Genomic DNA, 57,671 nt, shown 5'->3' on the forward strand with positions numbered 1-57,671 from the left:
TTCCGATAGTATTAGAAAACTTGGCTACGCCAAGCTTTTGGCGGAGCCTTAGTTGCACTTATACTATCTTCCGCTAATCTTTTAAGCGCTTTAGCGCACTTAAACTTTCCGATAGTACAAAAAAAGAGAAGGCATCTACCTTCTCTCTACAAATTTGCGCGAAACGTCGCTTTTTTTTCTCTCATCGTCTGATCCCGGACCAAATACAGCTCAAGCAACCCGTCCTGATACTGCGCCTTCATACCCTTAGAACCAACCGATACCGGCAGTTCAATTTTCCGGCAGAATGAGCCAGACGTCCTCTCTGTGTGCACGCGTGACGGAGCGTATACGTGCTCACGAATTCTTCCGCGCAGCTCAATGACCCTTTGATCCAGCAGCGTAACCTCCAGACTGTCCCGAGCGAAGCCCGGCAGCTCGCAGCAAACAATAACGAGGTGATCGGTCTGGAATACATCTGTCGTCGGGAAAAAAGAATGTTCTTCTTCCACGAGTACAGTCGAAGGCGCTGCCGAAGGTGCTTTCGTTCTTCTCTTTTTTGCTTTTTTCACTTTCGTCGTGATTTCTTGTGGCTGGGATTGAACGGTAGGCGCTGCATGCTTGCTTAGAACGACCAGGTTTTCCCAAAAATTCGTATCCAAGATTTGATTCATCTGACTCAATGCTTTCCAAGGATGCTCCTGATCAATACTTAAACGCGATAAACTTTCTGATGCTTTTTGCAGCTGCTTCATGGTCTCTTGCAAATTTTTCACTCGCCCGTACCTCCCCTCTCGTCAGTCCGTCAGAACTCCCTGCGAACGACTCGCTATCCTTCCCTAACAGGATATGCAGTAGGCGTTTGTCCCCGCGATTAACTTTCTGACAAGAGGAAAAACTGGTAATGATTCACTATTTACGCTATATTCAAGGATACGTTCTTCTATAAAAAGTGGGTGCTATGAAATGACTGAAATCGTACATACCTTTGTGCAAGTCTCTCCTGATTGTCCCGTAAAAACGGAGACCATTCCACCAACTAAGCAGGACGCGAAGCCATCTATACACGTACTCCAATATCAGCTGTTGACCCAATACCCTTATCGTTTCACGCTAGAAGAACTGATTTATGAGGTACACATCCGTCACAAGCAAATTCCCGCAGAAGAAATTGCGACCCACGCTGGGGCGTCCACCACGATCAAGAAAGCAAGCTGGCCCTGTACGGTATGGAGACAGATGAGTACCGTCGGTTTGTTGAAGTGGGAGAAGATGGATTGAAGCTCGTCTTTGGGATGAGGAATTCACGTGCTTGAAATCGACAACGCAATTTAAGAAAACTTGGCTACGCCAAGCTTTTGGCGGAGCCTTAGTTGCACTTATACTATCTTCCGCTAATCTTTTTAGCGCTTTAGCGCACTTAAACTTTCCGATAGTATAAGAAAACCTTTATCGAGGCCTTCTCAAGGAGGAGCGACCGCGTTTTAGCGGAAAGTTTTCATGCGCTCTTCCTCTAATTGTCGACTTGCTGCAAGAACTCTCTGGTTCTGGGATGTGCAATCCATAAAGATGATTCGGTCCGCTACTTCCCTAGCGAATTTCATCTCATGTGTAACCAAAACCATCGTCATGCCTTCATTTGCCAGCTCTCTAATGACCCGCAGCACCTCTCCGACCAATTGCGGATCAAGTGCAGAAGTGGCTTCGTCAAACAGCATGACCTTCGGCTCCATCGCTAGAGCACGGGCTATTGCACCCCGTTGCTGCTGCCCACCCGATAACTGACTTGGATAATGATCTTTTCGGAATCAATCATGACTGTCCCTGAAGTAGGTTGCTCCAGATAGTTGATACAACGAAGAAACGTCGATTTTCCTGATCCGGAGGGGCCGATGATAGCGACCTTCTCTCCTTGTCTGATGTCAATCCCTTTGAGAATTTCGTTCTCTCCAAACTTACCTCGTACGATTTCCAAAAAAGCAATCAAAACGACATGCAAAGAACGCACTTTCGAAAGCCTGCCTAAAGCAACCAGCATGCCAATCGTTAATGCCAAGGTAAAGGAAAGTAAGGCCAAGGCCAAGGCAACGACTAACCCTAATGCTTCCAGAAGAGAAGGCGTAAGTTGTTCAAAAGCTGTCTTAAAATCCAAATGATTCGCACTACTAACCCCCCGCTAACCAAGGGAAGCGCATCCCTGCACTTCCCCCCGTAAATTTCTTTCATTCGCGATTACTCTACAGGCATCGATCTTTTTTTCTTCCATTTCGAAAACGTTTCGTCACAAAAATCTCGTCGTGAGAGGACTGAAAAACCATTTCTAGCTCCTGATTTTTTCCAATAATTCTTTCAATATTTGGTCTATTTCTGGCATCGAAGCGCCCATCCTTTCCTCACAGAAATTAGTACAATTAATTTGAAAAATAAAAAAGAAATACCCACTGCTGTTTGGGTAACAGAGCGGGTATATTTTGTGTACCATTATACATCTCTTAACTTCAGCCTTCACCCTGCCCTTGATCGACCACTTCAACGACAGGCGCAGGCGGTGCCACGATGTCAGGTGGTGGTTGATCTGCAGGAAATGGCTGCTGCTCATTTGTCGGAGAAGGTGGCGCATCCGATGACGGTGGTTGCATCGGCGCTCCTTCTGTCTGTGGTGTCTCCGACTGAGGCTGCTGCGGTGGCTGCTCCGGTTGGGCTGGTGGCACCTGTACTTTGGTTGGCGCCGTGGTTGTCGGCTTTTTGGGAGCGACAGTCGGCTTGGTCTGAGGCTCGAATTTGGCTAGCTCCACGATGGCTGCATCACTTAGCCTATTCGCGGTCAGTTGCAGGTTATTGGTGGCCATCTCTGCTTTGAGCGTGTTGCGTACGTCTTGCATGTTTTTTTGCGGCCACATCGAGTACGGCGATTTCCAAACCGCGCCATTGTCGAGCGATACCATTTTTTCTGAAGAAATGGTGGCAAAGTCAAGGGCCAACCCCTTGATTTGTTCGGCTGAAAGGTCTGTGCGAATGTGTTTGCCAAAGGTGTCGAGAACGGTGGTCAGTTTGGAGATTCCATCGATCGATACGACTTTATCGACGACAGCCCGAATCACTTGCTGCTGTCTCCGGTTCCGGTCAAAATCGCTGGAATTATAAGCGTCTCCTCGTTTATCCAGACGATGGCGTACGAACCCGAGAGCCTGTTCGCCATTCAAGACTTGAAGTCCCTTTTTCAAATTTCGGTAGACGCCTTCTTGTGGAAGCTCGTAGACCAGATCGCGATCTACATCAACCTTAATGCCGCCAAGATTGTCGATGACCGCCGTAAATCCCTCAAAATCCAGCTGCACATAATGCTCGATCGGGATTCCCAGCATCCCTTCCAACGTTTTTTTCAAGAGCGTCATCCCGTTTTCTGTTACGGGCTTGCCCTTATTCTCCGCATCTCTACGTATATTTTCACCTAACGCAAAGACCTCGTTTACCTTATGGTAGCCAGGATAGCCCGGCATCTCTACGCGCGTATCTCTTGGCAGCGAAACCATTGTCAGTTTTTGTGTTTCCGGATTGGCTACCGCTACGACCAGCACGTCTGTATTCAGCATTCCGATGTTCTTACGTGTATCGACGCCGACAATGACGAAGGAGAGCGCTTTTTTCCCTTCATAAGGAACAACGACTGCTGGCTGATCCGGAAGCTTGTATGGATCGTCTGTGACAACTTCAAGTGTTTTGTCCATTTGTGATAGCGCCAAGCCTACCCCTACAATCAATAAACAAAAAAACACGCTGATAGCAAGGAGGAAGTACCATTTTTTCCCACGCCTTCCTCGCTTCTTTTGCTTTGTTTTGGGCGCCTGGTGCGCTGGCTTCTTTTCCATTCTCGCTTGCATGACTTCAACTCCTTATCCCGAAAAAGGGCACAATCTGTCACTACCTTCATCGCCGTTTATGGAAAATTATGTTCATTCTATCACACCTTCACAATAATTTGTAGAATTCTGCCGATTGTATCTATATGACGCACTTCCTGCCCATAACGTTCTTGCACTCGCGTAATGAAACAGGTAGTCTAAAATTGAAGATGTAATCTTGCTTGTTTGGCTACGTCACGAAAAATCGGAGGGGACAATAGAGTGGAACACGTACAGGTGCTGATCGCGGGAGGTGGCATCGGAGGATTATCTGCCGCCATCTGGTGCCAACGCTTGGGATTATCCTCTCTCCTTTTGGAAAAAACAGATGCATTGGGCGGACAAATCGCGCACATTCACAATGAAATCTGGGATTTTCCTCCACAGGTATATCCAGATGGAGCCGCATTGCTCAAGGATTTGCTGGCTCATCCGACAATCAAACAACTACGCCCGCGCTTGGGTGAGACCATTCTTTCCATTGATGTTGAGAATCATCTCGTCACGACCTCTCACTCCGTGTATCGAGCTGATTATTTGATTATCGCCACAGGTGTAACTCCAAATGTCATTCCCGCTCTGGAAGGCTGCTCTCGCGTATTGTCTCCGTGGTTTTCCACCACTTCACAGGCTTCTACTATACGAGGCCAGGACGTTGCGGTGATAGGCGGTGGTGACCGCGCACTGGAGGGTGCTGCAAATCTTTCTCCACATGCCCGTCACGTTTATCTGCTCGTTCGCGGCAAACAGCTTCGAGCCAGGTCGGAATGGTTGGATCGCATTTCTGCAATGCCCAATCTGCACTTATTGGTTGAGACTCAGATCGATACCTTCGCTGAGGAGGATGGCCGCATGACGCTCAACCTGCGTTCCAATCTGCCTGCGACCCCACGTTCCATCTCTGTGGACTGGATTTTGCCACGCGTTGGTGTCCGTGGGAACAGCCAAGGCTTCGATCCGCTGGATACTTATGATCAGCATTATCTGGTGACCGATTGCAACCAGGTCACAGGTGAGCAATGGATTTATGCGATCGGAGATGTGGCCAATGGTTCTGCCTATTCTTCTCTTTCGCTATCCGTTGGTCAGGCCATGAAAGCAGTCAAACACATTTCCCAGCAACAGACTTAAGCCAGCTTTTACGGCTGCTCAGACTTCTATTCATGAAGGAGACCGAGGTATGTACGCTTTTTTGGATGACTTCGGCTTGCCCGTCACCCTTACCTTTGATCCACAAGAGTATCACATGCATGACGCACGCCATGTGCTGATTTTTCCGTTTTGGCAAGGAAAGCTGCTGTTTACCCGCCACCGTGAGCGAGGCATTGAATTGCCAGGTGGAAAAGTAGAGCCAGGAGAAAGCAGTCTTGCCGCCGCTGTCCGGGAAACCTATGAAGAAACCGGAGCTGTTCTCAACGGTATCGAACGGATTGGTCAATATACCGTCAATGAAGAGCTGAGAAAGGATATTTACATAGCACTGGTCCAGCATTGCTCCCACCCCCCTACGGGTCCTGATGTTTGGGAGACGGTGACCTTTGATGAAATTCCTACTCAGGTACAGGGAAACCCCACATTCAGCCGTTTTCTGTATGATGAGGTGTATCCGCTTGCATTGGAGCAAGCATTGAAGCACCCCTTTGCTCTGAAAAAAACGTACTGATACGAAAAAAAACAGGCATTTACCGACGAATCCTTCGGCAGATGCCTGTTATTCTTTACCCTTTTCCTTTTCTTTTCCGCCCAACAAATGCTTGATCATGTCGCTTGGATCAAATCCGAAATGCTTGATAGCCTCTTCTTTTCGTTTATCGGTCTGCTTCTGCGGCTCAATTCCCAGCACCTCGGATATATGGCGCCATGCTTGTGCCTCTTTTTGTTTTTTCTGTTCTGCTTCTGCATCCTCACTCGTGGTCTGTGACTGCTGGGATTGCTGTTGCGTTTGCTGCGGTTTTAGAAAAAAGATGGCGACAACAGCAAACACCAGAGAGAGACCCGCGATTGACATAAACATGACGGTGCGCGACATCCCGAGAAGCCAGGTAAAGACAGGTGGTCCTATTGCTACCCCGATAAACCGGACTCCGCTGTATAGTGAAGTGATCATGCCTCGCTCTGTCTTTTGGACGGCCCCTACAATCATGCTGTTCAGGCAAGGGAGGATAAGTCCAGTGCCCAGGCTGCCAATAACCAGAATTCCGATCAGGACATAGGCGCCTTTGACAAAAGTCGCGAGTACATAGGAAGTGCTAAGCAGAAACATGCCGACAATCACAAAAAGTCGCATCAGCTTCAGCTTTTTCTTGATAATCAGCCCTGTCACATAAGCCGCAATGCTCATGACCAGCAAGGGAATGGCAAGGAATCCACCCTTGATGACTCCATCGATCTTGTACGTTTCCTCCAGCAGATCGGATAAGTAAAACAAGACCCCAAAGAGGGTAAACAGACAAATACTCCCGATAAAGAAGGCGGGAACCAGCCACTTTCCATGCTTCTTAAACACCTGACCAATCGAATGAACATACTGTTTGATCGGAAGCGGCTTGCGCTCTTGCTTCTTTTCCTTCGTAAAAAAAAGAAAGAACAACAAAATGACACCACAGATGATCGGAAAGGCAAGGAAGACCATGTACCAGGATATTAAAGCTAGCAAGGAGCCAATGATTGGACTCAATACCTTGCCAATTCCGTTCGAGGTCTCCAGAAGACCTAGTGCTTTACTCTCCGATGCCCCATCGAACAAATCACCGACCATCGCCATGGCGATCGGAGCGGTACCCGCTGCACCGATCCCCTGCATGATCCGTCCTGCCATGATCATAAGGTAGGGATTGTCCACCCAAAGCGATGCAAGACCAGCCACTAGCCCACCTATTCCGTAGAGGCCAAGTGCGATCAGGATCACACCTTTACGGCCAAAGCGGTCGGACAAATAGCCGGCAAAAGGAATGACGATCCCCGCTGCGATAGAGAAGGCAGTGATGAGCAGACTGGTTTGAAATTGAGTTAAATCCATCTTGGCTTTCATCGTCGGCAAGACGGGAATCAGCATGGAATTGCCCAATACCATCACCAGCGGGATTCCCGTCAAACCAATCAGGTTCTTCGCATTCTGCGCCATATGGCTGTTGTCCCTCCACTTTTACACATATACATGGCCATCCCAGTGCATGGCATTGATGATCTCCCAGTTCGGCTCCAATCCGATCCCCACTCCATCGGGTACGATAACCTCTCCCTGGATCGGCTGTAGCGAGAACAAATGAGTAAATGGATTTTCCATGACATCCCACTCTACTGGCTCAATCTGCTGATCTTGCATCTTGCTCCATGCAGGAAGACAAGCTTGAGCAAAGATCGCATACAGACGGGATAAGCTTCCGTCAAATGCATGCGGGGAAACCCGATATCCAAATTGTCGCGAGAGCTCAACCTGACAACGATAAGCATCCAGCCCTTCTGTGTGCATGGGATCAGGCTGAACGATATCTATGGCTCCTTGATGGAGCAGTGGCAGAAACTCACTGCAACGCACCAGATTTTCTCCACCTGCCAGAGGAATAGGCAAAGCGGCACGCAGCCTGACGTATTCCGCTACCCGATCCATTGGCATCGGTTCCTCGAGCCACATCCAGTTGGGGTACCGTGAAATCAGATGCTCCCAATCACGTGCTGCCGCTAGGTCATAGCTCTGATTGGCATCGAGTGCCACACATACATCGGGACAAAGGGAATTCATGAGCGCCTCGATATGCTTGTGATCCTCTCGAATCGTGCGACCGCCAATTTTCACTTTTATCCGTTTGAATCCTGACTCAACTTGGGAAGTAACCTGCTGTAGCGACCTGACTGCCCAATCATCTGTTTCCCGATAGGACTGAAACGAAGCGTACACTGGGATCTTCCCATGTACTTTTCCACCCCACAGCTCACACACAGACAGGCCAGCCTGCTTGGCTATGATCTCGGTCAACGCCATACTAACCCCGGCGGCTGAGCGTTGATGCCATTTATTGACAACCTCGGTAATCGTCCGCCTGTCAGTCGCTTTTTTTCCGATCAAAAAAGGGGCGATTCGCTCTCGAAAACCGACGTGCAATGTAGGTAGCCAGTCCAGAATTTCCCCCCACCCATCGATTCCGGACCGGGTAATCACTCTGATCAGATAAGTGGTGCGATAACGCTTGTATCCATTCGCATCTCCGTACGCTTCCGGTAATCGGTACAAGAGGGGATATGTCTCGACTCGTTCGATCTGCATGTCAGTTGCCTAGCCTCCAGTTACAGCAAATCATCGCGGCCTTCACGCTCCGCACGTTCTTCCTCGTAATCATCGTATTGAAGAAAATTCCCCTTCCCCTCACCTTTGCGCATGTACGCCTCATAGGTTCCGCTGCGCATGTAGTTGACACTCTCAGGTCCGGTGTACCCCTCGATCCCTGTATAGCCGATTTCCTCGACTGCCTCTACGAAGCCGTCGGGTTCATCACTTTCCACATACATTTCCTTGTAGTCCGTCTTGTCGTTATCAACAAATGAAAATGGTGTGCTTGAGGTTCCCCACGCCTCTACGATCTGCCAGGCATCCTCTCCATCAAAGCCGTTTTGGCCTTCCTTTTCATCTAAAGACGTTCTGCCAAAAGGCGGCTGGAGAAACTCTTCTTCAATCGGCCGTGAATCATTGATGTTTGGAGCTGGGGCGTGTTCCTTGCAGGTCTGAGCATGCGGTAGGGCCTCCAAGCGCTCCTCGGGAATGGGTTGTCCACAAACCGTGCAAATGCCATAGGTACCTTCTTCCATTCTGGTCAAAGCCTGATCGATTTCCTTCAACGTTTCGCGATCCAGGCTGTCGAGGGCCAAATCCTTTTCCCGTTCAAACAGCTCGCTGCCTATATCTGCAGGATGGTTATCGTACATGGCAAACTCTTGCAGTGAAGTGGCCATTTGTTCCCGCAAGCCGTAGTGTTCCTGCACCCGCTCTTCTATGTCCTTTTTTTCCTCCAGCAGTCTCTCACGCAGACTAGTCAACTTATTGCGGTCCACGTCGGACACCACCCTTCTTTTTGATTCCTCAACAGGTAGTATGTCTTGGCATCAACCGAAATAACCGATGGTGGTAGGACTCTCTCCATACAAAAAAACCTGTCCCTCCCCATTCGGGAAAGACAGGCTCGAACAAGCGTTTGTTTATTCTTCATGCACATGAGCGTAATGCTCTTCGACAACAGTAGCACAACGTCCGCAAATAGCTGGATGCGCGGAGTGTGAACCAACGTCCTGCTTCACCACACGGCAGCGCTCGCACTTGACACCATCTGCCGCCGCTACAACTACGCGGATGCCTTCCAGTTGGACAGCGTCAGCTGGAGCTGCCGCATCTTGGCTGTGCAGATCAACGTGTGCCACGATAAACAGGTCTGCCAGATCCTCCATCGCCGCCAGCGTTTGGGCAACTGCATCGTTTTGCGGATACAAAGCAAGCTTGGCGTCAACGGAATTACCGAATACCTTGTTGCGGCGCGCTTCTTCCATGGCCTTGAGAACTTCATCACGGATTTCCATGAAGGCATCCCACTTGCTCAATGCTTCAGCCGAGAAGCTCAGATGTTTTTCTTCTGCTTCTGGCATATCCGTCAATTGTACGCTTTCGACTTCCACGCCCGGGATAAAGTTCCATACTTCATCCGCGGTGTGCGGCAGAATCGGAGCGATCAGTCTGACCAGGCTCAACAGGCAGTCGTACATGACCGTTTGAGCAGCGCGGCGCTTGCTGCTGTCTGGTGCCTCGACGTACAATCTGTCCTTGCAAATATCCAGATAGAACGACGAAAGTTCGATGACACAGAAGTTGTGAACCGTGTGGAAGACAGTATGGAATTGATATTCGTCATATGCTTTCTTCACACGCTTTGTTACTTGCGCTGCTTTGGCAAGCACGTAACGATCCAATTCGCCGAGCTGCTCATACGCAACACGATCCCGCGCCGGCTCAAATCCATCCAGATTGCCTAGCAGGAAACGGAAGGTGTTGCGGATTTTGCGATACACTTCTGCGATTTGGTTCAGAATCGCATCGGAAATGCGGACGTCGGATTGGTAGTCAACGGATGCAACCCACAGACGCAGGATATCTGCACCCAGCTTGTCGATGACTTGCTGCGGAATGACTACATTACCCAGTGATTTGGACATTTTGCGTCCTTCACCATCCAATGCAAAGCCGTGGCTCAATACGGACTTGTAAGGCGCTGTGCCGTATACAGCTACGCCCGTGGACAAGGAAGAGTTGAACCATCCACGATATTGGTCGGAGCCCTCCAGATACATATCTGCCGGCCAGCTCATGCCACGCTCGCGCAGTACGGCTTGATGGCTGGAACCGGAGTCGAACCAAACGTCCATAATGTCCGTCTCTTTGCGGAATTCATGGGCACCACATTTCGGGCAGGACAGTCCTTCAGGCACCAACTCATTTGCTTCACGCGCGAACCAGACAGAAGAACCTTCTTTACGGAACATATCCGCGATATGGTTAATGGTCGTATCGTTAATGATCGGTTCATTGCAGCATTTGCAATAGAAGATCGGAATAGGTACACCCCAGACGCGCTGACGGGAAATGCACCAGTCGCCGCGATCTGCGATCATGTTCGCCAAGCGGGTTTCGCCCCATTGCGGAATCCACTTTACATTTTTGATCGCTTCCAGCATTTGGTCACGGAAGCCGTCGATTGAAGCAAACCATTGCTCGGTAGCACGGTAGATGACCGGCTTTTTGGTGCGCCAATCATGCGGATAGGAGTGAGTAAAGAAGCTCAGCTTCAGTAATGCACCCGCTTCTTTCAGCTTCTCAGTGACGACCTTATTCGCGTCCTCATAGAACAAGCCTTCGAATCCAGGAGCTTCACTGGTCATTTTCCCTTCATGGTCTACTGGGCAAAGGACCCCAAGCTCGTATTTTTGTCCTACAGCAAAGTCATCTTCCCCGTGACCTGGTGCTGTGTGAACACAACCTGTACCGGCATCCAAGGTGACGTGCTCACCCAGAATCAGAGGGGATTTGCGCTCATAGAACGGATGCTGGGTGACTACACCCTCCAGGTCTGCTCCTTTATGAGTAGAGACGACCTCTACATTTTCCCACTCGAGCTCCTTGGTCACCGCTTCCAGCAAACCACTAGCCACGAGGAGTTTCCGATCTGCTACTCTTACCACGCTGTATTCCAGCTCTGGATGAATCGAAATAGCCAAGTTGGCTGGCAAAGTCCAAGGAGTGGTCGTCCAAATAACAACGCCGGTTTCCGTATCGAGCTGACCTTTTCCATCCACGACCTGGAAGCTGACATAAATAGATGGAGAGCGTTTGTCTTTGTACTCGATCTCTGCATCTGCCAAGGCAGTTTCCGAGGAAGGAGACCAGTATACACAGCGCAAGCCCTTGTAGATATAGCCTTTCTTTGCCATTTCTCCGAAGACGCGGATCTGGTTGGCTTCATACTCAGGCAGGAGTGTCACGTAAGGATTTTCCCAATCTCCGCGAACACCCAGACGCTTGAACTGATCACGTTGTTTGTCAATATAGGACCAAGCGTACTCTTCACAGCGCTTGCGGAAATCGTTGACCTCGATCGCGCGACGATCCAGTCCCTGCGCATTGATAATCGCTTGTTCGATTGGCAGACCATGCGTGTCCCAGCCTGGCACATACGGCGCGTAAAAACCAGCCATGGACTTGTAGCGCATGATGAAGTCTTTCAGAATTTTATTCAAGGCGTGCCCAATATGGATATCGCCATTGGCGTACGGAGGACCATCGTGCAAGACAAAAGACGGACGTCCTTTGGTGCGTTCCAGTACTTTTTGATAAATACTTTGTTCATCCCAATTTGTTTGCATGTGCGGCTCGCGATTGGGCAAATTCCCACGCATCGGGAAATCCGTTTTTGGCAAAGATAGCGTTTTGCTGTAATCCATAGCCTTCTTCACTCCTATAAAATAAATAAAAGCCTTCACTCATCCCCGGTAAGGGACGAGAGAAGACTCCCGTGGTACCACCCTGATTAAACGAGTTCACCTATGCCTATGTACAACATGGACGAAAGCTCGCTTCACTTGAACATTCTGTAACGGGAATGACTCGCTCACTTACTTGCCCTGATTACGTTGATTGTGCAACAGGCTTTCGGCTATTGAACTCCCGGGTGATATTCCGCAAAGGCAGCTGGACGGGTTTACACCTGACCCCCGACTCTCTTGGCAGCGCTTCTTTACGTACTCGTCCCGATCATCGTCACGTAAAAATATCAAAAAGTTGTCTTTCATTATAGTCCCATCATGGACCAGTCGTCAATCTTTTATTCAACGACTACTGCGGAATCTGCCTGCTCGATATCATCCCAAGCTCCGTGCTCCAGCATTTCCAGCTGAGCTTCCAAGAGTGTTCGAAAACGCATCCGGTATACGGAGGCGCGTTTTTTCAACTCTTCGATCTCTATGGCAATCTTGCGAGATTTCGCCAAGGCTTCATTGACGATCCGATCTGCGTTTTTCTCCGCTTCCTTGAGGATCAGCTGAGCTTCCTTGCGTGCGTTTGATTTGACGTCTTCTGCTGTTTCCTGTGCGACAAGAATGGACTTGCTCAGGTTTTCTTCCAATCCTTTGTAGTGGTCCACTCGCTCATTCAAGATCGCGATACGTTCTTCCATTTCCTTTTTTTCCTTGATCAGAAGTTCAAAGTCCTTAATGACCTGATCCAAAAATTCATTCACTTCGTCGATATTATATCCACGAAAGCCTGTACTGAATTCTTTATTGTGTATGTCTAGCGGCGTTAAAGGCACATGAACCCCCCACTTTTCCCGATAATCGTTGAACATTATTTCGACAAGAGTTGCAGCATTTCCTTTACGATCTTACATTTTTTTAGCATTTTTCGTTTTTTCTCATCTTATGTAACCAAGCCTACAATCATGCGAAGTCTACCGCTCCGGGTGGTACCTGAAATTTCGAGAATCTTGAATCGTCCATAGCCAGCAAACGAGACCATGTCGCCTGTCTGAAGCGGAAAGGAGGGATCCTCCATCACTCTCCAGTTTACCTTTACCTTTCCGGCCCGAAGCGGAACTAGCGCTTTGGCCCGGGACAGGTTGTATACCTCTCCAATCACAGCATCCGTCCGAGGAGACGCTACCGTAATCGTCTTTTCCTTGAAACGAGGACCCGGTGGGGTAAATGCATCCCATGACAATCGCTCGAATGAGACAGAGGTTCGGTGAATCTGAGATACTTGGGAACAAACAAAGTCTGCTACTTCTTCCGCCACGATGGCATAGCAGCCTTCTTCATTCACTAGCATATCCCCAAACTTTTCTCTCTTGAGCCCAACATGCAGCAAGGCTCCCATCACGTCCCGGTGTTCGAGTGCATGAAAGCGTTGATCCGCTACAATGTGCAGCAAGGCCAGTCCGTAATCTTCCTTTTCCACAGGAAGATAATCGGGATGAAGCAAGATACGCACACGCTCAGCTCCCTCATAGCCACCAAATGGCGAGACACGCACATCCTGTACTTGGGAAGTAAGGCTTTGATAGATCATCATTTGCCTGGGATCGACAAAATCAGTAAGGCGCATGGCCTGCTTACGCTCTACTTGCGTCAGCATTTCCAGCGCCCGCTCAACAAAAGGACGTTCTTCTTTTGAAAAATGGTCAAATACACTCATGAACGTATCCTGCCTACAATTTAATCAGGATGGAAACCAATCCGTAATGCGCAAAACGCAAAGCAATCAACGCTACGATCGGCGAGATATCAATAAATCCGAGTGGTGGAATAAACCGGCGAAACGGCGCCAGGTACGGCTCTACCAAACGCTCGAGCAGTTGACCGATTCCTGTGTCTCTCATTTGTGGAACCCAAGACATCAGGATGTAGGCGATGATCATGTACTGATATACGGTAAAAGCGAAATCTAGAATGGTAAAGAAGTAACCCATTTGCTCACCCTTTTTTTCGTCGTTGATTGTTACTCTTCAATAACACTGGAAATCGTACCTTGAATATCTACATGGTCAGGCGTACAAACAAATATCGTATCCCCTACTTTTTGAATGTCACCGTTCAATGCATAGACCGTACCGCTCAAAAAGTCGATGATCCGTTTCGCCTGGTCTTTCTCCACGCGATGCAGGTTCACTACTACTGGACGGCGATGACGCAGGTTATCTGCAATATCCTGTGCATCGCTATAATGACGGGGTTCACAGAGGATCAAGCGAATCCCCTCCTTTTCCCGTGCCTGAAACGGTACTACATTATTCGCACGTCCCGCAGGCTGACGCTTGGCGGAAGAATCCTGTTCTTCTCGTTGCTCCTCTACGGTTTCTTCTATGTACTCTTCGTTATCCAAACCCAAGAACCCCATCAGTTTGTTCATGACTCCCATCTTCCTTCCTCCTTTCTATCTCTTGATCGCTATGTGTTTGATACTTGCTTTACTCCGGCTTGACCAATACGGAACCCAGTCGGATATATGTAGCTCCCTCTTCAATTGCCACTTCAAAATCGCTGGACATGCCCATGGAGAGCTCCGTGACTTCTGCGTGAGGAAAGCCTCGATCATTGATGCGTTCCTTCCATTCTGCAAGCCCGCGAAATACGTTACGGGCTTCCTCTTGATTATCGACAACAGGCGCCATCGTCATTAATCCAACAATCTTTATATGTTTCATATTACTGGTTTCCTGCAAAAAAGCCAATACGTCATCAGGACTAAGCCCAAATTTTGTCTCTTCTCCGGATATATTGATCTGCAAAAAGCAAGAAACGACCTGATTCAGCATTTCTCCCCTTTTATTTAGCTCCTGCGCCAAGGACACGCGATCCAGCGAATGAACATAGGCAAAACGTCCGACCACTTCTTTTGCTTTGTTCGTTTGCAGGTGTCCGATAAAATGCCAGATGCCTTTGTCCCCATACTTCTCGAACTTAGGCAATGCATCCTGCAGCCGGTTCTCGCCAATATCCTCGACTCCTACTGCTAGCAGATTGCCAATCGTATCTGCCTCTACGTATTTGGTGACTGCGATGATTTTTACCTCTTCACGCTTGCGGTTCGATCTATCGCAAGCAGCCTGGATTCTCTTCTCGATCTGTTCCAGTCGTTCCTTCAATACTTCCTGTTCTGTATGCATGCTGCAACTCCACTCCTTTTCCTATTTCCAGCCTATATAGGAAGCCATGCGGCCCGTCGTTCCTTTGCTTCCCGCTTCTTTGCGATGAGAAAAAAACAGGTCAGTCCGGCAGCTTGTACACCAATCTGCAGATGAAATATGTGCAGAATTCACGCCTGCATCCACCAATATGAGCTGATTTAGGATGCGTAAATCGAGCATCCAGCGATCTTCCTTTTCAGCTGGTGTCACAGCCTTCTCCCATTGCTCAACACTCTTGCGTACTTGGTCCATAATCCGTTCATCCACCTCGTAGCAACAACCGCCAATCGATGGTCCCAAAGCTACCAGCAGATCCTCTGGTTTTGACTTGCAGGATTGTGAAAGCGATTGAACCATTTCCTCGGCAATACGCTGAACGGTCCCTTTCCAACCAGCATGTGCCAAACCAACTGCTCCGGATACAGGATCCAAGAAGTATAAGGGAACACAATCAGCATAAAAGGACGTCAAAAGCACGTTTTTCTCGGTTGTATACAAGCCGTCCGTTGCTTTGATCACATTGTCCAAGCTTTCTTTTCCCGCTCCACCTGCCATGACCCGGCAAACCTGATGCCCATGTACCTGATCCGCACAGGTCCAAACATCGAACGGCATCTCCAGCTGAGCGGCCAGCTGACGCCGGTTGGCCACCACGTGCCCCGCATTGTCTCCTACATGCAATCCCATATTGAAAGATTCGAACGGCAATTCGCTCGCTCCGCCTGTCCGAATTGTAAATCCAGCTACCAAACCTGGATGGCTTCGCTCCCATTCCAGCAATTGTAAAAAAGGTTTATCCTCAACCCGAACAAATGGCTCTCTCATCTGCTTTTTCACCTTCCTCATATGGCTTATCATACCATAGCCCAAAAGAAAAGAAAGGCTATCTGACGCCTTTCTCCCTCACTCCCTGTATTCGTCCGTCCCCCCATGTCGCGACTCCACCTTCAACGTTTCCTCCATCCGTACGAGCACGACATCCTTGCCAATCTTAACAATATTTCGCCAGGGAATCACATAATCATTGCCCGAGGAAAAAAAGCCAAGGAATTTACCCGGTCCAGGGATTACGATCGACTCCACCCGACCATGGCGAAGATCAATCTCCAGATCAGAAATTTGTCCCAAGCGCTTGCCATCCAAAATATTGACCACTTCTTTGGTTTGGAAGTCGGATATCTTCACCATTCTGACCTCACCTACTTTTCTTACGTTATTTTAGTATATGAAACAACCTGGGATTATGTCCGTTGACAAGCCTCATGAAATGAGAAATCTGGGCTGAAGCTAGGGGAACAAAAAAACCCGAACGAAAAATCCGTCGGGTATGCCTCACATAGACGCTCACTACGATTGTACGTGCTTTTGCATATGCGCGATGGCTGCCTTTTCCAGTCTGGACACCTGTGCTTGTGATATTCCGATCTCCTCTGCCACTTCCATCTGGGTTTTTCCCTCGTAAAAGCGCATGGACAAAATCATCTTTTCACGATCGCCCAGACGCTGCATCCCTTCACGCAACGCAATTTCCTCCACCCAGGTGACATCCTTGTTCTTTTCATCGCTGATTTGGTCCATGACGTAAATCGGATCGCCGCCGTCCTGATAAATCGGCTCAAACAACGATACTGGGTCCTGGATCGCATCCAACGCGAATACGACGTCTTCCTTGGCCACGTTGAGCTCCTGCGAAATCTCTGTGATGGTGGGCTCGCGGGAGTGCTTGTTGGTCAAATTGTCACGTACCTGCAATGCCTTGTACGCAATGTCGCGCAATGATCTGGATACGCGAATGGGATTGTTGTCGCGTAGATAGCGCCGAATTTCTCCAATGATCATCGGAACTGCATAGGTGGAGAACTTCACATTTTGCCCCAAATCAAAGTTGTCGATTGCTTTCATCAAACCAATGCAGCCTACTTGAAACAAATCATCCACGTACTCCCCGCGATTGTTGAAGCGCTGGATCACACTGAGCACCAGCCGCAAGTTTCCGTTGACCAGTTTTTCACGGGCCGCCAGTTCGCCGCTCTGCAGACGCTCAAACAATTCTCTCATCTCTTTGTTGGTAAGTACCGGAAGCTTGGAGGTATCTACCCCGCATATCTCTACCTTATTGCGCGTCACGTCTTTCCCTCCTCGAAGCAAGAAAAAGTTCCTAACCCGGTTGTCTTGAAAGGCCGCGTGCTGACGCGTGGCCGACGCGATCGTGGCAGTTACCACTATCTGGCTCGGTGATAGGAACAGTATCCCCTTCGAATGGGAAAATATGCGTTAGACCATCTTGTTGAATTCTTTTCGTAACCGTTTTATAATTCGCTTTTCCAGTCGGGAAATGTAGGACTGGGAGATGCCCAATAGATCCGCTACATCCTTCTGTGTCTTCTCCTCTTCCCCTGCTAATCCGAAGCGCAGCTCCATGATGATCCGCTCTCTCTCCGATAGCTTATCCAGTGCTTTTTTCAACAGCTTGCGATCTACCTGGTCTTCAATGTTTTTGTAAATCGTATCATTTTCTGTACCCAAAACATCGGATAGCAGCAGCTCATTGCCATCCCAATCGATATTCAGAGGCTCATCAAACGAAACCTCCGAACGAATTTTGTTGTTGCGACGCAGGTACATCAAGATTTCGTTTTCGATACAGCGGGACGCATAGGTGGCCAGTTTGATGTTTTTATCTGGATCAAACGTATTCACGGCCTTGATCAATCCAATTGTCCCGATACTGACAAGGTCTTCGATGTTGATTCCGGTATTCTCAAACTTCCGGGCGATGTAGACGACCAGACGCAAATTTCGCTCGATCAGCATGGCACGTACGGCTGGATCGCCAGACGGCAGACGTACGAGCAACACTTCTTCCTCTTCTCGCGTCAGTGGTGGAGGTAGGGCCTCACTCCCGCCGATATAGTAGACTTCTTCAGCTTTTGCACCAATCCATATCAGGAAACGGTACCAGGTTAATTGCAATTGTAGGCGAAGTTTTACGTACATGATTAGCCCTCCTGTTCAAGAATTCGGGTAGGTTCTTGCGAATAGGTCTCCATCATAGCGGGGTGTACGATGGCCTGATATTTGCCGTCTGCAGCCAACGGGATCGGGTTGAGGCCAATCAGAACCTTCTGCGTCTCAAAGCGATTGCCATCCTGCACGATCGTGACCGAGTCCGGTTTGATCGCTAATAAAAAATCCATTCCACGCGAAACACTACGGTAAGGAATCAAACGAATACGCGGCTGCCATTCGGCGGGAAGCTCCTCCCAGCATCCGTCCAGCTTTTCCCACATTCCACCGTTTTCATCGGCTTGTCGGAGAAGCGACGGCGGCAGGAGATGAGCCAGCATGCGAGTCTCCAAAATCATGACAGGAATGCGCGTGATCGGTTCATGCAACTGGTTTCCAGTGTCCACCAGACCTCTGCAAATGACGCGTTCTCCTGCCAGTGTAACGACGACCTCAGCGAGAAAGGTTTCGATTCGTCGAGGTTCCTGGATGGCTTGATAGCTCTTTCTTCCCAGCACATAGACCAGTCCAAAGCCGATGACTAGGATAACAAAGGTAGGCTTGAACCCTACTCCAAAGCCATCGTTATGTGTCACCACCAATCCTCCTAAAATCTCATTTTGCGGTGCTAAAAAATACTGAAGACCAAATACGCCTCCCCCAAACACAAACGCAACAAAATAAAAAATGATCAGGTTCTGGGTAAATGCCCATAAACGCTTGTTCCCAAAAGCAATCCACAGGATCAGGATGGATAACAACAATTTAACTGGCCACTGGTACATGAGGGAAAAAGACGGAAAAAAGAAAAAAAGCAGATACGTCGAGCCACAGACTGAAGCCGCAATGATCCTCCACCAGACAACTCGCTCTTTGCGAAAAAACGCTGTGAACCATAGTAATAAGGTATCAATCGCGATATTCAGGAGTAAAATAATATCAAGATATACAATCACCCTGAGTGCTCACCCCCGACCGGTACTTCAAGGCACTCTCAGCCTGCAAGAGTCCAAATACATACAGAAGAAACCGCGCTTGAGATGGCTAGCTCCCAAAATCGCCGTATCGATACTTCTTCCGGTAAAAGCAGTATATATCAATGTGTATGTAAAATCTGTCAATTCTTGACGGACTTTTTTTGGATTTTTTGTAGAACGTTTTTTCTTTCAAATGAAAGCGACGTGTAGGATACGCGAAGGGCAAAAATTGTTTGCACACCCTGAAGTCTTGATAATTTTTTAAAAGCGCAAAAAAACCTTGCCTCTAGTGGAGACAAGGTTTTGTATTGTTTTGTATTGTTTTCTCTTACTTCTTGTTGCGACGACGATTACGCAGGAACGCCGGAATATCCAGGTTATCCAGGTTATTCATAGAGAAGAACGATTTCTCGTCCTCTTCCTCTTTGTTCGCCGGACGTGTCGTGCTTGGGGTTTGAGAGATTTGTGTTGGCCGGTTCGGTGTAGCTGCTGGTTGCTGAGGACGGCGTGCAGCCGTTTGGCGCTGAGCCTCTTCAAAACCGGTAGCAATCACAGTAACGACCAATTCATTTTTCAAATCTTCGTTAATCACGGCACCGAAGATCATATTTACGTCGGGATCTGCTGCCGAAGAGACGATATCTGCTGCCTCGTTTACTTCGTACAAGCTCAGATTGGTGCCACCGGTGATGTTCATCAGAACCCCGCGTGCTCCATCAATCGAAGTTTCGAGCAGCGGGCTGGAAATGGCACGGCGAGCAGCTTCCGATGCACGACTTTCACCACTGCCCACACCAATCCCCATCAGCGCGGAACCGCGTTCTGTCATGATGGTTTTCACGTCAGCAAAGTCGAGGTTGATCAGACCAGGTACGGCGATCAAGTCCGAAATACCCTGCACACCCTGACGCAGAATGTTGTCTGCCTCACGGAATGCTTCGAGCATCGGCGTGTTTTTATCCACGATTTCCAACAAACGATCATTCGGGATGACGATCAGGGTGTCCACTTTTTCTTTCAGCGCGGCAATACCCAGTTCTCCCTGGCTGGAACGCTTGCGGCCTTCGAATGAAAACGGTCGCGTCACTACCCCTACCGTAAGGGCTCCCAATTCCTTGGCAATTTCCGCAACGACAGGGGCTGCACCAGTACCTGTACCTCCACCCATACCAGCGGTCACAAACACCATGTCCGCTCCGCGCAGTGCGTTTTCAATCAGCTCACGGCTCTCTTCTGCTGCTTTTTTTCCGATTTCCGGATTTGCGCCTGCACCAAGTCCACGAGTCAGTTTTTCTCCGATTTGCAATTTAATGTCCGCACTGGACAGCTGGAGTGCTTGGGCATCCGTATTCAATGTAATGAATTCGACGCCACGAAGACCGCCTGCAATCATTCGGTTTACGGCGTTGCTTCCGCCACCGCCACAACCAATTACCTTAATTCGCGCAAAGGATTCCAAATCCATATCAAATTCCAGCATCTTGCTAGTCCTCCCCAATTCAACATAAGAAAACCCCTATTGAGGCTTTTCAAGGATGTGCGACCACGAAATAGAGGAAAGTTCATCATGCAGTATCGGGGTATTCCTTACCGATACTGGAAGAACCTCTATCGAGGCTTAACAAGGATGAGCGATGGGTTATTCTTGCTGTATCGAGAAGCTTAGCACGATGTTTGTACTTTCCGATACAGTGAGAAAGCTCCCTCTGACAAGAAATCCTTGTCGCTTGCTTACCATTTTGAGCGATTAAATAAACTCACTGAACCAGTTTTTCACCTTTTCCATTAAGCCGCCGCCTTCTTTGTTGGGCTTGGAAACGGCTTGTTTCTGGCTGCCCTTGAATGAGGGGGTGGTACGAATGCTGCGACGCTCCATCAGCTGCAAGGCGTATTGAATCAAACCTACTCCAGTGGTGTAGGCTGGATCGCGCACTCCGATGTAATCAGGAATGGCAATTCGAACAGGAGCATCCAGTTCTTCTTTTGCCAATTCCAACATTCCAGGCATTGCGACGGTACCCCCGGTAAGTACATATCCTCCGGCAATTTCGTCGCGATACCCCAATTTGTAGACAGCATCCTCTACTAGTTGGAATATTTCGGCTGCACGAGGCTCAATAATATTCGCCAAATCTACTTGCGTAAACTGCTTTTCAACCTCGCTGCCAATTCGGTTCACCTTGAATTTGACATCCTCCGATGCTTCGTCGATCAAGGCACACCCATTTTTGATCTTCACCCGGTCCGCTACGTCAGTATGTGTACGTAATCCCAGTGAAATATCGCTAGTAATGTGATCTCCGCCAATGCCAATTACGGTAGAGGCAGCCAACTTACCCTGCTCGAATACACCAATCGTGGTAGATCCAGCACCGATATCTACAAGGACGACACCCATGTTCTTGTCATCCTTGGAAAGAGCGACTGTACTAGCAGCCAGGGGTTGTAGAATAATACCCGCCACGCGCAAATTGGTACGTTGTGCACAACGCACGATGTTATGTACAACCGTTTTGGATCCGGTTACAATGGTACCTTCCATTTCCAATCTTACACCGATCATACCGCGTGGGTCTTTTATACTACCTTGTCCGTCGACAATATACTCCTTTGGTACTACTTCAATGATCTCCCGATCCGGTGGGATAGCGACAACTTTTGCAGCCTGGATGACGCGCTGGATGTCTTCTTCCCGTATCTCACGGTCCTCGCTGGATACAGCGACAACCCCTTGTGTTTCATGCAGCTCGATATGATTTCCCGTGATTCCTACATACACTTCTTCGATCGAAACGCCAACCATACGCTCAGCATGGTCGACAGCTTCCCGGATGGCATGCACGGTTTGGTCAATGTCGACGATCACACCCTTTTTAATCCCCTCTGAGTGCGACTGGCCGACGCCGATGATGTTGATGGAACCGTTGTTGACTTCGCCAATCATGACGCGGACTTTCGAAGTTCCAATATCTAAGCTGACGATGAGTTCATTGCTTACCAAACCTGTGACACCTCCCCTGCTACGTCTTCTGTCTTGTTAAAATGAGAACACCTGCATAAATTATTCCACACAGGATAACCATTCCCTTTTTTTCATCTTGAATTTTTGTAAAAATATGACCTTCTTCCCAGTTACCTACCCTATTCCTGTTGATTGATCCAGCGGGATAGAACAATTCTCCTAATAACAGCTAGGTTATTGAACAAACGCACCCCGAAGGCCACAATCGCAGCGAGGTATAGATCGATTCCCAAAAAGCCACCGATAAAAGCCAGACCTGCCGCAAACAAGGTATTGAAGAAAAAGCCGGACAAGAAAATGCGCACATTGAACGTGCGTTCCAGGAATGAACGAATTCCTCCAAAGATCGTATCTAATCCCGCCAATAAAGCAATGGAAAGATAGCTACTATACTCCTGAGGCACACGCCAGTCCAGCAAAAAGCCGACGACAAGACCGACAATCAGTCCGATGAGCGGGAGCCACATGATTACGAATCTCCTTTTTCTTTCACTGGTTTCATGAATCGTATGCTACGTTCTTCTCTGTTGGCAGGAATGATAAGCTTGTCCCGCTTCTCGGCAAGTACATGTTTATTGGAAAGCTGAAAGTATTCCTCTACCCCTTCCAGCTTCAAGGCTGACAACAGAACTTCCGGTTCTCCGAGTGCTTTCATTTCATAAGGAGGCTGTATGGTCCTCGTGTCGATCTGTATCACATCCCCGACATTGCGAATAGCAGTAGTGGAGATCAAGCGATGTCCGTTGATGGAAACAGCTTGGGCTCCGTTCGCGAAGAGGATATTGACCAGCCACCGCAAATCCTCGTCATCAATCGAATAACCGCCGACTACTGGTGCAGACATATGCTCGTCCACAATGCTTTCGTCGAACTCGACGTCTACGATGCTGATCGCGATACCTGGCCCCTCTACACCCACCATACCAGCCATTTTACGGTTACGCGCCAGCTCTTCTCTCATGACAGACAGACTTTCGTCTTCACTCAGTGAAGTCTCGTACTGGTAATACAATTGATTGTACTTGGAGATGTCAGCTAGCAGATTTTTATGCTTTTCCAGCTCTTTTTGAAGTGAGGCCCTCAGTTCCGCAATACTTCGCGACTCTTTGTGGACCGGGTCCAGACTGCTGCGTAGCTGCACAGTCAACATCACACCTATGATAGCACTAATAATGGCAAGAATAAACGTGATTTTACGGCTTTTTTGCAACATAGCTAAACGCATCCTTCAACTACGAGTGTTTGGATTTGGCATCCCCTACGAAAGCTGGCAATTGAACCGTTGCATGCTTGGCCACGTCGATTTGTACAAAATCCTGTAGGGATTGCAGGACTCCACCTGGCAAGCTCAAGGCTCCTTCTAGTGTCCCCGGATCTCCAATCGCTGAAACGACGAAAGGAGCAGCCGACTTGATACCATTCACAATAATTGTTGGGCCGACGCAGCGGATAGAAGAGTTGCTGACCAGCCGTTGTCCATTGATGCTGATTGCTTCCGCTCCAGCTGCACGCAGCTCATTGACGACGAGTCGAACATCATGCTCATGCACGATGTAATTGGTAATATCCGCGCTGGTAGAGGCGTGTTGGGAATCCTGCATCGTAACGACAATGCCTGGCCCCTCTACAGCAACTACCCCTGCCTGCATGCGCGCGGCTTCCAGTTGGCCCAGGATGTCGGCAGCTTCTTCCTTGCGCGCTGCCATCGCTTCCTCTACCTTGCCTACCTGACGCTGCAAGTCGATCAGCTGATTTTCCAGATGACGGTTCTGTTCCTTCTCCGACAAAATCCGGTCTGTCAGCTGCGTCTCCTGCTGAAACAACTGATTGTTCATCTTTTCCGTTCTCATGAGCTTGGTTGTTTCAATCGAGGTAGCGACTAGGAATCCAGTGCTAAACGTCACGATGGTAAGATAAATTTGAAACTTGCTGCGACGTGTCATTTTTGGCTGTCCCTTTCCTTTTACTCTTACTGCGGTTTTTGAGCTTGTCCTTCATTCCCCTGCAGCGGAATAGCCTCGTCTGCTGCTCCATACGGTACGAACCAAGGCTGTTCAAACATCGATAGCACTCCCTTGGAGTCGCTCGGCAATTCCTTTACGATTGCCGGATACCAGTTCAACATCTTGTCCAGTTTGTAGACCACACTGCGCACTTCATTTCCGTCCCTCATGAACAGTCTGACTCGCTGTTTATCGTAAACCGTAGGTGTCAGTGCAATATCTGAGATCTCTCCCAGTACAGCTGGTGAAAGGCGGGATAACGACTTGGCAAGATTGGGCAGAAGCTCAGGTGCCGACCAGGAGCTGATCAATGGCCTGTCCACCACGCGTTTTGAAAAGTCCACCTGCTTGAGCACGTAACCATTCTCCAGCAATGGAAATCTCGTACCGTCCTGACCGCTCCAGAAAGCGACTCTCTTATGCTCTGTAACATGAATCTGAATGACGCCTGGAAACGAACGGGTCAGTGTCACTTCCTTGATCCCTTCAAAAGGCTGCAACGCGTTTCTCACACTGCTTTCCCAAACGTTGATAAACTGCATGTCCCGGATCAAGCCTGACTGCGCAACGATTTGCTCTGCCGAATAAATATCATTTCCAAAAACCTGGATTTGCTGCACCTTACTGTAGGGTGATTGGATAAAAACAACAATGAGAACAGTAAGAAAAAACAGTACGAGCAGAAAAGCCAGTTTGCGGTTGCCCCTTCTTCTGGGACGTTGTTGCTTGACTTGCGGGATGCGTTCGTCGTATACCGCCATCGTTCTACCCTTCCTCGCTTAGAATAGGCAAGCATGCCTGTCCTACGTTTGCCGTCAATTCGATGCGATTGGAAATTTTTGTTAATCTAAAAAACAGGGAAAGCGGCATAGCTGTATGCCGCTGAACAAAGTCCCTGCCTATATCGACACGCGCGTAATATCGGCACCAAGCTGGTGCAGCTGTTGCTCGAGCCGTTCATACCCCCGGTCGATATGATGGATCTGGTGCACGGTCGTGACACCTTCAGCAGTAAGTCCAGCAAGGACCAATGCTGCTCCTGCCCGAAGATCTGTCGCTTCTACGCTGGTAGCCGTCAGCCTATTGGCACCTCGGATGATCGCAGAGCCCAGATCTACGTATATGGATGCGCCCATTCGCGCCAATTCATTCACATGTTTAAATCTTCCCTCAAAAATCGTCTCTTTGATGACGCTCGTTCCTCTGGCCTGTGACAAGAATACCATCAGCTGCGCCTGCAGGTCAGTTGGAAATCCAGGGTAAGGCGAAGTGATGATCCGATCGTAGGCGCGAGGTCGAGAGGTGCATTTGATTTCCATTATATCATGGCGGGTCTTGATTTCAACACCACAGCTACGCGCAACCTCAATCAAAGCCGTCAGATGTTCCGGAATGGTGTTGGTCAACTCGATATGCCCTTGGGCTACCCCGGCTGCCAGCAAATAGGTGCCGGTCACAATCCTGTCGGGAATAATCCGATAGCTGACCGAACGAAGCCGCGGAACACCATTGATCTCGATGGTATCCGTACCCGCTCCGCGGATGCGCGCCCCCATCGCATTGAGGAAGTTTTGCAAATCTACAATCTCCGGTTCCCTCGCAGCGTTGCATATGCGAGTCGTCCCTTTGGCCAAAACCGCTGCCATCATAATGTTTTCGGTTGCACCTACACTGGGAAAGGAAAGGAAAATATTGGTTCCGCGAAGCTGTTTCGCTCGAAACGTAATGTAGCCTTCCGATTCTTCGATCTTCGCTCCAAGTGCAGTCAATCCAGCCAGATGCAGATCAATGCGTCTTTCCCCAATATCACATCCACCAGGCCTGGAGATGGTTACCTCTCCCAAACGAGCCAGCAGAGGACCCGCCAGAAAAATGGAAGATCGCATCTGCCCCATCAAGTCATCTGGTATCATCGGAACAGAAACAGAAGTCGTATCCAAATCCACACAGCCGTCAACTAATTTAGCATCTGCTCCTAGCGCTGATAGGATTTCCAGCATAACTTCAATATCTCGCAGTTGGGGAACGTCATAAATATAGAATTGCCCTTCCGCCAACACGGCTGCTGCCAGTATCGGAAGCGCAGCGTTCTTAGCTCCTTGGATCCGAAGCGAACCGGACAGAGGTCTTCCGCCTTCGATCGCAAAAGTCTCCAAACTTTCACCTCCGTGTTACCCCTCGCCCACCACCAGCACTTCCGGATGCAAATCGACCCCGAATTTCGTCTGGATCGTGCTGCGGATGTGATTTATCAAGGTGAGGACGTCGGTAGCCGTTGCTCCACCACGGTTGACGATAAAGTTCGCGTGTATCTCTGAGACCTGAGCTCCCCCATATCGATAGCCTTTCAGTCCTGCTGCTTCAATGAGTCTACCGGCATGATCTCCCGGCGGATTGCGGAATACACTTCCAGCACAAGGCATCTGCAGTGGCTGCGTCTCACGCCTGCGCTCCTTGTTGGCGGCGAGCGTAGCGGCAATCTCCTTGCGATCACCGGGTTGCAAGCGAAAGCGTGCTTCTACCACAATTCCTTTTCGTTGCTGCAACAAAGACGTCCGATAGCTGAAGTTCATTTCCTCATTGGTCAACACTTTCACTTCACCGTCTTCGAAGAGGATCTCGGCTTCAATGAGAATACGTGAAAGATCTGATCCATGCGCCCCAGCATTCATGTAGACGGCTCCGCCCACAGTACCAGGAATACCTCCCGCAAACTCCATACCTGTTAATCCCATCTTCCCCGTTTCCATCGCCAGGCGGATCATCGAATATCCGGCACCCACACACACCTCTTCACCCCTGAATTCACAGTGACTCAAGCCCTCAGTCACCTTGAGTACGGCCCCTCGTATCCCTCTGTCCCTCACCAGAAGGTTGGAGCCGCGCCCGATTACACTCCAAGGAATTTCATGACGATGGACGATCTGCAAGACTTTTATCAAGGACTCTTTATCCTTGGGTTGGATTAACAAATCAGCTGGACCCCCGATCCGCCATGTCGTATGATTGGCGAGAGGTTCGACGGTCCACACTTTTTCGATTCCTGCCTGTTTCAATTCTTCTGCAATCTGCTTCATTCGTGAACCTCCTGATACACATGCTAGGTCGGACGCAGTTCATATCACGTGTTTGCTCCATACTATGCGATCGCCCAGATTGGCGTGACAATCGCCCATCCGATCATTTTTGACGGACGATTTCCTGGAGTTGGCGAACGATCTTTGTCGCTGCATCTGGCATTCCCAATGCAAGCGAACCCTTCTGCATCTCTTCCCATGATTTCTGGTCATCAAGCAGCTCTGTCAGGAGCACCAGTAAGCTTTCTCCGGTCAATTCCCGTTCTACAAGTACACGTGCAGCTCCTGCCCGCTCCAAACCGCGCGCGTTTTTTTCCTGATGATTATTGGTCACATAGGGGGACGGTATCAAAATAGCCGGTACCCCTAACGCCGTAATTTCCGCCAGTGTGGAAGCACCTGCACGCCCCACCAGGATATGCGTTGCTGCTAAAACATCCGGCATATTATGGACGAATGGGAGCACGGTCATGTTGCGTGGCACAGGTCCCCTTTTTTCCAGCACTTCCGAAATCGTCTTGAAGTGAACTTCTCCTGTCACGTAGACGATATGAGTCCGATTCAGCTCCCCTAGCTGTTCCACAATAGAGAGCACCGCTTCATTAATCGCTCTCGCGCCACGACTGCCACCGAAAATCAGTACAATCCGCTTGTCCTCATCCACGCCCAAAAAACTTCTTCCTGCTTGTTTATTTCCGTGCATGACTTCCGTTGCACGTGGGTTTCCGGTCAGTACGGTCTTGGCAGCCGGGAATAAGGCAAGCGATTCTTCGAAGCAGACAGCCACTTTGGTCACAGAACGCGCAAGGAACTTGTTGGTCAAGCCCGGTACGACGTTCTGTTCATGAATCATCGTAGGAATCCCCAGCTTGGCTGCTGCATACACGACCGGACCACAGACATAGCCACCGGTTCCAATAACGACATCCGGCTTGAACTCTTTGAGCATTCTTTTGGATTCAGAGACTGCACGCAAAAAATTCCACAAGGTTTTCAGGTTGTCGAGGCTCAGCTTTCGTTTCAAGCCACTGATCTCAACCGATTGAAAGGGAATGCCTTCCCGTGGAACTATCTGTGCCTCCAATCCTTTTTTACTCCCAATATACAAAAAGGCAGCTTGCGGAGACTGGCGGGAAATTTCTCTCGCCACCGCAAGTGCCGGATAAATATGTCCTCCTGTACCACCGCCTGTTAAGACGACACGCATCACATTCACACCCTTTTTTTCCTGCATCGATTCAGTCATTTCCAACTATGAATTGTAACGCGATACAGGATGAATGACTACCCTCCAAATCGAGGTCCTTCCTCTACAGAACGGACCTCGAACGGAGAATGGCTACCTGGAAAAACGGGAGATATTCAACAATACCCCTACCCCCGTGAGCATCAGTGTCAGGGAAGAACCCCCATAGCTTAAAAATGGCAGCGTAATCCCGGTCACCGGAAACATACCGGTCACAACGCCGATGTTAATCACAACCTGGATGGCAATCATGCCAATAATGCCTAGGGCAAGCAGGCTTCCAAACAGATCTGGAGCCGTAACTGCCGTACGCATCCCTCTCCACAAGAGGAGCAAAAACAGCAGCAGGACCAGCGTTCCACCGATGAAGCCCAGCTCTTCGGCGACGATTGAGAAGATAAAGTCATTATACGGCTCCGGCAGATACAAGTGCTTTTGCCTGCTCTGTCCGAGACCCAAGCCCAGGAGACCGCCTGGGCCGATCGCGTAGAGCGATTGAATGATCTGATAGCCCGCACCTAGCGGATCAGACCAGGGATCAACAAAGGAGGTAATGCGCTTGATTCGGTAGGGCGCAGAGATGACCAGGCCGATAAAACCGACGACACCAAGCATACCCAGCGCAGCGAAGTGGCTGATTCTCGCCCCTGCGGCAAAAATCATTACGACGGCTGTTCCCATTAATACCGTCCCTGTACCCAGATCGGGCTGGAGCATGATCAAGGCAAAGCATGCCAAGGGAATCCCCAGTGCCGGAGCCAAACCCTTGCGAAATATGACGATTTGTTTTTGATTGTCAGACAGCCACCTTGCCAGGAAGGCTACGACCCCCAGCTTGGCGAATTCCCCGGGCTGAATACCAAACGCCCCAAATCCAAGCCAGCTTTTCGATCCATTTACTTCAATCCCGATCAACAGGACGAGCACCAGAAGCCCGATGCTCACTAAATACCCAGGCTTGGCCCACTGCTTCCACACCCAATAGTCGATATTCATGGTGATGTACATGGAAGTAATGCCGAGCAGGGCAAAGATCAGCTGCCGCTTGGCAAAAAAGTACGGATCGGAAAACGGCGGCTTCTGCGCCACGATGGCACTGGCGCTGTAAACCATCACAATGCCAATTCCCAATAAAAAAAGTGTTGCAAAAATAATTACGAAGTCGGGAGCTGAGCGTACCTTGCTCATGATAGCAGGTCATCCTTTCTCATGCCGTCCCGATTCTCTGATTGGTCTTTTCATAGGATGCTGTGGGACGTTATGCTAGGCTTGTTTTAAGTCTATGCACGCCGTCCTTAAACATGCTCCCCCTCGCTTCGAAGGAAGGAAACATGTCCCAGCTTGCGCAAGCCGGGCTTAGCAACACTACATCACCCGAATTCGCTAATTGAGAAGCAGTCAGAACGGCTTTCTCCACAGTATCGACATGGATTCGTTCCTTAATCCCTGCTTCTTCAGCCCGCTTCAACAAGATTTCAGCCGTCTGCCCCAGAGCAACGACCGCCTTTACCCGACCCTGGATAAAAGGAATCAGCTCCTTGAAGTCCACACCTCTATCCAGTCCTCCACAGATCCAAACAATCGGCTCCTTGCACGCTTGCAAAGCACGGGAAGCTGCTTCCGGATTCGTTGCTTTGGAATCGTTAAAGTACTTGACCCCATCGATGCTCGCGACGTATTCCATGCGATGCTCGACGCCTGAGAAGGTCGTCAATACGCGGGCGACCGATTGCTTGTCCGCGCCTGCCAGTATCGTGATTAACGCTGCGGCCAGTGCATTGTCCACATGCGGAACCGTGATCTCCCCAACCGCGACGATCTCTTCTCGGTTTCCCTTACCGTCCGCGTAGACAATCATGCCGTTATGTATATAGGTTCCCTGTTCCACCTGCTGATGCTTGCTGAAATAGAATTTACGAGCCGCAAGCTCTGCAAACCGCGGCAACAGCTCCGGCTGATCGAGTGGGAGTATGGCGATATCGTCTGCCGTTTGATTGGCAAACATGTTCATTTTCGCTTCTAAGTAGGCATCGATGGAATGATGATAGTCAAGGTGAGCAGGGTACAGATTCATCAGTACACCAATTCGTGGACGAAAGCTTGCCGTTCCCGCCAATTGAAAGCTGCTCAACTCAGCTACCAGCCACTGGTCAGCTGTAGCGGTCTCAGCTAAACCGCACAGCACTGTGCCAATATTACCGCCAATCATCGCTTCAAGTCCGGCCTCTTTCATGATCAGCCCAACGAGCGTGGTGGTCGTAGTCTTTCCGTTGGAGCCGGTAATTCCAATAATGGGTGCCTTCGCGATTTGGTAGGCGAGCTCCACTTCTGTAATGATCGGAATCCCTAGCCCCATCGCCTTGGCCACTGGAGCCGCCTCATAAGGGATGCCGGGGTTTTTGACTACAAGGGATACCCCTGGATGAATCAAATCATCCGGATGATATCCGCAGATAACGGTGATTCCCAGCGCTTCCAGCTCGTCTGCGCCGCTTGCTTCTTCTCTTGGCTTTTGATCGTTTACGACGACATGAGCACCAAAGCGGTGCAACAGTTTTGCCACTGCTACACCGCTTTTGGCCATCCCTAGAACAACAACGTGTTGATCTCGATAGTCATTCATTTGATTGTCACCACCTCAAGATATACGCCCAGACCAGCGAAGAAAATACCCACCAGCCAGAACGTGACCACAACACGCCATTCCGACCAACCCGTCAATTCAAAATGGTGGTGGAGCGGACTCATTCGGAAAATGCGTTTTCCTCTTGTCTTGAATGAAACTACCTGCAGAATGACAGAGAGTGTTTCTACGACAAACACACCGCCGATGATGGCCAAAAGCAGCTCTGTCTTGGTCATGATGGCGATCCCTGCCAAGGCTCCGCCTAGTGCGAGCGAGCCAGTATCCCCCATGAACACTCTAGCCGGATGAGCATTGAAGACGAGAAAACCAAGGACTCCACCGACGACAGCCGCACTGAAGATAGCCGTGTCGTAGTTCTGTCCGAACCAGGCAATAATCGCATAAGCACCGAACGCGATGGCTCCTGTTCCAGCCAACAGTCCGTCTAGGCCGTCTGTGAGATTGACGGCATTGGTGGTCCCAACAAGTAAAAACAGCAGGAATGGAAAGTAAAAATAGCCAAGTTCCAGCTTCCACGGGGTACCAGGCAGGTGCAGCGAAGTGTCATGACCCATCACGATCAACAACGCATATGCAGCAATACCGAGCAATATCTGCCCCGCAAATTTTTGCTTGGCGGTCAATCCCAGGTTGTGTTTTTTTCTGATCTTGATAAAGTCATCCAGGAATCCGATCAATCCGTACCCAAGCGTCACCAGCAAAAGAAAGGTTACTTCCACGGAGGAATTCGCAAACTTCAACACAGTAAAAATAAGTGCCAAGAGAATGATGGTTCCACCCATTGTGGGCGTACCTGCTTTCTTTTTATGAGACTGCGGCCCTTCCTCCCGGATCGCCTGCCCAAATTTCAGGCGGCGAAGAAATGGGATGAATAAGGGACCAATGAGTACGGCGATGAGAAACGCGGCGACGATCGTGACGATGAGTACGTTGTCAGCGAACATGCCCGACCCTCCTTTCTTTCGATGCTATTCAATTGCATCCATCTCTATTCGTGGTTGTACTGAGCGATTGCTTCACGCGCTACTTCGCGGTCGTCGAACGACAGTACTTGATCTTTTATGATTTGATACGTCTCATGCCCTTTTCCTGCGATCAGGATCACATCATCAGGCAGAGCTTCCGCTATGGCGTGGAAGATTGCTTCACGCCGGTCTACCTGCGTCGTATAGCGGCTCTTGTCTACACCCCCCAGGCCAGCCAGCATGTCGTCCAGGATGGCTTGCGGGTCCTCAGATCTGGGGTTATCAGATGTTAAGACGCTTTTATCCGCGTACTTTGTTGCAATCTGAGCCATAATCGGGCGTTTGCTCCGGTCGCGGTCACCACCGCAGCCTACGATGCAAACGACTCTTCCTTTTGCAAATTCCTTGACGGTCTTAAGCGCGTTTTCCAGACTGTCAGGTGTGTGGGAGTAGTCCACCAGCACAGTAAATGGCTGCCCGGCTTCCACGGCTTCAAAGCGTCCATTCACACCTGGAATCGATTCCAGACTCGCTTTGATGTCCACCAACGGCACTCCTTCCACAAGCGTCGCTGCCATTGCTGCCAGGGCATTGTAGACATTGAATTTCCCCGCCATTTTCAATTGTAACCCGATGCTACCTGCAAACGTATGAGCTGTAAAAGAAGTTCCCTTGCCAGTGATTTCGATGTCTGTTGCAAACACATCAGCCGGCTGATCGATTCCGTACGTGATCACTCGAGCTGGTGTAACCGTCGCGAACAGCTGGGAAGCTTCGTCATCGGCGTTGAGCACAGCTGTTTTCATGCTATCCCATTCATAGCCATTACCGAGCTGGGAAAAAAGAAGCGATTTGGCGAAGCGATAGTTTTCCATCGTCTTGTGGTAGTCAAGATGATCCTGCGTCAAATTGGTAAATACAGCAGTATGTACATTGCAGCCACGTACTCGGCCTTGTTCCAGCGCATGGGAGGATACTTCGATGATCGCATAATCCGTCTCGATATCGCGCATGCGGCGAAAGCTGCTTTGCAAGTCAATAACATCGGGTGTCGTGTTTTTTACTTCTTCACTCACATCGCCGATCCGCATATGGATCGTCCCGATCAACCCTGTCTGTTTCTTTTGATCGCGCAAAATCTTGTCTATCAGGTGTGTTGTAGTCGTCTTGCCGTTCGTTCCGGTTACGCCGATCAGTTTCAATTCACGCGTAGGCGAACCAAAAAAGCGGTCAGCCAAAATGGCCATCGCTCGCCGTGTATCCCCTACCTGAACCAACGTAGCATCAACCTCAAGCTCCCGCTGTGTTAGGACGGCAACTGCTCCCAACTCGACGGCTTTGGCGGCAAAGGAATGGCCATCCACCGTATATCCTGTCAAACAAATAAACAAGAAACCGGGCTTTACCTGGCGCGAGTCTGCTGTCAAACCCGTTATTTCTATGCTGTCATCTCCGTTTACCTTCTTCTGCAACAGAGGCGAAAGCAGATCTCGTAACAACATAACAGGCACCCCATTTTTCATTAGTATAGACAGAAATCCCGTGTTTTTTGCAAAGAACGGAGGTGAGCGCCCGTAGACAAGACTACTCTCCTCCGCCTCCAAAAACTCATTTTATAGCTAATTGCTTCATTTGTCACCAAGGTAGATGCGAATTTTTGCTCCCTCTTCGATTTTTACGCCTGCTGCCGGAGCTTGTGAAACGACGTATTTGCCTTTACCTGATACGACGAGCGGGAGAGTCTCATAGGTGGTCACTACATCCTGCATGCTCTGCCCCACCATGTTGGGAACTTCGATCGGACTTCTTTCACCCAAAGCCTTGTTGATCTCTTTGGATATTCCGTCTTTTCGCTTTTCAACCTGCAGATGCTGCAACGAGGATTCAATGATGCTTTTGACACTGGGAGCTGCAATCAATCCGCCAAAAGCCAGTGCCTTTGGATTGTCCACCGCAAAGTAGACGACAATCTGCGGATCATCTGCTGGAGCAAAACCGATAAAGGATACGATGTACTCTCCATCCATGTATCTGCCGTTCTTCACTTTTTGCGCGGTACCCGTCTTGCCGCCAACCCGATAGCCTTCAATATAGGCCTTTCCTCCCGTACCGCGAGCCACTACACTCTCCAGCGCGTAGCGTACCTTCTCGGATACTTCCGGCTTGATGACCTGCCGGACTTCAGTCGGCAGCGTTCGTCCGATGACATCGTGCGTCACACTGTCTCGCCATTCCTTGGCGACGTACGGCCTCATCAGCTTGCCACCGTTGATCGCGGCAGAGACCGCAGCCATTTGCTGGATCGGCGTCACCGATACACCTTGCCCGAAGGAAGTAGTCCCCAGCTCCACAGGGCCGACACGGTTGAGATTGAAGAGCAATCCATTTTCTTCTCCGATCAGATCGATGCCCGTTTTTTGGCCAAATCCGAACTTCTTAATGTATTCAAATAGCCGTTCTTTTTGGAGGCGTTGTCCCATCGTGACAAAGCCCGGATTGCAGGAATTCTCTACAACTTCCAGCATGGTTTCCTGCCCGTGTCCCTGTCGCTTCCAGCAGCGCAGACGCTTGCCCGCTACGTTGATGAAGCCCGGGTCATAGAACCCCTCGTCCAGAGTGATCACGCCCTCATTTAGGGCGGCAGCAAGCGTGACGATTTTGAAGGTCGATCCTGGCTCGTAGGTCTTCCAGATCGGCAAATTACGATTGTATACCTCTATGGGATAGTCCCGGTATTGATCAGGCTGAAAAGTGGGGCGACTGCCCATACCCAAAATTTCTCCTGTCTTCGGATTCATCGCAATCGCCAGAACGTCACCCGGCTGATACGCCACCACCGCCTGATCCAGCTCTCTTTCGATAAAAGACTGAATCGTACTGTCTATGGTTAAATACATGTCCATTCCATCTACAGGAGCCACATACTCTTCAGTGCCCCCCGGCAACACCCGACCTCGTGCATCTGAAGGATAGGAGATATATCCTTTCTTCCCTTGCAAAAAGGTATCGTAGATTCGTTCCAATCCAGTCAGCCCTTGATTGTCGATCCCGGTGAAGCCCAAGATATGGGCAGCCATGGTTCCATTGGGATAGAAACGCTTGGTGTCACCCGCGAGGTAGATTCCCGGGAGGTTTAATTCTTGAATCTTTCTGGCTGTCTCTTCCGAGATCTTGCGTCCGCCCGGAATTTTATCATTGCTCATTGCCCTTTTGGTAATCGCCTTGAAGATCTCCTCTTCTTTTTGCCCCAAGATCACAGCGAGCTGCTGGGCGGTGCCTTGCGGATCTTTGATCTGTGCGGGTACAACTACGATTGTCGGGACCGTGATGTTCGAAACGAGCTCGTTGCCGTTGCGGTCCAGAATCCGCCCCCGGTTGGGTTGAAAGTCGATATTGCGCTGAAGCAAATCACCCGCCATCTCTGCCAGGCGAGGTCCTTCTATCAACTGCACATACCCCAAGCGGGTAATCAATGCCGTGTACAATACGATCCCAATCACCAGTGCAACAAAAATACGACGGCGTACGGTAGCGTTGGATACTCGCAAACGAGTCCCCCCTCGGATAGGTTGTCTCTTCTAACCCTATTCGTCGGGGGGACTCATTAGAACTGCTATGGGGTGGTGCTTGATTGCTCTGTATTTGCCGTTTCAGACGTCCCAGCATCAGGGGGTATACCAGCCTCGTCTACTTCTCCTGAAGACTGAACAGGAGCCTCAGGAGGCGTTTCAGGAGGTGGCTGGGCATCTGTGCCCGCTGCTGGAGTATCCGCAGGTCCTTCTGTCTGACCGTCAATCGGAGCAGTCGGCGCGAGCGGCTCTGACTCAGACTTGAGCGTCACCATGAGGGTCTCTCCTCCCTGGAGCTGAGTCCCTGGCGGAATGCTTTGCTGTGCGACAAACCCGACCCCCGTCGGTTTAACCTGCATGTGCAAAATAGAGGTGAATTCCATTACATCACGTAAGGATTTGCCCGTCAGATCAGGCATCTTCGTGCCTTGAACACGGTCCGTAACCAATACGATCTGCTGTCCGGATACAACTTTTGAGTAGGGAGCCGGGTACTGTTCTACAATTTTCGTTCCCGTTCCGATCACAGTGACTTGCAGTTCATCCTGTTTGGCTCTCATCTGAGCGGTCGCCGTGGCCATATCTACGAATTTGGGCAACGTCAGCTCTTTTACAGGTGTCAGGCTAGCCTGTTGCGCTACTGCTTGTTTTTTGTTCTTGTCTTTTCCTTCTACCGTCTTCAGATCAGGCTGTTGCTGCAAATATTGCAAGCTGCGCTCCATGATTGATTTGAAGATCGGCGCGACAATTTTCCCACCGTATTGGGTGTAGTCCCTCATATCGGGGTCATCGACGACGACATAGACTAACAATCGCGGGTTGTCCTTCGGTGCAAAGCCAATAAAGGAAGCGATGTAATGTCCATCCATCAGCTTTCCATTTTCGTATTTTTGAGCGGTCCCGGTCTTACCAGCCACATGGTAGCCCTCAATTTTATAGGACTTTCCGGTACCCGCTTCCCCAGTTACAACAGTTTCAAGAATATCGCGGGTTTGATTGGCAGTCGCAGCACTGACCACACGTCGTACTACTTCTCTCTCACTGCGATGTTCGACAGCTCCTGTATGCGGGTCTCGCATTTCCTTGATGATACGCGGCTTCAACAGTTCTCCACCGTTCGCAATCGCTCCAACTGCCGCAATCTGCTGAATCGCCGTCACGGTCACCCCTTGACCAAAGGTAGTAACTGCCCAGTCGCGCGGAGAGCGCGGGTTTTCCAGGTTGGCAATATTCCCCTTTTTCTCATACGGCAGCTCAATTCCCGTGATGAACCCAATGCCAAATTTCTCGAAGTAGCCTTTCAATTTCTCCAGTTTCAAACGTTCGTAACCCATAATGACGAATACCACGTTACTAGAGCGCTGTACACCTTCCAGAAAGTTGATCTTGCCCCAGCCTCGACCGTTGTTGTGGTCGCGGATCGGCGTCTGGCCTTTGATGGTATATGTCCCGGATTGATAAGGCTCATTCGGATTGAACATCCCCTCTTCGATCGCCGCAGCCAGGGTAATAATTTTAAACGTGGATCCCGGTTCAAACATCGAGGTAACCGCATGGTTGGTAAAGTTGGTAATCCCGTTATAATACGTGTTCGGATTAAACTGCGGACGATTCCCCATCGCCAAAATCTCGCCGGTTTGCGGGTCAGAAACAACGACCATCAGTCCTTTTGGCTTAAAGTCACGTTCCGCGATATCCAGTGCCTGTTCCACGTAATCCTGGATTTGCCTGTCGATCGTCAGGTAGACATTGCTGCCATCCTGTGCGGGCTTGTACTTGTGCTCACCGTCTGGCAGCTGATAGCCAGCGCCATCTGTCATCACCGCCATCTCGCCTTTTTCACCGCGGAGTTGCTCGTCCAGCTGCAGCTCCAGCCCCATTTTGGGGTTATCGTCGAAATCCAAATACCCCAAGACGTGGGCGGCAAAGCTGTTGTTCGGATAAAAACGGCGAGTTGTCTCTGTCAAATAAATGCCTGGCAGCTGATTCGTTTTGACTTCCTCACCGCTCGGCAATTTCGGATACTGGGCTTGCTCAATCTGCTTTTTCTGTTCTTCCGTAATTTTGTTACCCCAACGCCCCAACAAAACGACCTTGGACTTCGGATTGGTCAGTGGTTTTAGCAGCGAATCCACGGGAGCACCCAGAATACGGGAAAGGGTTGTCGCCGTATAATAGGGATCCTTAACGTAATCCTGATCTTTCTCGTGCATGGGCTTGAGCCTTGCGTTAACCGTATAGGCCTTGCCTTCATAAGCGAGAATTTCTCCGTTCCGATCCATGATGGCTCCGCGTTTTGGTTTCAACGTCTTTTCCCAATCCCATTGGCTTCGGGCATAATCCATGATCTTGGCAGCTTCTACGGACTGCAGCCACCACATTCTCATACTTAGTCCGGAAAATCCAAGAATCACGCACAACGCGAACATGAGAATTCGCCAATTCACGCGCCTCTTTGTATCCATTGTCGTCACTCCAAACGCAAGACATATTCCGCTATGTATTCAATGTCGGAACTCTTGTAGGCATCCTTGTTGTTATCGGTTTTCGTGGCATCTTTCATGAGATGAGAACGCGTATCTGCTACACTCTCACTTAAGAAAAAATGTTACTTTGCTATTCGCAAGTAACATTATGATTATCGTTGGGTTGTCTGTTGTGATGGCTCTGAAGTTGGCACCGGGCTACTCACTACCACGTTGCCTTTGCCGATCACGTGCACAGCTGCTGGGTCGAAGACCATTCCTTGGCGTTCTGCTTCTCCTTGAATGCGGTCCCGGTTGCTCATTTGCTCGATTTGCAAATGCAAGGCGGCGTTTTGTTCAGTCAACAGGCGATTTTCCTTTTTGACACTTTGTATATCGTAGTTATATTGGGAGATTTGCGAGTAACGCACCCCCACAAAACCCAACCCGGCTACAGTCAGTGAGATGAAGAGCAAATACAGTAGCTTCTCCCCTGTTGGAATCGTCGGTTTCATCCGGATCGTGCGTTTGGTTTTCGTTACGGTGCGGGTTTGCTGTTCCTGTTCCAATTCCATCGCCAGGTTTCCCCGGTAGTAGTAGCTCATTTTCTAACCCCCTTATTGAGCCATGAAGTATTTACAGTTTTTCGGCAACACGCAGCTTGGCTGAACGTGCTCTCGGATTCGCTTCCAATTCATCATCTGAAGGCAGTACCGGCTTTCTGGTGATCACTTTTACCGTTGCCTGATTGCCGCAGGCACAGATCGGAAAGGCTGGCGGACACGTACATCCCTTGGAATACTCCTGAAAAATCTGTTTGCAAATCCGATCCTCCAGCGAATGGAACGTGATGACACTCACTCTTCCGCCTGGACGCAGCACGGAAATGGCATCGATAATCGCTTCTTTAAATGCGTCCAGCTCGTCATTAACCGCGATACGAATCGCCTGAAAGGTGCGCTTGGCCGGATGTGGTCCTGTACGTCTGGCTGCAGCCGGTATCGCTTCCTTAATGATTTCAACGAGCTCACCCGTCGTCTCGACCGGTTTTTTCTTCCGATTCTCCACGATTTGCCGGGCAATTCGCCGGGAAAATTTCTCTTCCCCATATTCCCAAATCACTCGCGCAATCTCTTCTTCATCCCACTCATTAATGATGTCGTAGGCCGAGAGAGGAGCTTGCTGGTCCATTCTCATGTCGAGGGGAGCATCTGCATTGTAGCTGAAACCCCGTTCACCCTCATCCAGCTGTGGAGAAGAAACACCGAGATCAAACAATATCCCGTCTACTCCCTCCAGATCCAGGTCGTTCACTATTTCCTTGATATGGCGAAAATTGCTCTTTACCAGAGTTACTTTATCCATAGCGGTTGCCAAGCGTTCGCGCGCATGATCCAAGGCCCAGTCATCCTGATCGATAGCGATGAGACGTCCGCCATCTGTCAGCTGAGAGGCTATCAGGCTGCTGTGCCCTGCTCCACCCAAGGTGCAATCCACATAGATGCCTCCTGGTCGGATGTTCAGTCCAGCGACTGCTTCTTCCCGCAATACGGTTACATGATGAAACGACAAGATCGTCACTCCCGTTCTTCTTGCTGTTACAAATTGAAATCAACCAGCTTTTCGGCAATCTCTCCAAACGAGCCTTCCGATTCCGCAAAGTACGCTTCCCAACGCTCCTTGCTCCAAACCTCAACGCGATTGGATACTCCGATGACGACACATTCTTTTTGAATAGCAGCATGGTCACGCAGATTTTGAGGTATGTTTACCCTTCCCTGCTTGTCCCAGTCACATTCAGTCGCTCCTGAAAAGAAGAAGCGCGTAAAAGCACGAGCGTCCGCCTTGGTGAAAGGTAGCGTTTTGAGACGCTCCTCCAGTTGTTTCCATTCGTCCAGCGGGTAGGCAAACAAACATTGGTCCAAACCGCGGGTCATGACAAAGGAACTGCCCAATCCTTCACGGAACTTGGCAGGGATGGTCAGACGACCTTTTTCATCGATGCTGTGCTGATATTCACCCATGAACAAGCCCGGTTCCCCCACTTTCCGTTCAAGCGGCTCCACTTTCCCCCACTTTTCCCCACTTTGCTACCTACTTGCTATTATACAAAAAAAATCCCGCATTTGTATGCAGGATTTTTTCGTTTATTTTTTTGCCGGGAAAGGACGGTTTTCGCGAGCTTATTCGACCCAGCTATCCAGGTATGCTTTTTGCTCGTCGGTCAATTTGTCGATACCGAGTCCCAGTGCTTCCAATTTGTATTGAGCAACCATCGCATCCAGCTCATATGGCACGTTCAGTACTTGCTTGCCGATATTTTTGTACTGCTCGTTCACATAGGCCAGAGAAACGGCTTGCAGCGCGAAGGTCATGTCCATAATTTCAGCCGGATGTCCATCTCCAGCAGCCAGGTTCACGAGGCGGCCTTCTGCCAGGAGATACACTTTTCGACCATCAGCCATGACAAATTCCTCGATGTCTTTACGCACAATGCGCGTGGATGTCGACATTTCCTTCAGTTCCACTTTGTTTACTTCGACATCGAAGTGACCTGCGTTGGAAAGGATAGCGCCATCTTTCATCACTTCGAAGTGCTCTTTGCGAATGACGTCGCGATTACCTGTAACGGTCACGAAGTAATCGCCATGTTTAGCCGCTTCGCTCATTGGCATCACTTCGAAGCCGTCCATGTAAGCTTCTACCGCTTTGATCGCGTCGATTTCGGTTACGATAACTTTCGCGCCCAGGCCTTTTGCACGCATAGCCACGCCTTTACCGCACCAGCCGTAACCCACAACAACAACCGTTTTTCCAGCCACGACGAGGTTTGTCGTACGGTTGATACCATCCCAAACAGATTGGCCAGTACCATAGCGGTTGTCAAACAAGTATTTGCAGAAAGCATCGTTCACTGCTACCATCGGGAATTCCAGCTTGCCTTCTTTTTCCAAAGCCTTCAGGCGAAGGATACCTGTCGTCGTTTCTTCTGCACCGCCACGCACTTGCGCCAACAAATCGCGACGCTCGCTGTGCAGGATAGTTACCAGATCGCCACCGTCGTCAATGATCAGGTCAGGACGGGTTTCCAGGGTCTTGATCAGGTGTTCTTTATACTCAGCTGGATCCGGGTTGTATTTCGCAAATACGCGAATACCGTCTTCCACCAGCGCTGCGCACACATCGTCTTGCGTAGAAAGTGGGTTGGAGCCAGTGATCGTCACTTCAGCGCCACCCGCTTGAACAACCTTCGCGAGGTAAGCGGTTTTCGCTTCCAGGTGAAGGGAGATTGCTACTTTCAGCCCAGCAAAAGGCTTTTCTTTTTCAAAACGCTCGCGAATACGATTCAGGACGGGCATATGTTCTTGTACCCAGTCAATTTTCAGGTGGCCGTTGTGAGCCAATCCCATATCTTTTACAATGCTTTCTTCTACACTATTCATGCGAACATGAACCTCCTTCATCTCAAAAACAACTTAGCTTCTATCATATCATACGCAAGATCAGCGATCATCTGTTTTTCCTATTCTCGCCAATCTGATTGCACACTCGCCAGACGAGCCTTTGGATCAAAGTCGAGTCCGCCCTTTTTCAGCAGCTCCAGGAAAAAGCGCAAGGCTTGAGGCATCCACTTTTTCTGGTGGTAAATCAATTGCCGGAACACGCGAATGTCCGGATGGAAAAAAGAGAGAATAGCCAGCTTGCCGCTTTTCACTTCATCCTTCACCGCGATTTTCGGGATCAGCGCGATACCCAGATCGTGGGCGACACATTGCTTGATCGCTTCCATGCTGCCGAACTCCAGCGCTGAATGCACTGTGGAACCCGCCTCCCGCAAGACAGACTCCAGCAGTGAACGGTAGCTGCATCCCGCCTCAGTAAAGATCCAGTTTTCTCCGGAAAAATCTGTGGCTTCTACCTGTTCGAGCTTACTTAGCCGGTGGTCGGGTGAGGAGACAACCACCAGCTCTTCTTCACCCAGATTGACGGTGATCAAATCGGCATTTTCTTGCCATTTGTCGAGAATAAAAGCAAAGTCGTACGTTCCTTCTTTAACCCCTTGTCGCAATTCATGACAAATCCCCGGATGCAGCAGTACACGCATCTGCGGGTGCTCCTGTCGAAACTTTTGCACATAGGGCGGAAGGTAAAAAGCAGCTAAAGATTCTACCGTTCCAACGCTTAGTGTGCCTGCTAGCTGGGCATGTTCAGACAGCTGCCCCTTCGCTTCGTCCAATAGAGCCAGCATCTGTTCGGTGTAGTCGAGAAGGACTTCTCCCGCATGTGTTAGTCTGATTTTTCGGCCCCAGCGTTCGAAGAGAGACACGCCGAATTCAGTTTCCAGATTTTGAATTTGTACGGTAATACTGGACTGGGCATAGCCTAAAACTTCAGCTGCCCGCGTAAAGCTTTGCCATTTCGCAACTTCTCGAAAGGTCTGCAAATAGCGGGTGTCCATGCTCTCTCTCCCTTTCAATTCGATTTTTTCGATGCATATTATTTAATATTATAGATATCTCCGATTTCAAAGTCTATGCTACACTACGCATACAGTTTATTAAAAGTGAGGGATAGGATATGGAAAAGGGTGTAGCCTCATCACCCGGTCTGTCCAAAACGCTTGGACTGACACAGATTGTTGCTTTATATATTGGCTCCGTCCTCGGTTCAGGCGTACTGCTCATACCTGGGTTGGCAGCTGAAAAAGCAGGGCCAGCCTCTATCGTAGCGTGGCTGCTCATGTCTGTCCTCGTTCTCCCGATGGCGATTACGATGGGCCTGCTTTCAGCCCGCTTTCCCAGTGCTGGAGGTGTTTCTACCTTCGTTCGGACTGCGTACGGCGACCGCTTTGGCAACATGGTCGGATGGTTTTTCCTGCTTTCGGTACCTATAGGTGCTCCCATCCTAAGCGTCACAGGCGCTCATTACCTTGCTGTTCTCTTTCAATGGGGCGAGTTACAGGTGTATCTGTGTGCAGGATTGATTCTTCTGACGGTTCTCGGGATGAATGTAATCGGTCTCCATGTGGCGGCTCGCGTCCAGACGATTGTCGTATCACTCATCTTGTCCATCCTGATTTTGGCTGTGATTGCTGCAATCCCCCATACTTCTGCTGAGCATTTCGTACCATTTGCACCGAATGGCTGGCTTAGCGTGATACAGGCAGCCGTCTTGATGTTCTGGTGCTTTATTGGCTGGGAAGCAGTGACCCATCTATCCGAAGAGTTTGTCGATCCATCGAAAAATGCGATTCGCGGTGTTCTATGGAGTGCCGGCATTGTCGCACTGTTGTATTTTGGTGTGGCCTTTATGACTGTCGCCACCCACAGCTATGGTGTCGGGATTTCCGCTGCTTCGCTGAGTGTAATGATCCAGCTTTCCCTTGGTCCCGTTGGCGGCTGGATCGTCGCGATCACGGCCCTCTTTATTTGTATCGCTACCGCGAATGCCTATGTAGGTGCAGCCTCCCGCATTGCTTTCGCCCTTTCGCAAGAGAACATTGCTCCTCGCTGGTTTGGCAAATTGCATCCAAAATACCAGACGCCAACCGGAGGACTTCTCTTTTTGGCCATGTGCTTTGTCCTCGTCCTGACCACTCTGTATCTGGGACTGATCGATTTATCACGCTTGATTGAGCTTCCTAATTCCACCTTCATCGCCACGTATATTGGTGGATGCCTGGCTGGTGTCAAGCTGTTGCGAGACAATCGGGTCGGGCGCATCGCTTCCTGGACCTCCCTGATCTTCACAGCAGGTCTATACCCCTTCCTGGGTTGGTCGGCGCTCTACCCGCTTGCGATCGCAGCTGCACTCATTTTGATTGGAAGCAAAAGAATCAATAAAGGTTCTGGGCAGTCGCTATCTGCCTAACAAAATTTCAGCTTCTATTCGGCAAAATGAGAAAGGCGTGCTATTGCAGCACGCCTTTTGTGTGTCTATTCGTCTTTTCCGATCAATCGAAACGTTTTGCCATCCGCGGACGACAGGTAAAATGTCTTGTCAACACTGCCTCCTAGCTCACCGGAGTAGTATTGGACAGTCATCCGATATTTGTCGTTGCCGATCTTGGCGTAGTAGATCAACTCATTAAATCGAGGGAAACGAACGTAGTCATAGACCTCGTAATTCATGAAAGAGAAATGCTCGCGTAAAAACTGCTGACTTACGGGTGCTTTTTCTTTTTCCACGTATTTGACCAGTTCATCAAAGCGTCGGATTCGCTCTTTATCCATAACCTGGCCTACAAAGGTAGAAACCAGCTTGGTCATGCTCTGCTTTTCTTCCTCTGACACTCTTCCCGGGAACAATTCCTCGATTTGTTGGGACAATCGTGAGAGAAGGACTACAGCTTGCGCACGGCTTACCTTTTCATCTGCACGGAAGGTTCCATCCGGATAGCCCGTAATGATACCCATCTTATAGGCAGGATAGACCGTCATCACCTGACCTTCATTTTCCACGGACAGATCGCTAAAAAATTTGGATTTTGTTCCCCTGTATTTTTCACCTTCGGACTGATGGCCCAAGGCTGCAAGCATGAGCCTCGCACCCTCCAGCCGATCCAGCGAGTCCGTCGGATTGCCTGTTGGCGTAATTCCTGCAGCCAGTAAATGCGTATAGGTTCCCTCGGACCACCGTCCCTTTACCTTGGAGAGGTAGGTCTCCCGTGAGAAATCATCAGGCTGATTACCTGGAAAGGAAGGGATGACCCGTTCGATCATCACGAGAAACTCTTCTTGTGAAATGGTCTGTTCCGGTCGGAAGGTCCCATCCGGAAATCCGCGAATGAGTCCTTGCTTCGTCGCCACTGCTATTTCCTTGGAGGCCCAATGACCATGAATGTCCGAAAAAGGAGCAGAAATCGACGTGGCATCCATTTTCGCTTTTGCCCGGTCTAAACCTCCCACGGTTGCACCTGTCAGTACAAGGGACAGTACCAGAGCCTTTAGTCCAATTCGTTTTCCGATGAGTCGCAACTTTTTCTGCACCTTACAATCTCCCCTTTCGCAGGAGTATTCCTATACTGGGTAAGACGCAGAATTTGTCGAGAATGTTTCAGCATATTCGCAGGAAATAATGTCCAAAGTCCTACTTTTTAGACGTGGAAGATCTGGTGGCTTCCGTCATCGGAGAACGGCGCTTCCACCAAACGGTCTATAAGTGACAGACCGTATTTGTTGGCATACGCAAACAGATTCAGCTTTCTTTCCTGCAAGCCACCCTCGGGCATCAGGCTAGCCTCGATTCGCTTTAGACGGTGCGATTGTACATCCTCACGCTCCTCCAGGGAACGAAGCAACCGCGTTTCCAAAAAGTTCACCTGTTCCAGGAGCAAGGAAACGTTCTTTTCAGCTAATCCCCGCAATCCGCCGTCCATCGCGACTACTTCATCCACTAATGGACGGTACATAGCCAGCATGGACTCTCGGACATCAGCAAAATTTTTCTCTAGCGGGTGTCTTGCCTGCGTGGTCTCCTGCTTTGTCTTCCATGCTGCAAAGTCAGTAAGGGCATGCTCGACATTGAGCTCAAAGCCAGCCAGCAGTCTTTCCACCGCTCCTTCCAGCAACGTGATGGACATACGCGGTAGAACGATCGGCATCTGCATGTCAAACGCAGCAAATACCTCCTTGTAATACGCCCAGTAAGCGACCTCTCCAAGTCCTCCTATGAACGCTAGTGTCGGGAAGAGATGCTCCTGCATCAGGCCACGCGTTACGACGTTGGCACTAAAGCGCTGTGGCTCACGGGAAGCCAGCTGGATCAGCTCATCACGGGTGTACGTACATCGTCTATTGACAAAACGATCCCCGTACCGCTCCAACAAAAGCCTTTCGCCACCCTCATAAAGAAAGAGATTGGCCTGGTGCTCTTCCACCTGCAATTGCAACGGATACCCTGCCTGGGCGATCCGGTCAGCGGTTTGGGTCAGAATAGCGGCAAGCTGTTCATTTTTTTCGATGACTTTAGCGAACATCGGCTGTTCCAGTTCGCGAATATAGGGAGATGACGATTCTACCAGCACGAGTCCATGCTTGCCGAACAGCTGTGCCATAATCCTTGCAAACCATTCCACAATGGTTGTCGAGGCTGAAGCGGTCTCCTCAAGCATGTGGCGAATCTCCTGCGTGTGCACGGTCTCTGTCTGTCCGGCAAAAAACTGCTGAAGAAAGGTGGAATAAGCCTGCTCATCCAGCGGCATCTGGCTGGCAGATAGGCGTCCTTTCCGATTCAGTTGCATTCTTTCCTTGTGCAAGCGTCTCTCTTTGTCAGTCAGCCAATACACATGATCGATCTCGTCGATATCATGGTCTTCCCCTGCGATCCAAAAGATAGGCACGACTTCTACCTGCAGCTCTTTGGACCATTTTTTTGCTGCCTGAATCAAATGAATGGCTTTATGAACCGTGTAGAGAGGCCCAGTCAACACACCCGCCTGCTGTCCACCAATCACGACATAGGTATCTGGATGCTTGAGCGCTTCAATCCGTTTCAACGCTTCTTCGTGGTTCCCCATCTTTTGATTGTACGTATATAATCCTTCCACCAGCTCTTCCCGATGCGCGTATGGCCGGCTGCGAAGCCAGTCCAGGCGTTGCTGATAAGATTCTTTGCGGTATGGCTGGTAGTTAAAAAAGGATTGCGCCAGCTCTTTTCCTTGCAGGTATTCTTTTGCCAGTCGATTGGCTAGCGGAAGCGTAACACTTTCAACGTTCATGACATGCTCACCTTTCTTCAGGACCGTGGTCTCTCTCGCAAATTATATCATGCACCCTCCCCTTTAAAAAAGAAAACAACCCACGCGAATGGGTTGTCGAAGTGTAGGTATGTGTTTTTTAAAATTGCGGAGGTGTAACGGACCAGATCAAAACCGCTTCTTGATCGCCCGTATTTTCAATCGCGTGATTTTTCGCGCTGTCAAACGAGATACTGTCTCCCGCTTCCAGCACATGCTCTTCATCATTAAAACGGGCTACTACACTGCCTGTCACGACAGTAAAACACTCTTCGCCCTCCGTTTGTACAAATTTATCGACGGCCATTTCGCCTGGCTTGAGCCGTACCTCCAGCATGCCAAGCTTGGCACTTCCTCCCATAGAGAGCAGCGAATACGTACCCGTTGATTCAGGAAATACGAGTTGTCTGCGCTTTTGCTGGCGAGTAACATGCACCTGTTTTTGGTCAATATCTTCAAAAAAGTGAATGATGGGTGACTCGAGAGCCTTGGTGATTTTCCACAGGGAGTCCAAGGACGGCTGTGAAATTCCCCGCTCCACTTGACTGAGCAGGCCTTTGCTTAACCCTGTTTTGTTCGCCATGATCTCCAGAGTAAAGCCGCGCTCTTTCCGAATCATTCGAATCTTGTGTCCGATGGTCTCGATGGGAAGTCGCATATTTCCAACCTTCTTTCTTATCGGAATAGAAACGATTATGTATCAACAAAAGTGCTTCTATACGACACTCATGGTTTTGACAATCCCTGTCGTAATCAGCACTACGTAGATGAGTCCAAACAAGAGAAACGACAAGCGCCATGCGGAAAAGCCGATCTTTCTTAAGGATAGCTTCCCTTTCCACTTCACTTGCATCCAGCCAAGCAGCGAGATGAAGACAAGATAGAAGCAAGCAATCCACCACCAAGCTGACATGGCTTCAGGCCATATTTCGCTGTACGCGACGACTACCGAACGAATCAACAAAAGATTCGTGATATTTATCGCCCAGCGGCCAGCCAACCGCTTGTCCCGTTTCCACGCATATAATAGGAAATAGGCAATTGGAAATCCCAAAAACGGTATAACGGTCAGTGTACCCCATAAGTAGGACCAGACATTGGCCACGATGGTCATGTACTGTCGCCTCCCACCTTCTCTTTTCCCATGCTCGTCTTGAGAAGGATCACGCGAAGCAAGCTTTCGTGCAGCGGTGTGGGTATTCCTGCTTCTTTACCCTTATTGACGAGATAACCATTGATCGCCTCTACCTCCGTCTGCCTGTGGCGCTTCACATCCTGCAGCATGGAGGAAAGATTTCGGGAAGTATTTCGACAAATTGTAATTATTTCCTGCCAATCCGTTTCCCCCAATTTTTGTCCGTAATGGTTGGCTACTGTCGTCGCTTCATTAAAAAGCTCACGCATCAAGCCTACGGTGTACGGATTTTCAAGCAACCCCCCGTTGGGGACTTCAAAAATCGCGGTTAACGGATTGATCAACGCATTTGCGACCAGCTTTCGCCATGCAAACGGTTGGATCGATTCCTCGTAGCTGGCTATGATTTGGTTCGAGTTTGCCCAGTCCACGAAAGCCTGAACCACAGGATCGTGTGCATGTCCCCTCTCCCAAGGACCGACACGAAGTGAACCGTTTCCTGTATGAACCACCTCTGTGCCAGACAAGCGCCTGGCTCCTTCCGAGTTGATCCCGAAGAAGCATTGCCCATCGAGCAGTACCTCTGAAAGCATTTCCCGATGACCCATGCCATTTTGCATCGCAATGACGGGTATGATGCTTTTGTGGATTTGCCTCAATGCGGGAATCAGTCCTGGCAGGTCGGTTTGCTTTACGGTAAGAATGTACAAGCCGCCTTCAGGCAAAGCCTGTTCGACAGATCTTGCTGCCATCGGGATTGTACATACTCTCCCATCCAAATGATGAAAGGTAATTCCCTGCCGGGCTATCTGTTCAGCCTGATGCGAACTTCGCGTCACGACCGTTGTTGGATGTCCGCTCAGCACAAGCCTTGCAGCGTACAACAACCCTACAGCACCACCGCCTATCACAACCGTCTGGACAGGAAAAGTTTCCGATCGCATTTGTTCACCCACATTAATCAATACTTATTTAAAGAATAACAGAGATTAGGAGAATGGGCAATTGATTGGCTTAAAAAAGATCGAAATTGTCGAAATATTTGACGGTAAAAATTATGATATCGATACCATTCTTACATGAACGACAAGAAACGCTTTATCATTCTCCCTTAACAAAACAGTCATCACCGCTTGTCATGAAACAAACAGACTGCCTCTTTCATCTAGAGACAGTCTGGCTTTGGCACTATACGGGATAAACGGGATGTTTTCTTTCGGAAAAAACCTGCTTCTTGTGTTGGTAAACAGCAAAGCGCGAAATCAATTCCATTCGCAAATCGGATGGGGGGATAATCGCATCGACGATCAGGTTGGAGGCTAGCAAGGTAATATCGATATCCTCCTGATACTCCTTCCTTTTCGCCGCAATAAAAGCCTGTCGCTCCTGCGGGTCCTCTATTTCCTGAATCTTGTTGCTGTAAACCGCATTAACCGCTGCTTCCGGCCCCATGACCGCGATCTGCGCACTTGGCAGAGCGAGCACAGCATCTGGCTCAAATGCAGAACTTGCCATCGCATACAAACCTGCTCCATACGCCTTACGTACGATGACAGAGATCTTCGGCACGGTCGCTTCCGCCATTGCTGAAATCATTTTCGCGCCGTGCCTGATGATTCCCGCACGCTCTACAGCTGTACCAATCATGAAGCCCGGTACATCAGCCAGGAAGAGCAAGGGAATCTGGAAAGCATCGCACAGGGTAATAAAACGCGCTGCCTTGTCAGCTGAATCGACAAAAAGGACGCCGCCTTTTACACGCGGCTGGTTGGCAATGATCCCCACCGGTTTGCCATCCAGACGGGCCAGACCTGTCACCAGCTCCTGCGCAAATAGTTTCTTGATCTCAAAGAAGGAGCCTTCGTCTACCAAAGCAGTGATCAGATCATGCATGTTGAACGGGGCATTTTGATTCTCCGGCACGATCGCCGTAATCTCTTTTGCCGTTTCCACTGGAGGCTGTGCCGCTGCAACAGGAGGCTTTTCGCTGTAATTCGCTGGAAAAAAGCTCAAGTACTGCCGTGCTGACTGGATCGCCTCTTCCTCATTGGCAGCAAGAACGTCGCCGCAGCCACTCACGGTACAATGCATGCGTGCCCCACCCAGCTCTTCCAGGCTTACTTTTTCTCCAATGACCATTTCGGCCATACGTGGGGAGCCCAGATACATGCTCGCGTTTTTATCCACCATGATGACAATGTCACAAAAAGCGGGAATATACGCTCCACCTGCAGCAGAAGGACCAAACAGAATGCACACCTGTGGAATTTTTCCAGATAGCTTCACTTGGTTGTAAAAGATTCGTCCCGCTCCTCGACGCCCTGGGAACATCTCCAGCTGGTCCGTAATCCTGGCTCCAGCTGAATCCACCAGATACACGAGAGGAACCTGCATTTTTTCAGCGGTTTCCTGAATGCGGATGATTTTCTCCACAGTTCGCGCGCCCCAGGAGCCTGCTTTTACGGTGGAATCATTGGCCATGACACACACGGTCTGGCCATTCACCTTTCCGATTGCGGTGATGACACCGTCTGCCGGCAGGTCTCCCGCCATGACATTGGCGAAAAGTCCATCCTCTACCAGAAATTCATCGTCAAACAGCAGCTTCAGGCGATCGCGGACGAACAGCTTGTTCTGTTCCTTCAGCTTTGCATGGTACTTTGCATCGCCGCCTTGTTTGATGTGATCGATTTTTTCGTTCAGCATGTTTTCAGCGTGTTTGCTCATCAGTAGCTTCCTCCTCGTCACTCTCCGCGATATACCGGCTTTCTCTTTTCCCTGAACGCTTCCAGTCCCTCCAAGCGGTCCTTTGTCGGGATCAATAATTGATAGGCGTGACTTTCCATCGCCAAGCCTGTTGCCTGATCTACTTCCAGTCCGTAGTCAATTGCATACTTCGCTTGGGCGAGCGCCAATGGGGCCTGCTCAGCTATTTGCTGGGCGAGGCTTAGCGCTGCTGGCATAAGATGATCCGCTGGAACCACCCGGTTGACCAACCCGATGCGAAGCGATTCATCCGACAGTATGCGGCGAGCGCTGAAAATGAGTTCTTTGGCAATTCCTTTTCCTACGAGGCGAGGAAGTCGCTGCGTCCCCCCTGCCCCTGGAATAATGCCCAAGGACGTCTCCGTCAGTCCCATCTGCGCCGACTCGCTCATCACCCTCAGATCACAAGCCAGCGCTAGCTCTGTGCCTCCGCCAAGGGCCAGCCCGTTGATTGCTGCGATGACAGGCTTTGGAATTTTCTCCAGTTCCGTAAACGTATCACGGATGGTTCTGATGTACTGCTCCACCTGTTGGGGCGTCAGCGTTCGCCGTTCTTTCAGATCAGCACCCGTACAAAATGCTTTGTCGCCCGAGCCTGTGACAAGCACCACGCGAATCTCCTTGTCCGAACACAAGCTCGTAATCCATTCACGAAGGCTGAGTAATGTCTCTAGATTTAAACAATTGTGAACCTGCGGACGATCAATCGTCAGAATTCCGACTGCGCCCTCTTTTTGAAACAACACACTCAAGCCATTCCCTCCCGCCATTCCTATTCGTCCTTAGCTGCCAAGCATTCAGCTGCAAGATGGGCCTTCAATACTTTGGAGTTGAGGTCTCGCCCCAGCTGCTTTTGGATAAATGCCCCTGCTTCCAGCAGCTTCTGCAAGTCGACTCCAGTCTCGTATTCCATTCCGTGCAGCATGTAGATCAAATCCTCGGTTGAAATATTGCCGGCGGCTCCAGGCGCGTACGGGCATCCTCCCAACCCGCCAATTGAGCTGTCAAAGGTGCGGATGCCCACGTCCATCGCAGCGACTACATTTGCCAATCCTGTTCCACGCGTATCGTGAAAATGACCGGCCAAGCGCTGTACCGGAGCATCCTTGACCAATTCCCTGAACAAGTCATGCACCTGCTTGGGGGTCGCTACGCCAATCGTGTCTCCAAGTGAAATCTCATACGCTCCCATTTCGAGCAATGCTTCGGTCACTCGCCGGCTATTGTCCAAAGGCACTTTGCCCTCGTATGGGCAACCGAAGACGGTGGAAACGTAGCCGCGCACCCGCATGCCTAAAGCCAGTGCTTCCAGCGCCACTTCACGCAGAATCGGGTACGTTTCCTCCAGCGTCTTATTAATATTTTTCAGGTTGTGGGTCTGAGAAGCAGACATGAACAAAGCGATTTCATTGAGTCCGCACGCTCGTGCTCGTTCCAGCCCTCGAAGATTGGGAACGAGCGCCGTGTACGTGACTCCTTGTGCGCGATTGATTGTGGACAAAACCTCGTCGGCATCTGCCAGTTGCGGAATCCAGCGAGGGTTGACAAAAGAGCTGGCTTCGATCGTTTGCAGTCCTGCTTCAGCCAGCTTGTTGATCAACGCTGCTTTGACCGCTGAAGGGAGGATGTCCTTTTCATTTTGCAGACCGTCGCGCGGGCCTACCTCCACGATTTTGACCTTCATCGGGATACCCTCCTTGCCTAGCGAGCGCTCAGTTGGTTTGAATCGAAAAATCGAGCTAATTATCCAGGACCACGACAATGTCCCCGTCGTTCACAAAATCACCGACGTTGACTTTGACCTCTACTACCTTGCCTGCTGATTCAGCTGCGATCGGAACTTCCATTTTCATCGACTCCAGCACGATTAGGTCCTGTCCTGCTGCAATGGAATCACCTGGTTGTACCAATACCTTGAAAACAGTACCTGCCATATTCGCTGCTACTTGTGTCATCTGTCTACTCTCCTTCTAGATCGTGGATTTTGGTTTTCTTTCTTGGATAAACCATGTCGTATACTCTCCTGCAATGAAGCGGTCGTCTTCCAGAACCTCCTGCAGGAAAGGAATGTTGGTTTTGATTCCGGTGATCAGGAATTGCTGCATGGCTTCACGCGCTCTGAGAATGGCTTCGTCTCTCGTCGCCCCTGACGCAATGACTTTCGCAATCATCGGATCGTAAAATGGCGTCACCTTGGTTCCGGTCTCTACCCCGTCGTCGATTCTGACATGCTCCATAACCGGAGCCTGATAGAGGCTGATTGTACCCGGTGAAGGCAAGAAGGACACCGGGTCCTCCGCATAAACACGAAGCTCAATCGCGTGGCGCTTTGCTCGGACGTCTTCCTGACTGATAGACAAGGGCTGGCCTTGTGCAATTTCCAATTGCATAGCCACCAGATCCAGGCCGATCATCTCTTCCGTGACGGGATGCTCTACCTGTAATCTTGTATTCATTTCCAGAAAATAAAAATTCATCTGTGAATCGACAATAAACTCCACGGTACCTACGCCCGTGTAACCCACAGCCTTTCCTGCCAGTACGGCTGCGTCACAAAGCGCATTCCTCGTCGCCTCATCCAAAAACGGCGATGGACTTTCTTCCAGTACCTTTTGATGGCGGCGCTGGATCGAACACTCACGCTCCAGCAGATGGATTACGTGACCTGTCTGATCCCCTGCAATCTGGACTTCGATGTGATGCGGTCTATCCACATACTTCTCTACGTACATGGCATCGTTGCCAAAGTACGCCTTCGCTCTGCCGCGAGCAGATTGGAAAGCCTGTCGCAGCTCTTCTTCGCTCTGACAAATTTGCATGCCGATTCCGCCGCCGCCAGCGCTCGCTTTCAGCATGACAGGATACCCGATCGACGCTGCCATATTAGCTGCTTCATCTGCGTTATCCAAAGGAGTGTCGCCACCTGGCACGACGGGAACACCCGCTTTTTGCATGATTCGCCGGGCAGTCAGTTTGTCACCCATTTGACCGATCACTTCAGGTGTAGGTCCGATGAAGACGATTCCCTCTTCGGTAACCCGGCGGGCAAATGCTTCATTTTCCGAAAGGAGGCCATAGCCCGGATGAATGGCGTCAGCCTGGCAACTCTTCGCTGCTGCAAGGATTGCCTCAACATTCAAATAACTGTGTGGAACAGGAGGAGGACCGATATGTACGGCTTCATCGGCTTCTCGGACAAACGGCATATCCTTGTCCGCATCTGAGTAGATGGCGACTGTAGCCACTCCCTGTGCCTGACAAGTGCGAATGATCCTTCTGGCGATTTCGCCACGATTTGCAATCAAAACCTTTTTCATGCAACGCTCCCCTCTTTCATCGTATTCGGAGCAGCGAGGACTGAAAGCGCTTGCACCCAGAGTGCCTCCGAATACTGCATATGCTTCTCGTCTCTATTTTGCCATGAGTTAGCTCATAGTTCTAGGATGAAATTATATTTTTTTCCATGGAAGCGAATTCATTCCCTACACCTCCCTACTTTTTAATGTAAAGAATTTCTCTTCTCTTCCTGTAGTTTCGTGTATAATACAAGTAAGCAAAAGTGGTTCCAAGACAAAGCGTTTTGAGAGGAGTGGCTATTCCATGTTCGAAGTAAAGCGTTTACAAATTAACTATAAGACACTGGAAGAATTCCAGCAGTTTCGCGAATTTGGCCTGGAGGAGCTTTCCATGAAGGAAGACCTGGAGGCGAACATCGTGGAGAACGATTCGGAATCTCCATTTTACGGAATTTACGACAATGACCTTCTCATCGCTCGGATGAGCCTCTATAAAATTGACGGAAAGTACGACCGCTACTTCCAGCCAGCTCAAGATTATTACGAGCTGTGGAAGCTGGAGGTCCTGCCTGACTATCGGGGTAAAGACTTCGGTACCATCCTGGTTAATCATGCAAAAAGCTTTGGTTCCCCGATCAAGACGAACTCCCGCTGCCGCGCCGATCAGTTCTGGCTGAAAATGGGCTTCACACCTGTGAAGTACAACCCGATGCGTGACCGCGGTGAGAATCCTTATGTATGGTTGCCTGAAAACGTCGAGCTTCAGGATTAATGCTGTGATACATGAAAAAAGAAGCGGTTGATCGCCGCTTCTTTTTTATGCTCTTGATTAGGGAGCCCACTACTTTTCTACGCGCTCCAGATTGCCGTTGGCATCCATCTTGAAGATGGGTTTGGACGATTCCTCTTCTTGTAAAAACGCCATTTTGCGCGCACGTTCCATGATCTGGACGAGTGCCCGATAATCCTCATTGACACCCTGAATCTGCTCCATTTCCTTCCTGGCACGCTCATTGGCCTCGGCCAATTCTTTTATTTTCAACTCTTTTCCTTCTAACTCTTGTTCCAATTGTTTTACACGACGTGAAAGATCCTTTTGACTCCGCAGCATACGAATGACTGCTTCAATCTGCTGATCCTCATCCTCATCGTGAGGCGACGCTCCAGAGGCTTGCACCACAGGGCGTTTCACAGGAATTTGGATCGCCTCCACCTCTTCCTGCAGAGGTGTGATGATCCTACCCATTTTCTTCAATTGCTGTCTTTGGCTCTTGGCGATGGAGATTGCAGCATCATATCGCTTGCGGACGCAACTGTTCCAACGAAAACCGCAGGCTGCTGCAGTCCGTCCTAACCGTTGTCCTACTTCTTCAAAAGCGGCAAGCTGTGTGCCGCCCTCTCGAATGTGACGTAAAGTGACCTCTGCCAATACCAGATCGTCATCTTCAGTCCACGCGTCTTGTCTGGAAGCTACCATATAAGTCCCTCCCGTAACCTTTAAAAAGGATGATGTAGTTCATCCTATGCTTTTCCCTATTCTTGTAGAATCGCTTTCTACTAGAAAAAGTATGTCCAAGCGAATAAATGTTTAAACGGGAGAAACCTTGCTCTTGATTCAATTACCTTTTTTTACCTTTATAAAGAAATTTTTCTACCACTTTGACATGCGCTTCACTTCCCCAAAGCCCTGCACACTGCTCTACTTCAAGCTTGATCCGTTCTCCTTGTGCTAGGCCAGAGCGCTTCCACTGCAAGACTTGCATGTAGGCTTCAATCCCGACAAGTGGTTGAGCAGCAATTTTCATGGCGAAGCGCTCAACTTCCTGCTGTAATTCCTCTGCCGGGTATACAGCATCCACAAATCCGTATTCCTTGGCTACCTCAGCAGAAATACGTTCACCTGTCAGTAGCATGGACAAAGCTTTGGACTCCGGCAGCAGATCCAGCAAGCGAGCGCCTCCGCCCCAGCCTGTCGTGATATGCATACCGATTTGGACAAAGCCAAAGACAGCCTCTCGACTCGCAAAGCGAAAATGAGCTGCACCCGCTACCTCGCATCCGCCTCCAACTGCGGAACCATTGATCATCGCGATAATGGGCTTGCTGTATTGGTCAATCTTTGACAGCAATGCTGCAACCTTGCCAAGCAATGGCTCCGCCTGCTCGCGACCCCGAGCAGCGATAAACTGTGGCAAGTCCCCTCCAGAGACGAAGCTTTTGCCTGCACCAGTCAGGATGAGCACCTTTACTTCGTCATCTCCAGCGCACTCATCAAGTATGTAAGTAAGCTCATTCACCAGTTCTACACTGATTGCATTGTGCACCTCAGGCCGATTGAGCGTGATTGTAGCAATCCCGTTCTGTTTTTCAAAAAGAATGGTTTCCATCGTATTCTTCGCTCCCTTCTAACTGAATAGCTCTATTGTACAATCCACAGATACAAAATCCTACGTGAGTGACAGTGATCTGACAGGATAGCCAATAAAAAAAGGAAGGCATCAGCCCTCCTCTTTTCATTAAGAAAGTAAATTTTTCATCGCGGATGAATTATATCCGACGATCAAGTTTTCGCCATCGGTCAGAATCGGGCGCTTCAGCAGCTGAGGTTCCTCGCTGAGCATTTCCAGCAGTTCCTTGACCGACATATCGTTAATGTCCACATCCAGGTTTTTAAAGCGTTGACTTCGTGTGGACAAAATCTCATCCAGGCCGTTGCTTGTCATTTTAATAATATCAAGCAGCTCTTCTGCTGTTGGCGGGTTTTTAAACAAGTGACGCTCTTCGTAATGTACCCCGTTTTCTGACAACCATGCTTTCGCCTTGCGACAGGAAGTGCAGCTAGGATACGTGAAAAACGTGATTTTTTGAGTGCGTGTACGTTCAGCAACTGCCATCAGTTACCCCTCCGTCTCTCTTCTTTACAGCATCCTTTTTCATCTATAGGTAGGTGTAAAAAGGCTTAACCGCTTTATAAAAGTTAGCAAATAAAAAAACCTTTCTTACTTTGGATTATAAAGGTCTCATTAACACTATGTCAATAGTAGTTAATATAAAATATAGCCGTAAATCAAACGGTTTTTGTAGCATTTCACGTGATAAATAACTGCGCTTTAAAGGTGGTCTTTTGGTCAGAATCCGGAAAATCCGGCTTCGATACGCATTCTTTCTGAGCTGTAATATCCGCAGAATGTAACAGTTTGCACACTGTAACCTTAACAACCCTCGAAAAATCGGATACACTAATACAGATGCCATTCATGAAGGGGGTACCAGCATGCAAGTTGATGATGCACAAAAGTTAACCAGCGCTTTGGCGGACCCCACCCGTTTTTCCATTTATCAGTTTGTGGCATACAGTAAAAACCCGATAACGGTTCAGGAAGTAGCCGATCATTTTTCCATCCACCCCAATGTGGCTCGGCTCCATCTAACGAAACTGGAAGACGTCCAGCTCCTCACAGCTGTTTCTGACAAGAGCGGCAAGGGTGGACGGCCAAGTCGTCTGTATTCTCTGTCTGATCAGGTGGTTAGCCTGCAGTTCCCTCCTCGTGACTACCAGTTGCTCGCTGATATCGCTATCGAAAGTCTGCTCTCGCTTGGAGAGCCTGGCGAAAAAGCGTTGATCAAGATGGGACATCGAATGGGGACAGAGATGGCAAAACG

At 49.7% G+C, this 57,671-nt stretch carries 56 protein-coding genes, 2 pseudogenes and 1 other annotated feature (1 of these 59 running past the window's edge); of the genes and pseudogenes, 7 read left to right on the forward strand and 51 right to left on the reverse strand.

Annotated elements, in window-relative coordinates:
* Positions 1-146 precede the first annotated feature (146 nt).
* Positions 147-755 (reverse strand): Hsp20/alpha crystallin family protein, encoded by a 609-nt coding sequence (locus tag EDM52_RS03645; RefSeq protein WP_122907649.1) that lies wholly within the window; start codon positions 753-755, stop codon positions 147-149.
* 190 nt (positions 756-945) lie between these two features.
* Between EDM52_RS03645 and EDM52_RS25400 the strand changes: the two are divergent.
* Both EDM52_RS25400 and EDM52_RS25405 read left to right on the forward strand, forming a co-directional pair.
* A pseudogene (locus EDM52_RS25400) lies at positions 946-1,095 on the forward strand (DUF6157 family protein); the annotation flags it as partial.
* A gap of 113 nt (positions 1,096-1,208) precedes the next feature.
* The gene (locus tag EDM52_RS25405; protein WP_251243176.1) at positions 1,209-1,295 is read left to right on the forward strand and encodes a hypothetical protein; all 87 of its coding nucleotides are present in this window, start codon (positions 1,209-1,211) and stop codon (positions 1,293-1,295) included.
* A 168-nt stretch (positions 1,296-1,463) separates the two neighbouring features.
* Here EDM52_RS25405 and EDM52_RS25810 read toward each other — a convergent pair.
* The 3 genes and pseudogenes from EDM52_RS25810 to EDM52_RS03660 form a co-directional block, all read right to left on the reverse strand.
* Positions 1,464-1,778, reverse strand: a pseudogene (locus EDM52_RS25810) (ATP-binding cassette domain-containing protein); the annotation flags it as partial.
* Positions 1,727-2,017: an ATP-binding cassette domain-containing protein gene (locus EDM52_RS25815; RefSeq protein ID WP_462935886.1), complete on the reverse strand. Its 291-nt coding sequence runs from the start codon at positions 2,015-2,017 to the stop codon at positions 1,727-1,729. The pseudogene EDM52_RS25810 and the gene EDM52_RS25815, both read right to left, overlap by 52 nt.
* Before the next feature lie 460 nt (positions 2,018-2,477).
* Positions 2,478-3,860 (reverse strand): LCP family protein, encoded by a 1,383-nt coding sequence (locus EDM52_RS03660; protein WP_122907650.1) that lies wholly within the window; start codon positions 3,858-3,860, stop codon positions 2,478-2,480.
* A gap of 243 nt (positions 3,861-4,103) precedes the next feature.
* Between EDM52_RS03660 and EDM52_RS03665 the strand changes: the two genes are divergently transcribed.
* Together EDM52_RS03665 and EDM52_RS03670 are read left to right on the forward strand one after the other, a co-directional pair.
* Entirely contained in the window at positions 4,104-5,012 is a 909-nt protein-coding gene (locus tag EDM52_RS03665; RefSeq protein WP_122907651.1) for an NAD(P)/FAD-dependent oxidoreductase, read from the forward strand.
* Between the two features lie 49 nt (positions 5,013-5,061).
* Positions 5,062-5,544, forward strand: a complete 483-nt coding sequence (locus EDM52_RS03670; protein ID WP_122907652.1) for an NUDIX domain-containing protein — start codon at positions 5,062-5,064, stop codon at positions 5,542-5,544.
* Between the two features lie 48 nt (positions 5,545-5,592).
* On the opposite strand, the gene EDM52_RS03675 is transcribed toward EDM52_RS03670, so the two are convergent.
* The 34 genes from EDM52_RS03675 to EDM52_RS03840 form a co-directional block, all read right to left on the reverse strand.
* The gene (locus EDM52_RS03675) at positions 5,593-7,005 is read right to left on the reverse strand and encodes an MFS transporter (protein WP_122907653.1); all 1,413 of its coding nucleotides are present in this window, start codon (positions 7,003-7,005) and stop codon (positions 5,593-5,595) included.
* Positions 7,006-7,026: 21 nt separating this feature from the next.
* Entirely contained in the window at positions 7,027-8,145 is a 1,119-nt protein-coding gene (locus tag EDM52_RS03680; protein WP_122907654.1) for a mandelate racemase/muconate lactonizing enzyme family protein, read from the reverse strand.
* A 20-nt stretch (positions 8,146-8,165) separates the two neighbouring features.
* On the reverse strand, positions 8,166-8,927 hold the full coding sequence (locus tag EDM52_RS03685) for a TraR/DksA C4-type zinc finger protein (RefSeq protein ID WP_415783028.1): 762 nt from the start codon (positions 8,925-8,927) through the stop codon (positions 8,166-8,168).
* Between the two features lie 144 nt (positions 8,928-9,071).
* Complete coding sequence (gene ileS / locus EDM52_RS03690) at positions 9,072-11,858, reverse strand: isoleucine--tRNA ligase (protein ID WP_122907656.1); 2,787 nt, start codon at positions 11,856-11,858, stop codon at positions 9,072-9,074.
* Between the two features lie 48 nt (positions 11,859-11,906).
* Positions 11,907-12,181, reverse strand: a binding site (T-box leader).
* A 57-nt stretch (positions 12,182-12,238) separates the two neighbouring features.
* Positions 12,239-12,724 (reverse strand): DivIVA domain-containing protein, encoded by a 486-nt coding sequence (locus EDM52_RS03695; protein WP_122907657.1) that lies wholly within the window; start codon positions 12,722-12,724, stop codon positions 12,239-12,241.
* Positions 12,725-12,831: 107 nt separating this feature from the next.
* A complete protein-coding gene (locus EDM52_RS03700; protein ID WP_122907658.1) occupies positions 12,832-13,605 on the reverse strand; it encodes a YlmH family RNA-binding protein in 774 nt (257 codons plus the stop codon).
* A 13-nt stretch (positions 13,606-13,618) separates the two neighbouring features.
* On the reverse strand, positions 13,619-13,879 hold the full coding sequence (locus EDM52_RS03705; protein WP_122907659.1) for a YggT family protein: 261 nt from the start codon (positions 13,877-13,879) through the stop codon (positions 13,619-13,621).
* Positions 13,880-13,908: 29 nt separating this feature from the next.
* On the reverse strand, positions 13,909-14,328 hold the full coding sequence (locus EDM52_RS03710; protein WP_122907660.1) for a cell division protein SepF: 420 nt from the start codon (positions 14,326-14,328) through the stop codon (positions 13,909-13,911).
* Between the two features lie 49 nt (positions 14,329-14,377).
* The gene (locus EDM52_RS03715; RefSeq protein WP_122907661.1) at positions 14,378-15,076 is read right to left on the reverse strand and encodes a YggS family pyridoxal phosphate-dependent enzyme; all 699 of its coding nucleotides are present in this window, start codon (positions 15,074-15,076) and stop codon (positions 14,378-14,380) included.
* 21 nt (positions 15,077-15,097) lie between these two features.
* The gene (gene pgeF / locus EDM52_RS03720; protein ID WP_122907662.1) at positions 15,098-15,922 is read right to left on the reverse strand and encodes a peptidoglycan editing factor PgeF; all 825 of its coding nucleotides are present in this window, start codon (positions 15,920-15,922) and stop codon (positions 15,098-15,100) included.
* A gap of 78 nt (positions 15,923-16,000) precedes the next feature.
* On the reverse strand, positions 16,001-16,285 hold the full coding sequence (locus EDM52_RS03725) for a YlmC/YmxH family sporulation protein (protein WP_122907663.1): 285 nt from the start codon (positions 16,283-16,285) through the stop codon (positions 16,001-16,003).
* Positions 16,286-16,444: 159 nt separating this feature from the next.
* A complete protein-coding gene (gene sigG, locus EDM52_RS03730) occupies positions 16,445-17,224 on the reverse strand; it encodes an RNA polymerase sporulation sigma factor SigG (protein ID WP_092267774.1) in 780 nt (259 codons plus the stop codon).
* Between the two features lie 147 nt (positions 17,225-17,371).
* Positions 17,372-18,094 (reverse strand): RNA polymerase sporulation sigma factor SigE, encoded by a 723-nt coding sequence (gene sigE, locus EDM52_RS03735; RefSeq protein WP_122907664.1) that lies wholly within the window; start codon positions 18,092-18,094, stop codon positions 17,372-17,374.
* Positions 18,095-18,096: 2 nt separating this feature from the next.
* Entirely contained in the window at positions 18,097-19,059 is a 963-nt protein-coding gene (gene spoIIGA / locus EDM52_RS03740) for a sigma-E processing peptidase SpoIIGA (protein ID WP_122907665.1), read from the reverse strand.
* A gap of 349 nt (positions 19,060-19,408) precedes the next feature.
* On the reverse strand, positions 19,409-20,560 hold the full coding sequence (gene ftsZ / locus EDM52_RS03745; RefSeq protein ID WP_122907666.1) for a cell division protein FtsZ: 1,152 nt from the start codon (positions 20,558-20,560) through the stop codon (positions 19,409-19,411).
* 267 nt (positions 20,561-20,827) lie between these two features.
* A complete protein-coding gene (gene ftsA, locus EDM52_RS03750; RefSeq protein WP_122907667.1) occupies positions 20,828-22,081 on the reverse strand; it encodes a cell division protein FtsA in 1,254 nt (417 codons plus the stop codon).
* A gap of 140 nt (positions 22,082-22,221) precedes the next feature.
* Complete coding sequence (locus EDM52_RS03755) at positions 22,222-22,569, reverse strand: small basic family protein (RefSeq protein ID WP_122907668.1); 348 nt, start codon at positions 22,567-22,569, stop codon at positions 22,222-22,224.
* A 2-nt stretch (positions 22,570-22,571) separates the two neighbouring features.
* Positions 22,572-23,315, reverse strand: a complete 744-nt coding sequence (locus EDM52_RS03760) for a DUF881 domain-containing protein (protein WP_122907669.1) — start codon at positions 23,313-23,315, stop codon at positions 22,572-22,574.
* A 19-nt stretch (positions 23,316-23,334) separates the two neighbouring features.
* Positions 23,335-24,045, reverse strand: coding sequence for a DUF881 domain-containing protein (locus EDM52_RS03765; RefSeq protein WP_122907670.1), 711 nt, complete (start codon positions 24,043-24,045; stop codon positions 23,335-23,337).
* Between the two features lie 26 nt (positions 24,046-24,071).
* Positions 24,072-24,866, reverse strand: coding sequence for a cell division protein FtsQ/DivIB (locus tag EDM52_RS03770; protein WP_122907671.1), 795 nt, complete (start codon positions 24,864-24,866; stop codon positions 24,072-24,074).
* Positions 24,867-25,004: 138 nt separating this feature from the next.
* Positions 25,005-26,261 carry a UDP-N-acetylglucosamine 1-carboxyvinyltransferase gene (gene murA, locus EDM52_RS03775; RefSeq protein ID WP_122907672.1) on the reverse strand — a complete coding sequence of 419 codons (1,257 nt, stop codon included), beginning with the start codon at positions 26,259-26,261 and terminating at the stop codon, positions 25,005-25,007.
* A gap of 15 nt (positions 26,262-26,276) precedes the next feature.
* Positions 26,277-27,182 (reverse strand): UDP-N-acetylmuramate dehydrogenase, encoded by a 906-nt coding sequence (gene murB, locus EDM52_RS03780; protein ID WP_122907673.1) that lies wholly within the window; start codon positions 27,180-27,182, stop codon positions 26,277-26,279.
* A 103-nt stretch (positions 27,183-27,285) separates the two neighbouring features.
* Complete coding sequence (gene murG, locus EDM52_RS03785; RefSeq protein ID WP_122907871.1) at positions 27,286-28,389, reverse strand: undecaprenyldiphospho-muramoylpentapeptide beta-N-acetylglucosaminyltransferase; 1,104 nt, start codon at positions 28,387-28,389, stop codon at positions 27,286-27,288.
* Positions 28,390-28,521: 132 nt separating this feature from the next.
* Positions 28,522-29,616, reverse strand: a complete 1,095-nt coding sequence (gene spoVE, locus EDM52_RS03790; RefSeq protein WP_122907674.1) for a stage V sporulation protein E — start codon at positions 29,614-29,616, stop codon at positions 28,522-28,524.
* A 70-nt stretch (positions 29,617-29,686) separates the two neighbouring features.
* Positions 29,687-31,051 carry a UDP-N-acetylmuramoyl-L-alanine--D-glutamate ligase gene (gene murD / locus EDM52_RS03795; protein WP_122907675.1) on the reverse strand — a complete coding sequence of 455 codons (1,365 nt, stop codon included), beginning with the start codon at positions 31,049-31,051 and terminating at the stop codon, positions 29,687-29,689.
* Entirely contained in the window at positions 31,048-32,019 is a 972-nt protein-coding gene (mraY, locus tag EDM52_RS03800; RefSeq protein WP_122907676.1) for a phospho-N-acetylmuramoyl-pentapeptide-transferase, read from the reverse strand. The genes murD and mraY overlap by 4 nt, the downstream gene beginning before the upstream one ends.
* Before the next feature lie 44 nt (positions 32,020-32,063).
* Positions 32,064-33,542, reverse strand: a complete 1,479-nt coding sequence (locus tag EDM52_RS03805) for a UDP-N-acetylmuramoyl-L-alanyl-D-glutamate--2,6-diaminopimelate ligase (RefSeq protein WP_122907677.1) — start codon at positions 33,540-33,542, stop codon at positions 32,064-32,066.
* A 126-nt stretch (positions 33,543-33,668) separates the two neighbouring features.
* Positions 33,669-35,588 (reverse strand): stage V sporulation protein D, encoded by a 1,920-nt coding sequence (locus tag EDM52_RS03810; RefSeq protein WP_122907678.1) that lies wholly within the window; start codon positions 35,586-35,588, stop codon positions 33,669-33,671.
* A 65-nt stretch (positions 35,589-35,653) separates the two neighbouring features.
* On the reverse strand, positions 35,654-38,074 hold the full coding sequence (locus EDM52_RS03815; protein ID WP_122907679.1) for a penicillin-binding protein: 2,421 nt from the start codon (positions 38,072-38,074) through the stop codon (positions 35,654-35,656).
* A 173-nt stretch (positions 38,075-38,247) separates the two neighbouring features.
* Entirely contained in the window at positions 38,248-38,679 is a 432-nt protein-coding gene (gene ftsL2, locus EDM52_RS03820) for a cell division protein FtsL (RefSeq protein ID WP_122907680.1), read from the reverse strand.
* A 31-nt stretch (positions 38,680-38,710) separates the two neighbouring features.
* Positions 38,711-39,655, reverse strand: coding sequence for a 16S rRNA (cytosine(1402)-N(4))-methyltransferase RsmH (gene rsmH / locus EDM52_RS03825; RefSeq protein ID WP_122907681.1), 945 nt, complete (start codon positions 39,653-39,655; stop codon positions 38,711-38,713).
* Between the two features lie 17 nt (positions 39,656-39,672).
* On the reverse strand, positions 39,673-40,104 hold the full coding sequence (gene mraZ / locus EDM52_RS03830) for a division/cell wall cluster transcriptional repressor MraZ (RefSeq protein ID WP_122907872.1): 432 nt from the start codon (positions 40,102-40,104) through the stop codon (positions 39,673-39,675).
* Positions 40,105-40,257: 153 nt separating this feature from the next.
* Positions 40,258-41,517 (reverse strand): adenosylhomocysteinase, encoded by a 1,260-nt coding sequence (locus EDM52_RS03835; RefSeq protein WP_122907682.1) that lies wholly within the window; start codon positions 41,515-41,517, stop codon positions 40,258-40,260.
* 80 nt (positions 41,518-41,597) lie between these two features.
* Complete coding sequence (locus tag EDM52_RS03840; RefSeq protein ID WP_122907683.1) at positions 41,598-42,533, reverse strand: LysR family transcriptional regulator; 936 nt, start codon at positions 42,531-42,533, stop codon at positions 41,598-41,600.
* Positions 42,534-42,652: 119 nt separating this feature from the next.
* Here EDM52_RS03840 and EDM52_RS03845 point away from each other — a divergent pair, with 119 nt between their 5' ends.
* Complete coding sequence (locus EDM52_RS03845; RefSeq protein ID WP_122907684.1) at positions 42,653-43,945, forward strand: APC family permease; 1,293 nt, start codon at positions 42,653-42,655, stop codon at positions 43,943-43,945.
* A gap of 65 nt (positions 43,946-44,010) precedes the next feature.
* Here EDM52_RS03845 and EDM52_RS03850 read toward each other — a convergent pair whose 3' ends face one another.
* The 10 genes from EDM52_RS03850 to EDM52_RS03895 all read right to left on the reverse strand — a co-directional run bounded on the left by EDM52_RS03850 (position 44,011) and on the right by EDM52_RS03895 (position 54,029).
* Positions 44,011-45,063 (reverse strand): S-layer homology domain-containing protein, encoded by a 1,053-nt coding sequence (locus EDM52_RS03850; protein ID WP_122907685.1) that lies wholly within the window; start codon positions 45,061-45,063, stop codon positions 44,011-44,013.
* A 107-nt stretch (positions 45,064-45,170) separates the two neighbouring features.
* A complete protein-coding gene (gene bshC / locus EDM52_RS03855; protein WP_122907686.1) occupies positions 45,171-46,793 on the reverse strand; it encodes a bacillithiol biosynthesis cysteine-adding enzyme BshC in 1,623 nt (540 codons plus the stop codon).
* A 118-nt stretch (positions 46,794-46,911) separates the two neighbouring features.
* Positions 46,912-47,469, reverse strand: coding sequence for a helix-turn-helix domain-containing protein (locus tag EDM52_RS03860; protein ID WP_122907687.1), 558 nt, complete (start codon positions 47,467-47,469; stop codon positions 46,912-46,914).
* A gap of 57 nt (positions 47,470-47,526) precedes the next feature.
* Positions 47,527-47,925 (reverse strand): DUF3397 domain-containing protein, encoded by a 399-nt coding sequence (locus EDM52_RS03865; RefSeq protein WP_122907688.1) that lies wholly within the window; start codon positions 47,923-47,925, stop codon positions 47,527-47,529.
* Positions 47,922-48,890, reverse strand: coding sequence for a ketopantoate reductase family protein (locus EDM52_RS03870; RefSeq protein WP_122907689.1), 969 nt, complete (start codon positions 48,888-48,890; stop codon positions 47,922-47,924). The genes EDM52_RS03865 and EDM52_RS03870 overlap by 4 nt, the downstream gene beginning before the upstream one ends.
* A 244-nt stretch (positions 48,891-49,134) precedes the next feature.
* Positions 49,135-50,673, reverse strand: a complete 1,539-nt coding sequence (locus tag EDM52_RS03875; protein ID WP_122907690.1) for an acyl-CoA carboxylase subunit beta — start codon at positions 50,671-50,673, stop codon at positions 49,135-49,137.
* Positions 50,674-50,690: 17 nt separating this feature from the next.
* A complete protein-coding gene (locus tag EDM52_RS03880) occupies positions 50,691-51,482 on the reverse strand; it encodes an enoyl-CoA hydratase-related protein (protein ID WP_412850186.1) in 792 nt (263 codons plus the stop codon).
* 2 nt (positions 51,483-51,484) lie between these two features.
* Positions 51,485-52,396: a hydroxymethylglutaryl-CoA lyase gene (locus tag EDM52_RS03885; RefSeq protein ID WP_122907691.1), complete on the reverse strand. Its 912-nt coding sequence runs from the start codon at positions 52,394-52,396 to the stop codon at positions 51,485-51,487.
* 55 nt (positions 52,397-52,451) lie between these two features.
* Positions 52,452-52,667, reverse strand: a complete 216-nt coding sequence (locus EDM52_RS25080; RefSeq protein ID WP_122907692.1) for an acetyl-CoA carboxylase biotin carboxyl carrier protein subunit — start codon at positions 52,665-52,667, stop codon at positions 52,452-52,454.
* Between the two features lie 15 nt (positions 52,668-52,682).
* Positions 52,683-54,029 (reverse strand): acetyl-CoA carboxylase biotin carboxylase subunit, encoded by a 1,347-nt coding sequence (locus tag EDM52_RS03895; RefSeq protein ID WP_122907693.1) that lies wholly within the window; start codon positions 54,027-54,029, stop codon positions 52,683-52,685.
* Positions 54,030-54,312: 283 nt separating this feature from the next.
* On the opposite strand from EDM52_RS03895, the gene EDM52_RS03900 reads away from it, so the two are divergent.
* A complete protein-coding gene (locus EDM52_RS03900) occupies positions 54,313-54,780 on the forward strand; it encodes an N-acetyltransferase (RefSeq protein WP_122907694.1) in 468 nt (155 codons plus the stop codon).
* 69 nt (positions 54,781-54,849) lie between these two features.
* Here the strand turns inward: EDM52_RS03900 and EDM52_RS03905 are convergent, their stop codons facing one another.
* The 3 genes from EDM52_RS03905 to EDM52_RS03915 all read right to left on the reverse strand — a co-directional run bounded on the left by EDM52_RS03905 (position 54,850) and on the right by EDM52_RS03915 (position 56,902).
* Positions 54,850-55,485, reverse strand: a complete 636-nt coding sequence (locus EDM52_RS03905; RefSeq protein WP_122907695.1) for an RsfA family transcriptional regulator — start codon at positions 55,483-55,485, stop codon at positions 54,850-54,852.
* Positions 55,486-55,627: 142 nt separating this feature from the next.
* Positions 55,628-56,395 (reverse strand): enoyl-CoA hydratase/isomerase family protein, encoded by a 768-nt coding sequence (locus tag EDM52_RS03910; RefSeq protein ID WP_122907696.1) that lies wholly within the window; start codon positions 56,393-56,395, stop codon positions 55,628-55,630.
* Between the two features lie 129 nt (positions 56,396-56,524).
* On the reverse strand, positions 56,525-56,902 hold the full coding sequence (locus EDM52_RS03915) for a Spx/MgsR family RNA polymerase-binding regulatory protein (RefSeq protein WP_122907697.1): 378 nt from the start codon (positions 56,900-56,902) through the stop codon (positions 56,525-56,527).
* 380 nt (positions 56,903-57,282) lie between these two features.
* On the opposite strand from EDM52_RS03915, the gene EDM52_RS03920 reads away from it, so the two are divergent.
* Positions 57,283-57,671 carry the 5' portion of a helix-turn-helix transcriptional regulator gene (locus tag EDM52_RS03920; protein ID WP_122907698.1) on the forward strand. It continues 316 nt past the right edge of the window, so the window shows 389 of its 705 coding nt (coding positions 1-389); it begins with the start codon at positions 57,283-57,285; its stop codon lies off the right edge, out of view.

It is taken from the genome of Brevibacillus invocatus, assembly GCF_003710915.1.
GTDB lineage: Bacteria > Bacillota > Bacilli > Brevibacillales > Brevibacillaceae > Brevibacillus > Brevibacillus invocatus.

Bases quoted from the DNA above. Each gene is read 5' to 3' on its own strand.
- EDM52_RS25405 (WP_251243176.1), top strand. From the start codon at position 1,209: ATGGAGACAGATGAGTACCGTCGGTTTGTTGAAGTGGGAGAAGATGGA.
- EDM52_RS25815 (WP_462935886.1), bottom strand. From the start codon at position 2,017: ATGCTGGTTGCTTTAGGCAGGCTTTCGAAAGTGCGTTCTTTGCATGTC.
- EDM52_RS03660 (WP_122907650.1), bottom strand. From the start codon at position 3,860: ATGCAAGCGAGAATGGAAAAGAAGCCAGCGCACCAGGCGCCCAAAACA.
- EDM52_RS03670 (WP_122907652.1), top strand. From the start codon at position 5,062: ATGTACGCTTTTTTGGATGACTTCGGCTTGCCCGTCACCCTTACCTTT.
- EDM52_RS03675 (WP_122907653.1), bottom strand. From the start codon at position 7,005: ATGGCGCAGAATGCGAAGAACCTGATTGGTTTGACGGGAATCCCGCTG.
- EDM52_RS03680 (WP_122907654.1), bottom strand. From the start codon at position 8,145: ATGCAGATCGAACGAGTCGAGACATATCCCCTCTTGTACCGATTACCG.
- ileS (WP_122907656.1), bottom strand. From the start codon at position 11,858: ATGGATTACAGCAAAACGCTATCTTTGCCAAAAACGGATTTCCCGATG.
- EDM52_RS03700 (WP_122907658.1), bottom strand. From the start codon at position 13,605: ATGAGTGTATTTGACCATTTTTCAAAAGAAGAACGTCCTTTTGTTGAG.
- EDM52_RS03705 (WP_122907659.1), bottom strand. From the start codon at position 13,879: ATGGGTTACTTCTTTACCATTCTAGATTTCGCTTTTACCGTATATCAG.
- EDM52_RS03710 (WP_122907660.1), bottom strand. From the start codon at position 14,328: ATGGGAGTCATGAACAAACTGATGGGGTTCTTGGGTTTGGATAACGAA.
- EDM52_RS03715 (WP_122907661.1), bottom strand. From the start codon at position 15,076: ATGCATACAGAACAGGAAGTATTGAAGGAACGACTGGAACAGATCGAG.
- pgeF (WP_122907662.1), bottom strand. From the start codon at position 15,922: ATGAGAGAGCCATTTGTTCGGGTTGAGGATAAACCTTTTTTACAATTG.
- EDM52_RS03725 (WP_122907663.1), bottom strand. From the start codon at position 16,285: ATGGTGAAGATATCCGACTTCCAAACCAAAGAAGTGGTCAATATTTTG.
- sigE (WP_122907664.1), bottom strand. From the start codon at position 18,094: ATGTACGTAAAACTTCGCCTACAATTGCAATTAACCTGGTACCGTTTC.
- ftsZ (WP_122907666.1), bottom strand. From the start codon at position 20,560: ATGCTGGAATTTGATATGGATTTGGAATCCTTTGCGCGAATTAAGGTA.
- EDM52_RS03755 (WP_122907668.1), bottom strand. From the start codon at position 22,569: ATGTGGCTCCCGCTCATCGGACTGATTGTCGGTCTTGTCGTCGGCTTT.
- EDM52_RS03760 (WP_122907669.1), bottom strand. From the start codon at position 23,315: ATGTTGCAAAAAAGCCGTAAAATCACGTTTATTCTTGCCATTATTAGT.
- EDM52_RS03765 (WP_122907670.1), bottom strand. From the start codon at position 24,045: ATGACACGTCGCAGCAAGTTTCAAATTTATCTTACCATCGTGACGTTT.
- EDM52_RS03770 (WP_122907671.1), bottom strand. From the start codon at position 24,866: ATGGCGGTATACGACGAACGCATCCCGCAAGTCAAGCAACAACGTCCC.
- murB (WP_122907673.1), bottom strand. From the start codon at position 27,182: ATGAAGCAGATTGCAGAAGAATTGAAACAGGCAGGAATCGAAAAAGTG.
- murG (WP_122907871.1), bottom strand. From the start codon at position 28,389: ATGCGTGTCGTCTTAACAGGCGGTGGTACAGGAGGACATATTTATCCG.
- spoVE (WP_122907674.1), bottom strand. From the start codon at position 29,616: ATGAGCAAGGTACGCTCAGCTCCCGACTTCGTAATTATTTTTGCAACA.
- murD (WP_122907675.1), bottom strand. From the start codon at position 31,051: ATGAATGACTATCGAGATCAACACGTTGTTGTTCTAGGGATGGCCAAA.
- mraY (WP_122907676.1), bottom strand. From the start codon at position 32,019: ATGTTCGCTGACAACGTACTCATCGTCACGATCGTCGCCGCGTTTCTC.
- EDM52_RS03805 (WP_122907677.1), bottom strand. From the start codon at position 33,542: ATGTTGTTACGAGATCTGCTTTCGCCTCTGTTGCAGAAGAAGGTAAAC.
- EDM52_RS03815 (WP_122907679.1), bottom strand. From the start codon at position 38,074: ATGGATACAAAGAGGCGCGTGAATTGGCGAATTCTCATGTTCGCGTTG.
- ftsL2 (WP_122907680.1), bottom strand. From the start codon at position 38,679: ATGAGCTACTACTACCGGGGAAACCTGGCGATGGAATTGGAACAGGAA.
- EDM52_RS03835 (WP_122907682.1), bottom strand. From the start codon at position 41,517: ATGAATAGTGTAGAAGAAAGCATTGTAAAAGATATGGGATTGGCTCAC.
- EDM52_RS03840 (WP_122907683.1), bottom strand. From the start codon at position 42,533: ATGGACACCCGCTATTTGCAGACCTTTCGAGAAGTTGCGAAATGGCAA.
- EDM52_RS03845 (WP_122907684.1), top strand. From the start codon at position 42,653: ATGGAAAAGGGTGTAGCCTCATCACCCGGTCTGTCCAAAACGCTTGGA.
- bshC (WP_122907686.1), bottom strand. From the start codon at position 46,793: ATGAACGTTGAAAGTGTTACGCTTCCGCTAGCCAATCGACTGGCAAAA.
- EDM52_RS03860 (WP_122907687.1), bottom strand. From the start codon at position 47,469: ATGCGACTTCCCATCGAGACCATCGGACACAAGATTCGAATGATTCGG.
- EDM52_RS03865 (WP_122907688.1), bottom strand. From the start codon at position 47,925: ATGACCATCGTGGCCAATGTCTGGTCCTACTTATGGGGTACACTGACC.
- EDM52_RS03870 (WP_122907689.1), bottom strand. From the start codon at position 48,890: ATGCGATCGGAAACTTTTCCTGTCCAGACGGTTGTGATAGGCGGTGGT.
- EDM52_RS03875 (WP_122907690.1), bottom strand. From the start codon at position 50,673: ATGAGCAAACACGCTGAAAACATGCTGAACGAAAAAATCGATCACATC.
- EDM52_RS03880 (WP_412850186.1), bottom strand. From the start codon at position 51,482: ATGGCGGGAGGGAATGGCTTGAGTGTGTTGTTTCAAAAAGAGGGCGCA.
- EDM52_RS03885 (WP_122907691.1), bottom strand. From the start codon at position 52,396: ATGAAGGTCAAAATCGTGGAGGTAGGCCCGCGCGACGGTCTGCAAAAT.
- EDM52_RS25080 (WP_122907692.1), bottom strand. From the start codon at position 52,667: ATGACACAAGTAGCAGCGAATATGGCAGGTACTGTTTTCAAGGTATTG.
- EDM52_RS03895 (WP_122907693.1), bottom strand. From the start codon at position 54,029: ATGAAAAAGGTTTTGATTGCAAATCGTGGCGAAATCGCCAGAAGGATC.
- EDM52_RS03900 (WP_122907694.1), top strand. From the start codon at position 54,313: ATGTTCGAAGTAAAGCGTTTACAAATTAACTATAAGACACTGGAAGAA.
- EDM52_RS03905 (WP_122907695.1), bottom strand. From the start codon at position 55,485: ATGGTAGCTTCCAGACAAGACGCGTGGACTGAAGATGACGATCTGGTA.
- EDM52_RS03910 (WP_122907696.1), bottom strand. From the start codon at position 56,395: ATGGAAACCATTCTTTTTGAAAAACAGAACGGGATTGCTACAATCACG.
- EDM52_RS03915 (WP_122907697.1), bottom strand. From the start codon at position 56,902: ATGGCAGTTGCTGAACGTACACGCACTCAAAAAATCACGTTTTTCACG.